We start from the raw sequence: 57156 nt of genomic DNA, 5'->3' as shown, positions 1-57156 counted from the left end.
CCCGACACGGCATACGTCCCCGGCGGCCACCCGCTAGCTCAGTATTTCCGCGAGGAAGGAGGCCGTGTGGCTCTTGGTGGATTTCGCTACCTGCTCGGGAGTGCCTGTGGCCACGATCAGGCCGCCGCCCGAACCGCCGTCCGGGCCAAGATCCACGATCCAGTCGGCGCTCTTGATGACGTCCAGGTTGTGTTCGATGGTGATCACTGTGTTGCCCTTGTCCACCAGCCCCTGGAGGACCATCAGGAGCTTGCGGATGTCCTCGAAGTGCAGGCCCGTGGTGGGCTCGTCGAGGACATACACACTGCGTCCGTTGGAGCGCTTCTGCAGTTCCGCGGCAAGCTTGACGCGCTGGGCCTCGCCGCCGGAGAGGGTGGTTGCCGGCTGTCCCAGCCGGACGTAGCCGAGGCCCACGTCCACGAGGGTGTTCAGGTGCCGGGCGATCGGCGAGAAGGCAGCGAAGAACTCCGCGCCTTCTTCGATGGGCATGTTGAGCACATCCGCGATGGTCTTACCCTTGTAGTGCACTTCAAGGGTCTCGCGGTTGTACCGTGCGCCGTGGCACACCTCGCAGGGAACGTAAACGTCCGGCAGGAAGTTCATTTCGATCTTCAGCGTGCCGTCACCTGCGCAGGCTTCGCAGCGCCCGCCCTTGACGTTGAAGGAGAACCGCCCTGGCAGGTAGCCGCGGACCTTCGCTTCGGTGGTTTCGGCGAAGAGCTTGCGGATGTTGTCAAAGACGCCGGTGTACGTGGCCGGGTTGGACCGTGGGGTGCGCCCGATAGGGCTTTGGTCCACATGAACCACCTTGTCCAGGTGCTCCAGGCCCACGATGCTCTTGTGGCGTCCGGCCACCTGCTTGGCGCCGTTGAGTTTGTTGGCCAGCACCTTGTAGAGGATCTCGTTGACCAGGGTGGACTTGCCGGAGCCGCTGACGCCGGTCACGGCGGTGAACAGGCCCAGGGGGAACGCCGCATCAACGTTGACCAGGTTGTTTTCACGGGCCCCGACGACCTTCAGCTCACGCTTCTTGTCATATTTGCGCCGCTTCTTGGGGATTTCGATCTTCCTGCGGCCGGACAGGTAATCGCCCGTCAGTGAGTTGGTGTTGGCCAGGAGCTCCTGGTACGAACCCGAATGCACGACCTGGCCACCGTGCTCGCCTGCGCCCGGCCCGATGTCAACGATCCAGTCCGCCACCTGGATGGTGTCCTCGTCGTGTTCCACAACGATGAGCGTGTTTCCCATGTCCCGGAGCCGTGTCAGGGTTTCAATGAGCCGGCGGTTATCCCGCTGGTGGAGGCCGATGGAGGGCTCGTCCAGGACGTAGAGGACGCCGACTAGGCCGGAGCCGATCTGGGTGGCGAGCCGGATTCGCTGCGCTTCGCCGCCGGACAAGGTGGCGGAGGGGCGCTCGAGATTCAGGTATTCCAGCCCGACGTCGAGCAGGAAGGTCAGCCGGGCCTGGATTTCCTTGAGCACCTGGTGGGCGATCTGGGCCTCGCGGCCGGTGAGGACCAAGTTGTTCAGGAAGTCGGCGCACACCCGCATGGGCATGGCCGCGACATCGGCGATGGACTTGCCGTTGATCAGGACGGACAGCGAGGCGGGGTTGAGCCGGGCGCCATTGCACGCGGGGCAAGCGATCTGCCGCATGTACTCTTCATAGCGGTCGCGGGCCCACTCGGAGTCCGTCTCACCGTGCTTGCGGTGGACGTACTGGATGGCACCTTCGAAGCCGGTGCTGTATTTGCGTTCCCGTCCGAAGCGGTTCTTGTACTGGACAACCACCTTGTGGTCCTTGCCGTGCAGGACGGTCTGGCGGACGTCGTTGCCCAGCTTCTCCCAGGGCGTGTCCATGGAGAAGCCAAGCTCCTTGGCCAGCCCTTCGAGGAGGCGGTTCCAATACTCGGTGGTGGCGGTGCCCAGTGACCATGGCGCGATGGCGCCCTCGGACAACGACAACTCGGGATTCGGAATAATCAGTTCTTCGTCAACCTCGAGCCGTGTACCGATGCCGCTGCACGCGGAACAGGCGCCGAAGGGATTGTTGAAGGAGAAGGAGCGCGGCTCGATTTCATCGATGGCCAGGGGATGTTCGTTGGGGCAGGCGAGGTTCTCGGAAAATGCCCGCAACCGTCCCGGAGCGTCTGGGTCCATATCGACGAACTCGGCCAGTACCCGGCCTTCGGCCAGGCCAAGCGCCGTTTCAACGGAATCCGTGAGTCGCTGGCTGATGCCTTCCTTGACCACCAGGCGGTCCACCACCACCTCAATGGTGTGCTTGATCTGCTTGCCGAGTTTGGGGGGCTCGCTCAGCTGGATCAGCTCGCCGTCCACCCGGGCACGCGAATAGCCCTTTGCGGTCAACTCCTTGAAGAGGTCCACGAACTCGCCCTTGCGCCCCCGCACCACCGGCGCCAGGACCTGGAAGCGCGTGCCTTCCTCAAGCTCAAGCAACTGGTCCACGATCTGCTGCGGAGTCTGCCGGGCCACAACTTCGCCGCAGACCGGACAATGTGGCCGACCCACGCGTGCCCACAGCAAACGCATGTAGTCATAAATTTCGGTGATGGTGCCAACCGTCGAGCGGGGGTTCTTGCTGGTGGACTTCTGGTCAATCGATACCGCCGGCGAGAGGCCCTCGATGAAATCGACATCCGGCTTGTCCACCTGGCCGAGGAACTGACGGGCATAGGCCGACAGGGATTCAACGTAGCGCCGCTGGCCCTCGGCGAAGATGGTGTCGAATGCCAGCGATGACTTCCCGGAGCCGGACAGCCCAGTGAATACAATCATGGCATCACGGGGCAGATCCAGGTCCACATTGCGCAGGTTATGCTCGCGCGCGCCCTTGACCACAAGGCGGGAGAGGTCAGGACGGACCGGCGTGGCTGGGGCCTGGGCAACGGCGACGGGGACGGATTCGACTGCTGTTTCTTCAGCTACGGCTTTAGGCACCCACTAATGCTAATCGAAAACTTCTTCGAATATCCATGTGGGGTCCGGCTACTCGGCGTCGTAGGCTGCTGCCAGCAGCTTGACTGCTTCCGCAAAGGTGGCCCCTTGGGCCTTGGCCGCTGACGCATAGGAGTTGGCGGCAAGTGAGAGCGCATCCTCCCGCTCATCACGCGCGCACACCACAGTGCCGTTCCTGCCCTTCGTGGCCACCACACCGGCTGCCTCCAGCTCCTTGTATGCCCTTGCCACGGTGTGGGGCGCGACGTCCAGCAGCCCCGCCAAGGTACGCACCGCCGGCAGCTTGGTTCCTGGCGGAAGTACACCGCTGTCCGCGAGGCGGATCACGTGCAGGCGCAGCTGTTCAAACAGTGCCACCGTGCTGGACTGGTTGGGCTTCCAGGTTCCGGGGAACGGACCGCCTGAGGTCATCGTCCGGCCTCCAGGGTGCCGGCGCGGCCAGCACGTCCGGCGAACTGCGCGTTGTAGAGCCGGGCATAGCGGCCGTTGGCTGCCAGGAGGCTTCGATGGGTTCCCTGCTCTGCAATGCGTCCGTGGTCCATGACCAGAATTAGATCAGCGTCCCGGACCGTGGACAAACGGTGGGCGATCACAAAGCTTGTTTTTCCACGGCGCAACCTCTGCATTGCCTGGCGGATCAGGACTTCGGTCCGCGAATCCACTGAACTGGTGGCCTCGTCCAAGACCAGCACGGTGCGGTCCGCCAACTGCGCCCGGGCGATGGAGATCAGCTGGCGCTGGCCCTGGCTGAGCGGCTCTCCCCCGTTGCCCAGCACGGTGTCGTAGCCGGCGGGCAGCGACCTGATGAGGTGGTCCACATGGCTCGCCTCTGCTGCCGCAGTGATCTCCGCATCTGTGGCTCCCGGCCGGCCGTAGTCGATGTTCTCCCTGATGGTGCCGGAAAACAGCCAGGCATCCTGGAGCACCACCCCGAATCCCTCACGCAGGACGTCCCGCGGAATGTCAGCGATGTCGGTACCGCCGATGGTGATCCTGCCGGCGTCGACTTCATAGAACCGCATCAGGAGATTAACAATGGTGGTCTTGCCGGCGCCCGTATGGCCGACTATCGCCACAGTCCGGCCCGGTTCCACTGTGAACGACAGTCCACGGACCACAGGGTCAGCCCGGGCATAGCCGAAGGTGACATCGCTGAACACAATCCGCCCGCCCGGACCGGCTTTGTGGCCGTCACTTTCACGCTCAGCAGGTATTTCCGCGGCATCGAGCAGGTCGAACACGCGGCCCGCCGAAGCCACGCAGGACTGGATGACGTTGAGCATGCCGCCGATCTGGCCCACAGGTAGGGTGAAAAGCCGGCTGAACTGGATGAACGCCTGGATCCCGCCGATGGTCATGGCCCCCGTGGTGACCTGGAGCGCCCCTACCACAGCCACTGCGATGTAATTAACATTGGCGATAAGGACCATCAACGGCTGGACAATGCCGGATGAATACTGGGCCCGTGCGGATGCCCGGGCAAGGTGGTCGTTGCTTGCCTTGAAGACTGCCGCTGCCTGGTCCTGGTATCCGAAGGCCTTAATGACCTCGTGCCCGCTGACAAACTCCTCCACGCGGGCGTTCAATTCACCCGTTTCGGTCCACTGGCGGGCGAAATGTGCTTGGGATTTCCGGGCCACCATAACGGTGATGAGGGTGGAAAACGGCACTGAAACAAGAGCGATCAGTGCCAGGAGCGGCGAGATCCACAGCATCATGGCCAGGGCACCGCACAGCATCAGGACGGACATGATCAGCTGGGTGAGGACCTGGCTGAGCGCTTGCGAAATATTGTCGATGTCGTTGGTGACACGGCTCAGGACATCACCCCTGGACTGTGTCTGGAAGTACGTGGAAGGAAGCCGGTGCAGCTTGTCTTGAACCGATGCCCGGAGGCTATACATCAGTCCGTGTACCGCGCTGGCTGTCAGCGCTCCCTGGATCCAGTTGAACAGGGAAGCGCCGACGTACATCGCGGCAACGGCGGCCAGCAGGCTTCCCAGCCGTTGCCCGTCGAGCGCTCCGCTGTAAACCCCATCAACCACTACATCGGTGGCATTACCGAGGTAGTTGGGCGCCGCGACGTTGAGGACAACAAAAGCGCAGGTGGCCGCAACTGCACCCAGCATCCGACCCCGGGACGGGCGCAGCAATGCAAGGACACGGCGCGCTGTGGGCCAGAACCCTTCGGACGCCCCGGTGCCGGGCGAAGCTGTCATGGCGCGTCGTCCAGCGCCAGTTGGGACTCGGCGATTTCCCGGTAGGTGGCAGATGTCTCCAGCAGCTGCAGGTGCGTCCCCTGTGCAACCAGCCGGCCGTCGTCGAGCACCAGGATCTGTCCGGCGCCGGCAACGGTGGAGATCCGTTCCGCCACGACAATGACCACTGCACCGTCAAGGGCAACCTCCAGTGCATCCCGGACGCGCGCCTCGGTGGCGAAGTCCAGCGCGGAAAAGCTGTCGTCAAAGAGATAGACAGGGACTCGCCGCAGGAGGGCCCGCGCTATGCACAGGCGCTGCCGCTGGCCGCCGGAGAGAGTCGTTCCGCCCTGCCCAACCTCTGTATCCATCCCCAGCGGCAGCGCACGGACGAAGCCGGCGGCCTGGGCTGTCTCCATGGCTTCCCACAGCTGGCCGTGGGTTGCCTCCGGAGCTGCGACGCGCAGGTTGTCGGCGATGGTTCCTGAGAAGAGGTGCGCCTTTTGCGGCACCACCGCCATGGTCCGGCGGAGGACGTCCAAGGGCATCGAGCAGATGTTCCGGCCGCCGATGCTGATGGTTCCGGCCGTGGAGTCCACGAACCGGGGCACCAGGCTCAGGAGTGTTGATTTGCCGCTCCCTGTTGAGCCGACGATGGCAACAGTGGTTCCTGGCACGGCCGTGAAGCTGATGTCTTCAAGTACTGGATTTTCGGCGCCGGGGTAGGAGAAACTGACGTTCCTGAATGTGACACCGCTGCCCTCTACGGGGCTCCCATGACTGGTCCCCTGGGGCACTTTGTAGTCCTGGACTGACGGTTTTGCGTCGAGCACGGCACTCAGCCGTTCTGCGCATGCGGCGGCCCGCGGAGCCGTCATGAACACGTACATGGCCATCATGATTGCCAGGAGAATCTGCAGGATGTAAGCGATAAAGGCCGTGAGGGCGCCGATCTTCATCCCGCCGTCGTAAACCCGGTGGCCCCCGAGCCACACCACGGCCACCGACGACAGGTTGACCACAATCATGATCAGCGGCAGCATGCCGGCAACGAGCAGTGACGACTGAAGGTTGTTGCCGGTGAGGCTGCTGTTGGTCTTCGCAAACCGGAGTGTTTCGTGTCCCTGCCTGACGAAGGCACGGATCACACTCGCGCCGATGATCTGCTCGCGCAGGAGCTCCCCCGTTCGGTCCAGGAGCTCCTGCCCCTGCCGGTAAAGGGGCACCAGGCGCCGGACGATGAGATACATGATCAGCAGCAGTATGGGCATGATGACGGTTACGACGCTTGAAAGCACTATGTCCTGCTGCCACGCCAGTAAGACGCCCCCGGCCGCCATGACGGGTGCCGCCACAAGCATGGTGAAGACCATGACGGCGAACGACTGGATCTGCTGGGTGTCGTTGGTGGCCCTGGTGACCAGGCTTTGTGTGCCGAAGGCTGCCATTTCCTGAGAGGAAAGCGACTGGATCCTGGCGAAGACCTCGCCGCGCAGCTGGTGCCCGATCTTCATGGCCACGACTGCCCCGAAGTAGCCTGCGGCGATGGCCGCCGCCGCCTGGACCGCAGCTATCAGGGCCATAACAGTGCCCAAGCGGAAGATTTCCGGCGTGTTCCCGGCCACGATGCCGTCGTCGATGATGGCAGCGTTAATGGTGGGCAGCAGCAGGTTGCCTGCGGTCTGGACAAGCTGGAGAGCAACGATCGCGGCCACGGCACCGTTGTGACCCGCCAGGAGCCGGGCCATTAAGCCGAAAAGCATCTCACCTCCAGGGCCGGGATTTGGGAGGCTGATGAGGGTCCGGCCATTTGCCATCCCCAGAAGCCGCTTTGGTCATTGTAACCAGCATCACATTCTCTTTTTAGTCATAGGGCATTACCGACCATGTAGAGAACTTCAAACGAATGGAGTTTATGCGCTCGGCTGCTTTTGCGCTACGGCAAAGATCCGCCGGAAGGGAAACACCGTGCCATGGACCGTGTCCGGGTATGCCGCCCGCAGGGCTGCAGCATACTCAGCTTCAAAGGCGTGCCCGTCCTCGGCTGAAAGGGCCGCCACGACCGGGCGCAACGCCGTGCCGCGCACCCAGTTCAGCACCGGATCCGTCCCAGTGAGGACCTGCTGGTATGTGGTCTCCCAGGCATCGACCGCGCAGCCCGCGTCCAGCATAATGCTGAGGTAGTCTGTGGGCTCCCCCACGGATTCTCCACCGCGAAGGACGCCGTCGAGCTGGGGAGACCAGTGTGCCGAGCCTGCAAGTTCCCGCATCAGGACATGGGACGGGGCGTTGAAGTTCCCCGGCACCTGCATGGCGAACCAGGCACCAGGCTTGAGCGCTGCCAGCCAGCCCGCCAGCATCTCCTGATGCCCCGGCACCCACTGAAGCGCGGCGTTGGTAACCACCACGTCGGTTTCAGCCGGGGGTGTCCAGTCTCCGATATTCGCCAGCCCGAAGCTGAGGCCCGCATGCCTGCCGGCCTGCGCGGCGGCCTTGTCCAGCATCTCCCCGGACGAATCGAGCCCGACCACTTGCGCTTCCGGCCATCTTCGGGCGAGGGTGGCCGTGAGGTTCCCCGGACCACAGCCCAGGTCCACAACGTGCTGTGGCCGGTCGGCCTGGATTCGCCCCGTCAGGTCGAAAAAGGGCCGGTCGCGGTAATCGCCGAACTGGACGTACTTTACGGGGTCCCACTTCACAGTTACCTCCATCGCCGGGCGCTGTCTGGCAGTACCGCGAGCCTAACCCGGGTCCGCCCGGATATCCGGCACCGGCTGGGCACTAAGCTGGAAATCAATGAAACTCGTTGACCAACTGCCTGTCCTGCCCGCCTCAAACCCATCCGGCGCAGGCATCGACCCGGACGCCCTGTACACCCAATTCCTTGAGTGGACCGAAAGCCGTGGCCTGGAACTGTACGCCGCCCAGGACGAGGCCATCATGGAGCTCGCCACCGGAGCCAACGTCATCCTCGCCACCCCTACGGGATCCGGCAAATCGCTGGTGGCCATCGCGGCGCACTTCCAGGCCATGGCACGGGGCCAGCGCAGTTACTACACCGCCCCCATCAAGGCGCTGGTCTCGGAAAAGTTCTTTGCCCTGTGCGACATCTTCGGTGCAGAGAACGTTGGTATGATCACCGGTGACTCCGGCGTCAACCAGAACGCCCCGATCATCTGCTGCACGGCAGAAATCCTCGCGAACATCGCTCTCCGCGAAGGGGCCGCCGCCGAACTTGGTGCGGTCATCATGGACGAATTCCATTTCTACTCCGACCCCCAGCGCGGTTGGGCCTGGCAGGTCCCGCTGCTGGAGCTGCCCCAGGCCCAGTTCCTCCTGATGTCCGCCACCCTGGGCGATGTCAGCCGGTTTGAGGCCGGCATCACCGAGCTCACGGGCCGGCCCACCACCACCGTGAGTTCAGCCGAGCGTCCCATTCCGCTGCATTACTACTATCACCAGACGCCGGTCCACGAAACGCTCGAGGAACTCCTCTCCACGCGCCAGGTGCCCGTCTATGTGGTCCACTTCAGCCAGATCGAGGCCATTGACCGGGCCCAGACGCTGATGAGCATCAACGTGTGCACCCGCGACGAGAAGGACAAGATCGCGGAGCTGATCGCGAGTTTCCGTTTCGCCGCAGGCTTCGGCAAGACGCTTAACAGGCTGGTCCGGCACGGTATCGGCGTCCATCACGCCGGCATGCTGCCGAAGTACCGGAGGCTGGTGGAACAGCTGGCCCAGGCAGGCCTGCTCAAGGTGATCTGCGGTACCGACACGCTGGGCGTGGGGATCAATGTGCCCATCCGCACCGTCTTGCTCACCGCGCTGAGCAAGTACGACGGCGTCCGCACCCGCCCGCTTAACTCCCGGGAGTTCCACCAGATTGCCGGGCGGGCCGGCCGCGCCGGGTATGACACCGCGGGGACAGTGGTGGTCCAGGCGCCGGAGCACGTGATCGAAAACGTGAAGGCCATGGCCAAGGCCACCGCCAAATTTGGCGATGACCAGAAGAAGCTCCGCCAGGTGGTAAAGAAGAAGCCGCCGGAGGGCTTCGTCTCCTGGGGTGAACCCACCTTCAAGCGCCTCGTGGAATCCGTGCCCGATCCTTTGACCTCAAGCTTCAGCGTGACGCATTCGATGCTGATGAACCTGATGGAACGGCCCGGCGACCCGTTCACCGCGGCACGCCGGCTGCTGACCGAAAACCACGAGACCCGGTCCTCACAGCTGCGGCTGATGAAAAAAGCCCTGGGAATCTACCGCGAACTCCTCGCCGCCGAAGTGGTGGAGCGCATCCCGGCAGAAGAGCAGGGCCACGACGGCAGGACTGTCCGGCTCACCGTCCATCTCCAGGCCAATTTTGCCCTGAACCAGCCGCTCTCGCCGTTTGCACTGGCGGCGCTGGAGCTGCTTGACCCGGATTCGCCGTCGTACGCCCTGGACGTGGTGTCCGTGATCGAGGCGACCCTCGAAAAGCCCCGCCAGATCCTCTCCGCCCAACAGAAGAAGGCCCGCGGGGAAGCGATTGCCGCGATGAAGGCTGACGGCATCGAGTACGACCAGCGCATGGCCATGCTGGAGGAAGTCACCTATCCGCAGCCGCTCGCCGAACTGCTGGGCGAAGCCTTCGAGGTCTACCGCAAGGCCGCGCCGTGGGTGGGCGACTTTGAACTGGCGCCCAAGTCCGTGGTCCGCGACATGTACGAGCGAGCCATGAACTTCGGCGAGTTCGTCCAGTTCTATGGGTTGGCCCGCTCCGAGGGGATTGTGCTGCGCTACCTCGCCGACTGCTTCAAGGCGTTGCGCCAGACTGTGCCGCAGGACATGCTCCGGGAGGACCTTGAGGACCTCATCGCCTGGCTTGGCGAACTGGTGCGGCAGGTGGACTCCAGCCTCCTGGACGAATGGGAGGAGCTGACGTCCGGCGCGATGCCCACCCCGCACGACGCTCCCCCTCCCCCGCCGCCGTCGCTGACGTCCAACATCCGTGCCTTCCGCGTGATGGTCCGCAACGAAATGTTCCGCCGTGTGGAACTGTTCGCGGACGAAAACGCAGCGGCCCTTGGCGAGCTCGACGGCGGCGCGGGCTGGGATGCCGGCCGCTGGGAAGACGTCCTGGACGACTACTTCGACGAACACAACGACATCGGCACCGGCCCAGATGCCCGCGGCCCCGGACTGCTCATGATCACCGAAGAGCCAGGGCTTTGGAAGGTCCGGCAGATTTTCGACGATCCGGCGGGCAACCATGACTGGGGCATCTCCGCCGACGTGGACCTGGCGGCCTCCGACGAATCCGGAACGGCAGTGGTCCGGGTCACCGACGTCAACCGGCTCTAGGCTCTGACCCAGTGGACTCCGTCCCCGACCTGACCGGCAGCCTTCGGGTTTTGGAAGCCCTGAAGGTCCAGCCCGTGGCACCCTCCGAAGGTCCACGGCAGTGGTGGAACGGCCCGCTGGACGTCGAAGGGCTGGCCCTGGGGGCGGTTCAGGCAGCAGCCACGTCGCTGAACGCACTTGTTGGTGTTCCGGGGAGGTACTCCCTGGCATCCGGATCCACCGCGGCGTCCTTCGATTCGCTTGGACACCTGCGGATCGCGGGCGGGAATCCCGAAGGGTTCGCTCCGATGTCCGGCTTTCGGCGCACGTCGGACGGCTGGATTCGTGTGCACGCCAACTATCCCCACCACGCCGCCCGGCTGATGGCGGCACTCTGCGTCAGCACACCACAGGACGTGGAACACGCCCTGCTCAGACGTCCCTGGCAGCCGAGGAAGCCATCACGGCCAACCAGGGCGTCGCTGCTGCCGTGCGCACACGGGACGAGTGGGTCGCGACCCCAATGTATGGGACGGCCAGTGCCGGGCCATGGATCAGAATCTCCCGTCCACCGACGGCCGCCAGTGAAAGTTCGCAGCTCTCCCGGTGGGTTCCATCGGCAGTTCCCCGCCGCCCCTTGACCGGGCTCAAGGTGCTGGACCTGACACGCGTCATTGCCGGTCCCACGGCCACACGCCTCCTGGGCGCCCTGGGCGCGGACGTTCTGCGCATCGACCCGCCCCAGCTTCCGGAGCTGAGCGATGTGTTTGTTGACTCTGGCTTTGACAAGCGCAGCGCAGAGACGGACCTCCGGGATCCTGGCGCTATGGAAGCAGTGAGGCTTCTCATAGAGACTGCCGACATGGTGGTCGCGGGTTACCGCGATGGCGGACTGGTCCGCTTCGGACTGGCGCCCGAAGCGCTGTTGCTTGCCCGGCCCGACCTCGTGGTAGTCACCCTCAGTGCCTGGGGCAGCGGCGGCCCTTGGAACGGACGGCGCGGTTTCGACAGCCTGGTGCAGGCCGCTTGCGGCATTGCCGAACGGTATGGCCGGACGACTGATGACGGGTGGCGGCCTGGGGCGCTGCCTGTGCAGGCACTGGATCATGCCACCGGATATGGTCTGGCGGCGGCAGCAATTGCCTTGCTGGCCGAACGGCTCCGAACCGGACGTGGCGGCACGGCACGGCTTTCCTTGGCCCGCACCGCTGAAGAATTGTTCCGGCTCCCCGCGGCGGTCAGCCACGGTGGTTCCCTGCCTGAACCGGACTTCCGCGTGATGAGCAGCCCCTACGGCCGCCTGCGATATGTTGGGCCGCCCATCATGGCGGACGGTGTGCCGCTTGAGTACAGCAAGGGACCCATCCGCTACGGGACATCGAAGCTTCGCTGGCAGTAGGGATCACGGCCCCGCTAGTAAACTCGGACCATGAGTGTAATCCGCCCCGCCACCCGGCAAGACGTCCCCGCCATCCTGCAGATGATCCACGAACTGGCCATCTACGAGAAGGAACCGGACGCGGTCCGCAACACCCCGGAAATGCTGGCTGAGGTCCTGTTCGGCGAGAACCCGCGCGTGTTTGCCACGATGGCTGAGAACAGCGCGGGCGAGGTCCAGGGATTCGCACTCTGGTTCCTGAACTACTCCACGTGGGAAGGCGTCCACGGCATCTACCTGGAAGACCTCTACGTCAGCCCGCACGCCCGCGGAGAGGGCCACGGCAAGGCGCTCCTGAAGCACCTGGCCGCCACCGCCGTCGACAACGGCTACGCCCGGGTTGAGTGGAGCGTCCTGGACTGGAACGAGCCGTCCATCAACTTCTACCGCAGCCTCGGCGCCCGCCCCCTGGATGGCTGGTCCACGTTCCGCCTGACCGGCGATGCGCTGGAGAGCTTTGGCACCAGAACGGCAGCGTCCATCCGTGGCTGAGGGGGACGCTTCCTCCCAAACCACGCAAACGCGGACCCGTGTCCCGCATTTTGTGAAGGCCCGGCACGAATTCCGGGGCATGCGCACCGCCGAGCACTACTTCACCGTTCCCTTGGCCCACTTCGCGCCAAGGAGCGGCGAGGGCGCCGCCGAGACCATCACCGTCTTCGCCCGTGAGTACGTCTCGTCGGCCCACACCCTGGCTGAAGCCGAAGAGCTTCCGTGGCTGCTGTTCCTCCAGGGCGGGCCGGGCGGCCGCGGCAACCGGCTGGCTTCGCTGAGCGGCTGGAGCAAGGCGGCGGCCCGGGACTTCCGGATCCTGATGCTGGACCAGCGCGGCACCGGGCTTTCGACCCCTATCGACCGGAATACGCTGCCGGCGCGAGGAACGGCCGAGGCACAAGCTGCGTACCTTGAGCATTTCCGTGCGGATTCCATCGTGGCCGACGCGGAGCTCATCCGGACGGCGCTTGGCGCCGGCCCCTGGAGCATCTACGGCCAAAGCTACGGGGGATTCTGCGCGCTGACGTACCTGTCCTTTGCCCCGGACGGGCTGAAGGAAGCCCTCATCACAGGCGGACTGGCGCCGCTCGCCAGCCACGCCGACGACGTCTACCGCGCCACGTTCGCGCGCGTTGCGGCCCGCAACACTGAATACTTCAGTTGGTATCCGGAGGACCGCCGGACAGTGAACGCGATCGCATCGCACCTTCGGCAGACCGAGGAGTTCCTTCCCGACGGCGGCCGGCTCACGGCGGAACGGTTCCAGATGGTGGGCTCCTTCCTGGGCGGAAACACGCGGGTGGACGGCCTGCACTACCTGCTGGAGGACGCCTTCACCGAGACACCACACGGGAACAGGCTCTCCGATGCCTTCCTCGAGCAGGTCCAGGGCATCGTGTCCCGCCTGGCGAACCCCCTCTATGCCCTGCTGCATGAGTCCATCTACGGGCAGGGACAGGCGACCGACTGGGCTGCCTGGCGGGTGCTGCAGGAAAATCCGGCATTCCGCCCGGATGCGGAGCCGCTGCTGCTGACCGGCGAGATGGTGTACCCGTGGTACTTCGAGCAGGATGCCGCGTTGGTGCCGCTGCGGCAGGTGGCCCGTCTGCTGGCCGCCAAGGCGGACTGGAGGCCGCTCTATGACCTCACGCAGCTGGCCGCGAACAGCGTGCCGGCAGCTGCCGCGGTTTACCAGGACGACATTTACGTGGACCGCAGTCTGTCCCTGGAAACGGCGGCCGCAGTGCACGGACTCCAAGTATGGGAGACGGCCGACTTCCACCATGACGGCATAGCCGACGACGGCGAGGCCATTTTCGGGCGCCTGCTGGGTATGGTGCGCTCGGTGGCCGGCTCAGCGGGCAGCTGAGCCGCCAACTGAACCGGTGGCTGTGCCGGCGGCGGGGCTGCGGCGACGCGCCACAAGGGCCACGACGGCGGCGGTCAGCACAGCAGCTCCCACCAGGCCGCCTGCCATGTTCAGTCCCAGGTAGCCGGCCCAACTGAGGATCAGGCCGGAGGTTGCCCCACCCACTGCGCCGGCGGCGCCCATCAGCATGTCCGAGACACCTTGGACCATCACTCGGGACTCCTGCGGGATGCTCTCCGCCAGCAGCGTGGAGCCGGAAATGGTGGCCGCAGACCAGCCGATGCCCAGCAGGACGAGTCCCACGGCCACCGCCACGGTGGATGTCTGGCCGAATCCTGAGACGGCGACGGCAGCCATCAGTGTGCCGAAGCCGATCATGATGGTCTCTGTCCTGCCCGCCTTGTCAGTCAGCCAGCCCATGACCGGCGACAACGCGAACATGCCGGCGATATGCAGGGAGATGGTGAAGCCGATGATCACCAGGACATCGCCGGAGGCGGCGTGGCCGGCATGGGTGGAACCGGGCCCGGCCACAAGTTCCTGCAAATGCAGCGGAGTCATGGACATCACGCCCACCATCACGGCGTGCGCCCCGACGACGGCGGCAAGCGCCAGCCAGGACGCCCTGGACTGGCGGATTGCCCGCAGCCCGCGGACGAGTGATCCCCCGCCTGTGTTGCGCGCGATGGCGCCTTGCTGATTGGCCGTACGTGGCGGTGTGCTCTGCATATCCCCGTCAGCCGTGTGGGCGGCGGGTTCCTGGGCAGCGGGCTCCCGGGCGGCGATTTCCCGTGCGAGCAGGAGCGGGTCGGGCCTGAGGCCGGCGAAGATCAGCACGATCGCCAGCATGAGTCCGGCTGCGGAGATTACGAACGGTCCGGCGACGGGCGGCAGGCCGAGGGCCTGACCCACAACGGTGCCAGGTTGGATCAGGTTGGGTCCGGCCACGGCGCCGACCGTCACAGCCCAAACGACGGCGGACAGCGCCCTGCCCCGGTGTTCAGCATCCGCAAGGTCGACGGCGGCGAAGCGTGCCTGCAGGCTGGCCGCGGTGCCCACCCCGATGCCCACCGCCCCCAGCACCAGCAGGACGAACAAGCCGGACACCACCGACAGAACTATGAGCACGGTGCCGGCCAGGGCGGCGGCAAGCCCCGTAACCTGGCCGGCCCGGCGGCCCCGACGGTCCGCCAGCGAAGCCAGGGGCAGGGCTGTCAGCGCGGCCCCTAAAGTCATAACCGTGGCCACGGCTCCCGCCCACACGCTGGAACCTGAAAGTTCCACGGCCAGGATGGAACCAATGGAAACCGTGGCTCCGGTGCCGATCCCACCGAAAACCTGGGCCGCGCTCAGCAGCACCACGGTGCGCCGTTGCACCTGGAGCACTCCTCTTTCCGTCATAAGGATGCGGGCCATGCTCCGAGCATAGTCCTCGGCTGGCCGCTACCGCAGTGGGAAATTTAAGCCAACAATCCCGGCCGCACGGCGGCCGGGATTGTTGGAACGTGCAGTGAGGAGAGCGCTACTCGGCTCCGCTGAGGCTCTTCTTGGCGTCTTCCTCGAGGCGGGGGTCCAGGTGGGCCGTCTTTGCCTTGGAGCTCATGAGGCTGGCAATCACGGCAACGATGATGGTGCCCACGATGACGGCCAGGGAGACGAACGTCGGAATCTCCGGGGCCCATTCGATGTGGTTACCGCCGTTGATGAACGGCAGTTCGTTCACGTGCATGGCGTGGAGCACCAGCTTCACGCCGATGAACGCCAGGATGAAGGACAGTGCGTGCTTCAGGTAGATCAGGCGGTTCATCAGGCCACCCAGCAGGAAGTACAGCTGGCGCAGGCCCATCAGGGCGAACAGGTTGGCGGTGAAGACGATGAATGGGCTCTGCGTCAGGCCGAAGATCGCGGGAATCGAGTCAACGGCGAAGAGGAGGTCGGTCAGGCCGATGGTGATGAACACAATCAGCATGGGGGTGAAGACCTTCTTGCCGTCCACCGTGGTGCGCAGCTTGCCGCCATCGAACTTCTCCGACATGGGGATGACCTTGCGGATCCGGGCGATGAGCGGGTTTTCCTTGTCCTCTTCGTCCTCACCTTCATCCTGGGCCTGCTTCCAGGCGGTCCAGAGCAGGAACGCGCCGAAGATATAGAACACCCAGCTGAACTGCTCGATCACGATGGCGCCGAGGAGGATGAAGATGCCGCGCAGGATCAGGGCGATGATGATGCCCACCATCAGGACTTCCTGCTGGTACTTACGGGGCACGGAGAAGCGGGCCATGATGATGATGAAGACAAACAGGTTGTCGATGCTGAGGCTGTATTCAGTGACCCAGCCGGCCACGAACTGGCCGCCGAACTCGGCACCCGTAAAGAAGAACATGGCCCCGGCGAACAGCAGGGCAAGGGAGACGTAGAACGCAACCCACAGTCCGGCTTCCTTCATGGAAGGTTCATGGGGACGCCGGACGACCAGCAGAAGGTCAATGAGGAGGATCAGGCCAAGGACGACAAGTGAGCCGACCTCGAACCACACGGGTAATTCGGGCACAGGTTAACCTTTCGCAGGGTACAGAGAAATGGTGTAAGTCTCTCCGGCCAGCCTGTGCACTTGGTGCTGAAATGGCGGCCCGCTACGCCCGGCCAGGCAACTGTGCTTGGCGTGTTGACGATCGTAGCGCTCGGGATACTCCCCTACGTGACCTTAACTGTACAGCAGGCGTCCCCACGTGCGGGAACATGTATCGCCGCTGCCGCCCGTGCGCTAGGCGTGGCCGGCAGCCTGCATCTGGCGGAGCTCCTTCTTCAGGTCACTGACCTCATCCCGGATCCGCGCGGCCACCTCGAACTGGAGTTCGGCCGCCGCGCCGTGCATCTGTTCGGTCAGCTGTTCGATGAGGCCCACGAGGTCTTCGGCCGGTGCCGCGGCGAGGCCGTCCTTGCGGACCTGCGCCGCGCCCTTTGCCGCAGACTTGCCACGTTTGGCGCCCTTTGCCAGCCGGTTGTTGTTGAGCAGCTCCTGGGTGTCGGCGTCTTCCTTGGCTAGCTGGTCGGTAATGTCGGCAATCTTCTTCCGCAGCGGCTGCGGATCGATGCCCCGTTCCGTGTTGTAGGCCACCTGAATGGCGCGGCGCCGGTTGGTCTCATCGATAGCCTTGGCCATGGAGTCGGTGATGCGGTCCGCGTACATGTGGACCTCGCCGGAGACGTTGCGGGCGGCGCGGCCGATGGTCTGGATCAGCGAAGTCGCCGAGCGCAGGAAGCCTTCCTTGTCCGCGTCCAGGATGCTCACCAGAGAGACCTCGGGCAGGTCCAGGCCTTCGCGGAGCAGGTTAATGCCCACCAGGACGTCGAAGACACCCATCCGGAGTTCCCGGAGCAGTTCAACCCGTCGCAGGGTGTCCACGTCCGAGTGCAGGTATTCGACCTTGATGCCGTGACCCAGCAAGTAGTCGGTGAGGTCCTCCGCCATCCGCTTGGTCAGTGTGGTGACCAGGATGCGTTCGTTCTTTGCTGTGCGGGTCTTGATCTCGCCGAGAAGGTCATCGATCTGGCCCTTGGTGGGTTTGACCACCACCTCCGGGTCGATCAGTCCGGTGGGCCGGATGATCTGCTGCACAAAGCCGTCAGCCTTGCCAAGTTCATACTTGCCGGGAGTGGCCGACAGGTAGATGGTCTGGCCCACGCGTTGGAGGAACTCGTCCCATTTGAGGGGGCGGTTGTCCATGGCCGACGGCAGGCGGAAACCGAAGTCCACGAGGTTCCGCTTGCGGGACATGTCGCCTTCGTACATGGCGCCGATCTGCGGCACGGTGACGTGGGATTCGTCGATCACCAGCAGGAAGTCGTCCGGGAAGTAATCGATGAGGCAGTGCGGGGCGGTCCCGCGGGCGCGGCCGTCAATGTGCGACGAGTAGTTTTCGATGCCGTTGCAGAAGCCCATCTGCTGCATCATTTCAAGGTCGTAAGTGGTGCGCATCCGGAGCCGCTGGGCTTCCACCAGCTTGTTCTGGCCTTCAAGGACGGCCAGGCGTTCGGCGAGTTCGTCCTCGATCCGCTTGATGGCCCGGGCCATCCGCTCGGGCCCGGCCACATAGTGCGAGGCCGGGAAGACGTACATTTCCTCTTCGTCCCGGATCAGTTCGCCAGTCAGCGGATGGAGAGTATGGATGTTCTCAATCTCGTCGCCAAAGAATTCGATCCGGATGGCCAGTTCCTCGTACATCGGGATGATTTCCACGGTGTCGCCGCGGACCCGGAACGTGCCGCGGTGGAAGTCCATGTCGTTGCGCGCGTACTGCATGGAGACGAATTTCCGGAGCAGGTCGTCACGATTCATCTGCGCCCCCTTGCGGAGCGTGACCATACCGGCAATGTACTCCTCCGGCGTGCCCAGGCCGTAGATGCAGGACACTGTGGCGACCACAATGACGTCCCGGCGGGTCAGCAGGGCGTTGGTGGCTGAGTGGCGGAGCCGTTCCACTTCCTCGTTGATGGACGAGTCCTTCTCAATGAAGGTGTCCGTCTGCGCCACGTACGCCTCAGGCTGGTAGTAGTCGTAGTACGAAACGAAGTACTCCACCGCGTTGTTGGGCAGCAGCTCACGGAATTCATTGGCAAGCTGGGCGGCCAGGGTCTTGTTCTGCACCATGACCAAAGTGGGCCGCTGGACCTGTTCGATGAGCCAGGCCGTGGTGGCGCTCTTGCCGGTACCGGTGGCACCCAGCAGGACAACGTCCTTTTCGCCGTTCCTGATCCGCTCCGTCAGTTCGGTGATGGCGGCAGGCTGGTCTCCTGCCGGCTGGAACTCGCTGATGACTTCAAACGGAGCGACAACGCGGTTGATCTCCTGGGCAAGGCTCATGCATCTAATCTACAACCGGGGACCGACAGTGAAAGCCGGATCAGTTACCGGCGAACAACCCTCCTCAGGGGCAGGGAGTTCAGGGGATGTACGACGGCGGCGCCCACCCCGTGCGGGCAGCCCAGCCCTCCATGCGCGGCCAGGCTACGTCCGTGAACCACGGCTCTTTCGCTTCCGCGTAAGCCCGCGTGCCGCTGGTGCGCGCAAACAGTTCGGCCAAAGCCCGTTTGTGGTCCCCATATAGGGTGGTGGCTTCCGGATCGCTCCTGAGCCAGTCGCGGAAGAGCAGCGCGTACCGCCACCCGGGCGATCCGGCTGCCCGGACGTGCAGGTTCACGGCACGGCCGGGGTCCGCGTTGGCATGGAAACGTTTCTGCCATTGCTCCGGATCCGGATCCGTCGGTTTTGGTGTGTCGAATCCGGCCCCCGGCACGGCAGGGAACCCCGCGGCCGCCAACAGCGGTCCGACCCGATCGGCGGCGTTGAGATCCGACACCGTGACCTGGAGGTCGATGACGTCCTTGGCAGCCAGGCCCGGCACGGCGGTGGAGCCAACATGGTCAACCGCCAAGATGGCATCCGGTGCTGCGGCCGTGATCCGGGATCCCAGCCGTGCAGCCTGGGCCGCCCAATTCTCCTGCGGCGCAGACAATACTGCGGTGCCGGCCCTGGCCGCCCTGACACCGCGGCGGATATTCTCCGCGTACGGGACCAACCGCTCCGCCCACAGCCGGTCCACCTGCGCCGTCACGTCGGCGGGCGATCCGGAGTTGTCCAGCACTACGTCGGCAGCAGCCAGCCGCGCCTCACGCGAGGCCTGGGCCGCCATACGAGACCGGGCGTCCTCGGCCGTCATACCGCGATGTTCGAGCATCCGTCCGATCCTGACCTCATCGGGTGCGTCCACAACAAGGACCAGATGGAAGCAGCTGCCTTGACCGGTCTCCACCAGCAGTGGAATGTCCTGGACCACAACGGCGCCGGCCGGGGCTGTGGCGACGATGCCCACCGCCGCGTCCCGGACCAGGGGATGGACAATGCCGTTCAGCACGGCCAGCTGCGAGGGTTTGCCGAACACCACAGAACCCAGCTTGGCCCGATCCAGCCGACCCCCGCCGTCGAGCATGTCCGCCCCAAAGGCTTCCACCACACGGGCCAGCCCCGGCGTTCCCGGCTCAACCACGTCCCGGGCCAGCGCATCCGCGTCCACCAGCACGGCACCGAGCTCGGCGAGGCGCGACGCGACCACTGACTTCCCTGAGGCGATGCCGCCCGTCAAACCGATGTTCAGCATCCCACCACCCTAATCCCCACCGCCCCCCTGACCTCGCTGCGCTCGTCCAGGGAACCCTGGCGGCGTGGGCCCATCCACCGCCCCCCTGACCTCGCTGCGCTCGTCCAGGGAACCCTGGCGGCGTGGGCCCATGCCGGCACTAGACTTGGGCGGTGCAAGAGGAAGACAGCCGGGCCACCACTTACACCACACTGGCGTTGGGGCCGGAGTTCCGGCACGAGATCGAGATCAAACGCTCCAGGTTCATTACGGTGCTGCGCCGCACCGACAAGGAGGACACCGCGCGGGACCTGGTGGCCGGCCTGCGCCGCGAGTTCCACGATGCCCGCCACCACTGCTCGGCGTTCGTCCTGGGGCCGGACCGGGACATCCAGCGCTCCAATGACGACGGCGAGCCTTCCGGCACCGCCGGCATCCCCATGCTGGAGGCCATCATCAAAAGGGAAACAGCACGGGGGGTGACGGACCTCAGCGACGTCAGTGCCGTCGTCGTCCGCTATTTCGGCGGCATCCTGCTGGGCGCTGGTGGACTGGTGCGCGCCTATTCGGAATCGGTGTCCGGCGCCTTGGAACGGGCCCCGCTGGTCCGCCGGAGCCGGCTGCGGATCTGCTCAGCGTCGGTGCCGCACGCCGCTGCGGGACGGCTGGAGAACGATCTTCGGGCTGCCGGGTTTGTGATGGCGGAAACCAGCTACGGAGCGCAGGACACGATCCTGCGCCTGGCCGTGCCCGACCATGCTGCGGGAATCTCTGCCGCCACCGAACGCGTGCTGTCGCTCACCGCCGGGAGGACCGGGCTCACGGCGGCCGGAACGGAGTGGATCGATGTCCCGTTCACCTGAGGTCCGCCTGGCGGACGTCGACGACCCCATGCTGGAGCGGCTGCTGGAGCTGGCACGGCGGGACGCGTCCGCGGATGACGTCACGCCGCCGCTGGGCACCGGTACCGGCTGGAACGCGGAACGCATCGACTGGTTCCGCGCCTACCACCGCTCTGCAGCCGCGGGCCTCGACGGACCGGCCTCGGAAATGAGCTGGGCGGTGCTCTGCGACGGCAGCCCGGCCGGTTCGATCAGGCTCAAGCGGATAGACCCCGAAACGGCCACCCTGGGTTCCGACAGTGCAGAGACTGGCATCTGGCTGGGCCGAAGCTACCGCGGCCACGGCATCGGTGGCGACGCGTTAAGGCTGGTACTGGCGGAAGCCCGACGCCTCGGATTGCACCAGGTCGTGGCCCACACCACGGCAGGCAACATTGGCGCCCAGCGGCTCCTCACCGCCGCCGGCGCGGTCCTGACGCACAACGGCGCCGCGGTGAGTGCCGTCGTCGTACTCTCACCTGACTCGCAGTAGACGCACCGAAACGCACGTTTGGGAGCGTTAAGTGTTGGTCAGACGGCCTGTTAAACACAGCGGGCCCCTGCATTCGCAGGGGCCCGCTGTGTTGGCCCGGGAAGCCCGGGCCGGTGGCAATTAGTTGCCGGTCAGCTTCTCGCGCAGAGCTGCAAGAGCCTCGTCCGAAGCAAGGGTACCGGCCCCGGCGTTGGACTCGGCAGCAGGCTCGGAGGAGTAGCTGGTGGTGCCGGAATCGCTGTCACCGGACGTTGCAGCTGCAGCGTCGTCGGCAGCGTGCTGGGCAACCTGCTTCTTGTGTGCTTCCCAGCGGGTCTGGGCGTCAGCGTACTGCTGCTCCCAGGCGGCGCGCTGGTTCTCGTAGCCTTCAAGCCACTCGTTGGACTCCGGGTCGAAGCCCTCCGGGTACTTGTAGTTGCCCTCTTCGTCGTACTCAGCGGCCATGCCGTAGAGAGCCGGATCGAATTCGGTGGACTCGGCGTCAACGCCCTCGTTAGCCTGCTTGAGGGAGAGGGAGATACGGCGGCGCTCGAGGTCGATGTCGATGACCTTGACGAACAGCTCGTCACCAACGGAGACAACCTGCTCAGCCAGCTCCACGTGGCGGACTGCCAGTTCGGAGATGTGCACGAGGCCTTCGATGCCGTCTTCGACGCGTACGAACGCACCGAACGGAACGAGCTTGGTGACCTTACCCGGGACAACCTGGCCGAGGGCGTGGGTGCGGGCGAAGGTCTGCCACGGATCTTCCTGCGTAGCCTTGAGCGACAGGGAAACGCGTTCGCGGTCCAGGTCGACCTCGAGAACCTCAACGGTGACTTCCTGGCCAACTTCGACAACCTCGGACGGGTGGTCGATGTGCTTCCAGGACAGCTCGGAAACGTGAACGAGGCCGTCTACGCCGCCCAGGTCCACGAAGGCACCGAAGTTGACGATGGAGGAAACGACGCCGGGACGGACCTGGCCCTTTTCCAGCTTGTTGAGGAACGTTGAGCGGACCTCGGACTGGGTCTGCTCGAGCCATGCACGACGGGACAGCACAACGTTGTTGCGGTTCTTGTCCAGCTCGATGATTTTGGCTTCGATCTTCTGACCGATGTACGGAGCGAGGTCGCGCACACGGCGCATCTCGACGAGGGATGCGGGCAGGAAGCCGCGCAGACCGATGTCGAGGATAAGACCACCCTTGACAACCTCGATGACGGTACCGGTGACAACACCGTCTTCTTCCTTGACCTTCTCGATGTCGCCCCAGGCGCGCTCGTACTGAGCACGCTTCTTGGAGAGGATCAGGCGGCCTTCTTTGTCTTCCTTGGTGAGCACCAGGGCTTCGACGAGATCGCCAACGGAGACAACGTCTCCGGGATCAACGTCGTGCTTGATGGACAGCTCGCGGGAAGGGATGACACCTTCGGTCTTGTAACCGATGTCGAGCAGAACTTCATCGCGGTCGACCTTGACGACTGTGCCTTCGACGAGGTCTCCGTCATTGAAGTACTTGATGGTGGCGTCGACTGCTGCGAGGAAGTCCTCAGCGGTACCGATGTCGTTAATGGCGACTACGGGGGTACCGGGCTTCTCGGTGGAGGTGATGGTCATGTAGTAGGGGCTCCGTTGTGGATAGTTAGTCGGTCAGGCAAACCGCCGCGCCCGCGTTATGGAACACGGGCGCAGGTCTTCGGGCGATCGCATAGATCTTCCGGGTCATCCTGATTTGTGGGTTTTAGAAACGTGCACGTAGTACGCGCCCACTTATTCTAGTCGCAGCGGCCAACAGGGGTCAAAGCGCTCGGCACGGCCGCAGGGGCCTGTTCACGGGTTCAGCTCCCGCGATTGAAGTCGGAGCTCGCCGCTGCCCTCCCGTTTAAGAGGCCAGGACACCCTGACACCAAACACCAACGACCAGAAGTACGGGCCCAGGCCGAGCATCGGAAGGATCCCGGCGGCGCTGACTGCGAATGCCGCCAAGGGGGTCATGGCCAGAAAGATGGCATTGGCCGCAACCACCGCCCTGTGCCGATACCGGAGCGGACCGGCGTCGGGCCCGGCCGCTAGCGCCGTCGCCGGCAGCGAGAGGGACACGCCGACAGGTCCCAGGAAGGACGCCGCCATCGTGCCCAGGCCGCTCAGGTAGTCCGGCAGACGGGCCGGCGGACGCTACTGCTCACCACGCAGGAAGATCAGCGAGGGATATTGGACTGGCGAACAATCAGAACAACCATCACCGGGGTGGCCGTAAGTATTGCGTTCCAAGTGAAGCTGGGAGACGTGACGGTGGGCAGCGACGGCCCGTCGTCACCCGCAGCGGCGCCGAACCTGCCCAGGACTGCCGCAGCCGCGATGCCCACCACCATGGCAACGAAGACCGCCGGGACCCGGTTGTCGAGGTACTTCCTGCCGAGGGCAAAGGCCAGGAAAGCAGCGCCGATCACAGCCGGATCGGAACCCATCACGGTGAAAATTCCAGCGACAAACGGCAGTGTCGAGCCCGCCAGGAGGCCAAGCACCACGGGCTCCGGGATCAGCTGTGCCAGGTTTTCTGTCAGCCCCAGCACGGTGATCGCCACAACAGCGGCGCCGGCCACCATGGAGGCACCTGCGAGTTCAGCGAACGGCACCCGCCCTTGGGGTGAAACGATAAAGATCAGGACGAAGATGTTACCGGTCAGGAGCAGCGGCTGACCGGAATGGAGCGACAGGACCATTGCGAGGACGGACGGAAAGGTGTAGCTGCCCGCCCGCCAGGTTGAGGTGTTGGGCAGCAGACAGTGGTACGGCGCTCACGGACGAGGCGAGGGTGACCATGGACAGGCTGATGCCCAGAGATCCGACTGCCATGGCGTCCGTCCGGAATCCGCCTCGATTGACTGGTCATAAGTGCTGCCGGGAAGCACCGGACCCGGCCGATGATGCCTGCAGTTCTCTTCGCATAAGTACTGCGGAATCAACCGACCGTGCCGTGCGAAAGCGCGGACAACACTTCGCCCAGGCGAGCGAACGTGGTTCCGCCGCCCTGAAGTCGTGGCAGTGCCTGCCGGAACCCGGCGGCGGTGCCGCTGCCGGGCTTATTGAAGTGCGCTATGACGATGTCTCCAGGACGTGCGGTGGCCAAGGCAGAAGCGACGGCTGCAGGCGCTAGCGTGGCGCCGGCGTCGGCGTTGATGCTGAAGTTGACTGGCAGCATGCCCAGACGCCGGCACATCGCGGCGGCCACGTCGTCGAAATAGGCCGTGCCGGCGCGGAAAAACTGTGGCTGCCGCCCTGCCACTTCCTGCAACAGGTCCTGGCAGCCTGTCAGTTCGTCATACGCGTCCTCCACGCTTGTGGTGCCGGGGATGCCGTAAGCGGATCGGCCGGTGACGGACAACGGCCGGTGCTGCCAACCATGGTTGGCCAGTTCAAAGAGCGGGTCCTGCCCTAGTTCGGCTGCGATCTGCCGGTTTGCCTGGATCCACCGGGCATTCACAAAGAGGGTGGCCGGGATGTTCAGCCGCCGGAGCGTGGCGAGCATCTCCATATCGACGCCGGATCCGCCGGGGCCGCCGCAGGCATCCAGCGTGAGCACCGTCTGGCTGGCCTGCGACCTCGTGACCACGCCGGTCACCTCCAGGCCCCACTCGGCCGGCCGGCGGCCGCCGAATTCCGTCACCAGCTGGGCCTTTGACGGCGGCAGGACTGCGGATGGAGCCTGCGACGGTGCTGCTGGCGCTTCTGGCCCGTTCGGCGCGGGCGGAGCTAATACCGCAGGGTCCCGGCGTTCATCCGGAAGAGCCTCGGACTCGAGCCCGATCGTGTCCGACGAGCACGACGCCACAGCCGCAAATATGCCGGACGCCAGGCTTAGAAGAAGTGCCCGGCGGCCTGTCAGCCCTGGCACACCAAAATCCCCCATGGATTGTCCTTGAAAGCGGCAAGAGGCACCTAGAAGTGGGTCAGGCAGTGGGTTGCCCGCTCAACCGCGAACATCCCTCGTGCCTGGAGCGACGCGCCCTGCTTGTGTTCGCGGATCCGCCCAGCCGCCGTCAGCGTAACCGGACATACCGCTCCCAGATAAATTGATGACAGCGCGGAGACATCCAACGTCAGGTCAGGCTCGCCAGCTTCTTCAGCACGTACGACGGCGGCCTCACCGCCGCTGACTTCGAGGGTAAAGGTTCCAGGCGTTAGGCCAAGAGGATCAATGACCTCCAGTACCAGCCGGCCATCCACCGGGTAATGCCGCGCCTCCAATGCCTGGGCCACGTCCAGGATGCGGAGCCAGAGCATGTCCCGGCTGTCTGAGGAGTCGATGCAGCGGGGATCGGCAAGTGCCCAGGTCAGGGGATCATCCAGCGGTGCTTCCTCCCACGTGACACGTTCCACCAGGTCGATGGCGGCGAGGAACTGCCAGAGCTCCAGGTACGCCTCATTCGTGGCCGCCACAAAATCCACCAGCTGCACGGTGTGGGGCTCAGTGTCCCAGCCGAGGAATTTGTAGGAGACATGGCCGTCCACGGCGCCGTCGGGGCTGTAGTGCAGGGCAACTTTGATGGCGGGATCTTCCTTGCCGTCGCGCCCCAGCGACCCGGAAGCCAGTTGCCGGTACCACTCCTGGCGGCCGATCGATCCGGGGGTAAGGCGGTGCACGCGGTCGAAGACTTCCGGGGCCAGGTCCAGCAGCACACGCGGGTCCGCGATATCCACGGTGCCGACGGCCTGGTGGTTGAGGCGGAACCGGGCGGTGGTGTCAACTTTCACGGTCCGTTCGAAGCTGGCCACCCCGTAGCCGAAGCGTCCGTAGATGGATCCCTCCGACGCCGTGAGGGCGGCCATCGCTAGGCCATCATCCTTGGCCATGGCCAGGTCCTCGGACATCATCCGGCGCAGCAGGCCGCGCCGCCGATGCGAGGTCCGGACCGTCACCGCGGTGACAAGCTGGGTTTCCAGCAGCCTGCCGAAGCCGATGTTGAGCGTTTTGCGCAGGGTGCCAAAGGTTGCCACCGGCACCTCCGCGGGGAGCGACCCCGGCGCGACTTCCCGCGTCTGGTAGGCGCCAGTGAAGATCCGCCGGTCAGCTGCGTAGGTCTCCAAGGACTTCGCAACATGCTCCGGCGTCCGCGTGGATTCGTGGAAGCCAAAAGCCACCGCCTTCACCCATGATTCGGCATCGGGATACCCCGCCTCGCCCTTGGATGCCGCTGTGAAGCGCCGGATTTCATAGTCATCACTCAGTTCAGCCACCCGCCGAGCCTAACCAACGAATCCGGCGCCTGGCCAGCAGCAACACGCGCGCGCCGGCAGGAAATGGCTCAGAGCCGCCGCACGGGTTGGCGAAGGATGGTCTTGAGCTTTTCGGGTGCCACCCGGCGGGCGTCGCTGAGGTAGATCTCGTGGTGCGGGCCGGCAAATCCAAAGCCATTGGCCGGCATGTATTCATGGTGCAGGCGGCGCAGCGTGGGAGCCTCGTCGTCGTAGCTGCCGATGTGCACGATCTGCACCGAGAGGCCTTCGTCGAGGGTCTCAAGACGGAGCAGGTCCAGCCCCGGAACGTTCTTCACCGCCGCCTTCGCGATACCGTCCTCCACCTCGGCGGCCCCGATCCAGCCCGGCTGCGGGATCATCATGGTCCATTTCCAGCTGTCCTTCTCGCCCCGGGTGAAGGCGTCAGGCTCGTCCGCTGTCCACAGGCCCTCCAGCGGCCCGACGACGTAGTCCCGGCCCGCGTGCTTGCTGGCAAACTTGACGGCGTAGGACACCGAGAACAGTGCCTCCAGGGCGGCGGCATATGCGGGGGCCGTCCCCGGGTTGCCCTGCCCGTCCACCATCAGGTAGTTCAGCGGCAGAGCGGTGACCACCTCGAAATCCCGGGCCCGGGGCGCGTACAGATCCTTGAACTGTTTCTTGACGTCGTACTTGTCCATCGCGTCCCGCCCCTCCGTTCCCAGCAGCCCTTCCTAGTGGCCGGCATCGTACCAGCTGGGGCCCACGCCGATCTGGACATCCAGCGGGACGCTGAGGTCCGCGGCAGAGCCCATCTGCTCGGTGACGAGCTGCTCCACCGCTTCCCGCTCGCCGTTTGCGACTTCAAGCACCAGTTCGTCGTGGACCTGTAGGAGCATGCGCGACTTCAGGCCCTGGGCCGCCAGTTCAGCATGCACGCCCAGCATGGCGCGTTTGATGATGTCCGCGGCCGATCCTTGGATGGGTGAGTTCAGTGCGATGCGCTCCGCGTTTTCGCGCAGCTGCCGGTCCGTGCTGGTGAGGTCCGGAAGGTAGCGGCGACGCCCCTCGATGGTGGCCGTATAGCCGTCCACCCGGGCCTGATCCACCACGCCGCGAAGGTAGTCGCGGACAGCGCCAAACCGGTCGAAGTAGTCCTTCATCAGGGTGCGGGCCTCGTCCACGGAGATTTCCAGCTGCTTGGACAGGCCGAACGAGGTCAGGCCATAGGCGAGGCCGTAGGACATGGCCTTGACCTTGGAGCGCATGGCACTGGTGACTTCTTCGGTGGGCACGTGGAAGATGTTCGAGCCCACAAACCGGTGGAGGTCTTCGCCGTCCTTGTAAGCCTGGATCAGGCCCGCGTCCCCCGAAAGGTGCGCCATGATCCGCATTTCGATCTGCGAATAGTCCGCGGACAGCAGGCACTCGTAGCCGTCACTGACCACAAAGATGCCGCGGACGCGCCGGCCTTCCTCGCTGCGGATGGGGATGTTCTGCAGGTTCGGGTTGTTCGAGGAGATGCGTCCCGTCGCTGCCACATTCTGCGCATAGGTGGTGTGGATCCGGCCGTCTTCCGTCACGGACTTCTTCAGCGATTCCAGCATCTGCCGCAGCTTCGAGGACTCCCGGTGCGCCATCAACTGGACCAGGAATTCATGCCCGGTCTTTTCCAACAGGTTCTTCAGCGACGCGGCATCGGTGGTGTAGCCGGACTTGATCTTCTTCGTTTTCGGCAGCTCGAGTTCGTCAAAGAGCACGGTCTGCAGCTGTTTGGGCGATCCGAGGTTGACCTCGTGGCCGATCGCGGCGAAGGCCAGTTCCTGGGCGTTGTCGATCACCTTGGACAGGTCAGCGAGCTGGTCGTCCATGCGCGGCAGGTCGATGGCGATGCCGGCGGTTTCCATATCGGCCAGCACCCGGCTGACGGGCAGCTCAAGGGTGGTCAGCAGGTCTCCCGCCTTGCGTTCGGTGAGTTCTGATTCGAATTGCCGGCTCAGGGCCTGGACCACAGCCGCCACCTGAACTAGGGCACCGGCAGCGGCGGCGTCGTCGCCGTCGAACGCCAGCTCCAGCTGGCCCGCCTTGGAGGTCTCCGACGAGAAACTGACGTTGAGGTGGTGCTGGGCCAGCTCCGCGAGTTCATAGGTACGGCGGTCCGGCTGGATGAGGTAGCCGGAAATTGAGGTGTCATCCACCACGCCTTCCAGTCCCAGGCCACGGATAGACAGGGCCTTCAACGCAGCCTTGTAGCCGTGCATGACCTTCGGCGAGTTTTCATCGCGCAGCCAGTCCGCGAGGGCGTTTTCGGCGGCGGCGTCCTGTGCACTGAGATCGATATAGACGGCGGCGTCGTCACGGACAATGGCCAGTGCGGCGGCGTCTTCGCCGATCCGCCCGGGCACCAGGTCGACGGCGACTGCCGACGGCTTGCCAGCGCCCGCCGTCAGGAAGGCGACCAGATCGGCTGCCCCGGCGGGAGTCACGAAGTCCGGCGTGGCGATGCTTTCGCGCTCCGCAGATTCCAGTTCCTCGCTGCCGTACAGGGCAAAGAGGCGGGTACGGATGGTCTTGAATTCGAGTTCGTCGAACAGCGCCTCCAGGGCAGCCTCGTCCGGCCGCGGTTCCGCGAGATCGTCCAGCGTGAGCGGGAGTTCGAGGTCCGTATGGAGCCTGTTCAGCCGTCGGTTGCGTTTGACGTCCTCGACGTTGGCGCGCAGGGAGTCCCCTACTTTTCCACCGATTGCATCAAGGTGTTCGAGGACCCCCTCGAGACCGTCGTAAAGGTTGATCCATTTTGCCGCAGTCTTCGGGCCGACGCCCGGAACGCCCGGGAGGTTGTCCGCGGTCTCCCCCACCAATGCGGCAAGATCCGAATACTGGGCGGGCGAAACAAAATACTTTTCCTGGATGGCGGCCGCGTCCATCCGGGGGATGTCACTGACGCCCTTCCTGGGGTACAGCACAAAAACGTTGTCCGTAATCAGCTGGAAGGCGTCACGGTCGCCCGAGACGAGCAATACCTCGAAGCCTGCCTTTTCCCCCATGGCGGCGAGGGTTGCCAGGATGTCATCGGCCTCATAGCCGGGCAGCTTGATGGTCTTGATACCCCAGGCGCCCATGACCTTGTCGATGAGGTCGATCTGGCCGCTCATCTCACGGGGAGTTTCGTTGCGTCCACCCTTGTACTCGCTGTACTCCGCTTTGCGGTGCGTGGTCTCATCCGAGACGTCGAAGGCGACGCAAATGTGGGTGGGCTTCTGTTCCTTGATCAGGTTGATGAGCATGGAGGTGAAGCCGTGGATGGCATTGGTGTGCTGTCCGTTGGCGGTGGAGAATTTGTCCGCCGGCAGGGCGAAGAAGGCGCGGAACGCCATCGAGTGGCCGTCAAGCACCAGAAGCCGCGGCTGGCCGGTGGTGGGAACCACGGGGGCTACCGTAGCGGAAACCTGGCCTCCGACCGGCAGGACGCTGATGTCCTGTAAGGCATCAGCAGCGTCAAGCGCAGTAGTTTCGGTCGGGAAGGGGGCCGGTTTGGTAGTTTCACTCACAGGTGCCAGCCTAGTTCCCATGATGGACAATTTCACGCCCGGGCCCTTCACTGAGGAATTGGTCACAGCAGGCGTCCCGGCGCACCTCCACGACTGGCTCGGCCGCCTGGGCATCGGCACCCTGGTGGTGAAGATGGGGATCCACTTCCTGGAGATGAGCCCGGAACGAACGGTGGCTACCATGCCGGTGGAAGGAAACACCCAGGTGGCGGGCATCCTGCACGGCGGCGCCCATGTGGTCCTGGCCGAAACGCTGGGATCCTTCGCCGCCGGGATGCACGCCGGCGCCGGCAGGCACGCCCTGGGCATCGAAGTGAGCGCGACACACCACCGTGCGATCGCCGCCGGCACCGTGACAGGTACCTGCACCGCGATCCATCTGGGCCGGACCCTAACAACGCATGAAATCGTGATGACCGACGAAAAAGGCCGGCGCCTCTCCACCGCACGCATCACCAACATGCTGCGGGACAACGAGCCGGCGGAGGGCTGAACGCCGCAGGCAGTTCCGATCCCTAGCGGGCCGGATCCGGGGATGTGAGGGTGTAGCGCAACTCCACGATCCCCCGCCCCAAGGTGCGGGACGCCGTCAACTCAAGTGGCGTCGTCGGGCCTTCCAACGGGAGCAGCCGCTTACCCTCGCCCAGGACCACGGGGATGACCGACAGGATGAGTTCGTCCAGCAGTCCGGCGTCGGCGAATTGCGCAGCGAGGTTGCCGCCACCCACCACCCAGACGTTCATCCCGCCGGCGTGGTCCTTGAAGTCCTGGATGAACTCCTGCACGGGACCCCGGACGAACGTGATGTCCGTGCCGGACGGCGCAACGTGCTCGTGCCGGGTGAACACATAACAGGGCGTGGAAGGGTACGGCCAGTTGCCGGGTTCGTGCTGCATCAGCCAGGCGTACGTCTCGCCGCCCATCACGATGCAGCCGACGCCGGCCATGAAGGTTTCGTAGCTTTCCTTGCCGCCCTCGAATCCGTCGAACTCGAGAAGCCAGGCGAGGTCATCCTTCGTGGTGGCAATGAACCCGTCGATGGAGGCCGCGACAAAATACTGGATCCTGGACATGGAACCAGAGTAGCCCTGCCTCGTGGACGGGCTGAAGGCTACTTGCTGAAGTAAGGAATGATCAGGTACAGCCCGAACAGCACAGCCACACCGCAGAGGGCAAAGCAGGTGTAGGCGAAGTAGCGCTTGGCGCGGGGTGAGGCCTGCTCGGCGTCGCCGGCGATGGCCGTCAGCCGCACGCCCAGCGAATACAGGACCACAACCGTTACCGCGGACACCAGGGTGGTGCCGGCCACAGTCAAGAGTTCCAACCACTTCATCGCTGAGCATCCTTCTGCTGGTTCGCCTTGGCGCGGGCCCGGACGAGGGCTTTCTTCTTGGCGAAGCGGACGGTCTGGCCCGCTTCTTCGACTTCCACGGCATTGTGGTGGCCCACCGACGACTTGCGGGAGTAGAAGAACATAAAGAGCACCGCGGCGGTGCCGGCGACGGCGGCAATCACCACACCCACCACGCCAGTCTTCACGAGCAGCGCGGTCAGCGCGCCCACAATGCCGGCGGCGGGAAGCGTAAACAGCCAGCCCAGGGCGATCTTGCCCACCATGTTCCAGCGCACCGTGGTGCCTTTACGGCCCATGCCGGACCCGATGACGGAACCGGATGCCACTTGCGTGGTGGAGAGCGCGAACCCGAGGTGGGAGGACGCAAGGATGGCTGAGGCGGTGCTGGTCTCGGCTGCGAATCCCTGGGCGGGCTTGACCTCGGTGAGCCCGGAGCCCATGGTCCGGATGATGCGCCAGCCACCTGCGTAGGTGCCGACGGCGATGGCCACGGCGCACGCCGTGATGACCCAGAACTGCGGGCCCGAGCCCGGGGCCTGGGTGCCGGCGGAAATCAACACCAGGGTGATGATGCCCATGGTCTTCTGGGCGTCGTTGGTTCCGTGGGCAAGCGCCACGAGGCTGGATGTGAAGATCTGGCCGGTGCGGAACCCGCCGCGCTTCTGCGTCAGCTTGCTGCCTGTGTCAGGATCGTGCCGAGATGTCAGTGCATACGCGAGCCGGGTGCAGAGGTAAGCCACAAGGCCGGCGATGAGCGGGGCGAAGATCGCGGGCAGGATGACCTTCTGGAGCAGGGTTTCCAAATTCACGGAGTTAAAACCGATGCCTGCGATGGCTGCGCCGATCAGCCCGCCGAAGAGGGCGTGGGATGAGCTGGACGGCAGGCCTTTGAGCCAGGTGATCATGTTCCAGAGGATGGCACCCATGAGGCCCGCGAAAATAATGTCCGGGGTGATCTGGACACCGGCGGAGCCTTCCCTGATGATGCCGCCGGAGACTGTTTTGGCTACCTCCGTTGAGAGGAAGGCGCCGACCAGGTTCAGGATTGCGGCGAGCGTCACAGCGGTCTTCGGTTTGATGGCACCGGTGGCGATGGGCGTAGCCATCGCATTGGCGGTGTCATGGAAGCCGTTAGTGAAGTCGAAAAATAGTGCCAGTCCGATGACCAGCGCCACCATAAAGGTGATATCCACCTGTTGCCCAATCTGCAGAGACGACGTTCAGCAGTTCCCTTACCCCGCCTGCCCTGCAAAGCATAATTCACCTGCAGTTCACGTGAAATGACCTGTGGCGTTAACAGAACCGGCTTGAAACCTTATCGATCGTACGCGTCCAAGGCATGAGGTCAAAACAGCTGCTTCGCGACAAACGTGTTGACGGCGGCCAGTTCGGCGGGAGAGATTCCCCGGCGGGGATCGGGCGACACTGTGAGGATGCGGGGGCCCAGGAATGGGGCCCAGGCCAGTGCTTCCTGTTCATACCGAAGTTGGTCGTCGATCCACACGACGCCGTCCGGGGTGCTGGCCGCCAGGTCCTCCTGGAGGGCGGCGAGCTTCCACCAGGTCTCCCCTGTTCGGCCACCCTCCGCTGTCAGGCAGGGCCAGAGGCCCCCCGCCAGGCCGATGGCGGGGCACAGGTATTGGGGAGCCATGTCCTCCCAGCTGGTGAGCCACACACACCTGACCCCCGGCACGCGTGAAAGTTGGTTCAGCCCGTCAACGAGCTCACGCGCGTAGTCCACTTCGAGCATGCCGGCGTTTGCGAGGCTCCAGCCGGAACCCCACGGCGTCTTGCCCGTCGCTCCGAACGGGCACACCACGCCGTCTACGTCCAGGTACAGGGTGACGTTCCGCAAGGCCGCTCTCCGTTACGCCGGCAGACCCGGACCGGTCCTTAAAAATGAATGAGGGGTTGCACACATCAATCGTTGCATTGCATGCAGCCCCTCCTCAAGAACGCCCGGACAAGAGACTCGCCTTGGCAGAGAGCGTCTTCGCCAGGGCGGATTCAGGGCGGGCGGGGCTTCCGGGCTGGTCCTGGCCGTAGAGCCAGTCGTTGCTGGAAGCCTCCGTCCTTGCGGCTCTTGAACAGCAGGTTCCGGAGCGTCCGTGCCAGTCCTGAGACGTGCCAGGATTCGCCCCAGACCCGGGCGGTGCGCTGGACGCGGGCGGTACGGCCGGCGCGAACGGTGTTGCAGTCCGTCCTGAAACACCGCAGCGTCTTCGAGTTCCTAGGAACTGGGACAGGCTCAGGCCCGAGGGCCATGTCTTTTGGTGCGGGCAAGATGGGACGTCGAGAGTAGGCGGTATGTGAGTATTGAAAAATGAAAAAACTCACGTCCGACCGGTTGACCCTTCGTCGCTGGGAGGTATCGGATGCTGACTTTGTTTTCGACCTGTACTCTCGCTGGGAGGTGCAGCGCTTTATCGGCGGGGCAACGGCTCCTCGTGTTATGGAGGGTCGATCTGAAGCTGAAGACCGCATAAACATCTGGCGGGCCATGGATCATCCTGTTAACGGCGTCTGGGCAATTGAAACGCGGGAGACGAGGAGACTCGTGGGCACTCTTCTCTTGAAATTCATCCCCGCATCCGGCCCGGCTATCCCGCTTCAGCCCTCCTCGGACACTGAAATAGGCTGGCACCTTCATCCTGATGCTTGGGGTAACGGCTACGCTTCCGAAGCGGCGTCCGCCGTCTTGGAGTATGCCTTCGACGCGGGCCTGGAGAGAGTTATTGCGGTCACCGCACCAGCCAACGCCGCGTCGCAGAAAGTCTGTGCCCGCATCGGCATGACGCACGAAGACCTGACCTCCGCCTACTACAACGAAGCGTGTGAGCTTTTCGTCCTGGCAAACCCGCACCGATAGCGCCAGTCGAAGTTGTGCGGACGACTTCAAAAAACGACACTGTCCGCCCGGCCATCAACTTCCCCTAAGCACTGGCGAGAATGATCCACCCTTAGCATCGTGAGGTCTTCAACGGCGTGGATGACGATCCGACACCCGGGTGCGGTGACGGCGAAGACGGTCCCAGGCTCGAGGGCGTACCGGGCGTTACCTCCAGGGAAAGAGGCCCGGCCGCGACCCCCAACGCAGTAGATGGAAGTCCCCTCCTCTGCCTCCAGCAGTCGGTCACCTTCGGCTATGGATACGCAAAGCTCATGTATCGCGTAGCCGAAATGATGATCCTCGGAATGACCTCGCCGGCCGGAAGCATCACGGTCAGCCGTTGTTGCGGGAATCACTGAAATTCTCCTCTTGATAGGGGTGAGGCAGCGGCGCGGGATGCCCCGGCCCCTAATCCGTTGTCTTGTCTTCTTTCCTGATGGTGACGCTGTGTTGCCCCGGGCGTCATGACCCGCCGAAACTGCTCAGGGTCGTTTGAAACCTGGGCGGGTGCTGCGCGTCCGAATCTCTTCCAGTTCCTGGAACAGCGTGATCTGCATCCCATGGGGTCCGGTCAGCCTGGAGTTCAATGACTTCCATGGCGTTTCGCGTGGCTCGGCGATGAGGGTGGCGTGGCGGCGATCAGGTCCGTGGTCGCCGAGGCTGAGTCATCTACTTCGAAGGCGACCCGGATCTTTGCACTCCGCTTGCCGTCGGCTTCGACGTCGTCGATCATTCGGATCTGCGCCGGGTTGGAGAGCTCCAGCGTGGCGCGGCCTGCTTCGAGGATGGTGACTCTGGCATCACCGTCACCTTCCAACGCCGCTTGTTCGGTGAGCCCGAGTACATCGCGGTAGAACGTCACGGCAGCCTCGTAGTCTTCGGCTTCGACGATGAGGCGCAGCTGGCGCACGGGGGCTTTGGTTCTCTTCTCTGTGGTCATGCTCGTACCCTAGGACCTGACACCAATGTGAGAGGCAAGGCATAGATGCGCATCGGAGAACTTTCGGCCGCGACAGGGGTGAGCGTCCGCTCACTGCGGTACTACGAAGAACAGGGTCTTCTGAGCGCGGACCGCACGGGGTCAGGGCAACGGGTCTACGGCTTGGACGCGCCTGCCCGCGTTGGGCTCATTCAGGAGCTCTTCGCCGCCGGATTGTGCAGCGCGACAATGGTTGATCTACTGCCGTGCATGAGTGATCCCGGTGTGAGGACGCCAAAGCTGCGGAGCCGCTTGCTCGAGGAACGACACCGGATCTCCGACACAATCGCAAACCTCACGAGCACCCAAGGGGCCCTGGACCGGATGATCAGCGAGATCAGAATCGACTGACTCATAGTGCATTCCCCTTAGGCCGTGTCAGCCAACCCGAGGAAGCCGGACAATAGGCCGTCGGCTCTCGCGCTTAGCCTAGATCCCTAAGATCTGTTCAGCTAGCTGCCCAGGCCGGCTGATGAAGGGTGAATGACTCGAATCAAGACTGACCACATTGGAGCACCGGCAGGCCATGCGTTCCTGGAGGGCGGGGCTGAGTGCCTTGTCCTGCCCGCAGCTGACGTAGGTGCTCTCGATGCTCTGCCAGGCGACACGGCCCGGTACCCCACGGCCATGCCCGGGCTGTTGCGGCACGAGCAGCGCCGTTGCCCAGTTACTGTCGGCCTCGATGCAATCGGCATACAAGAACTCATGAGCCCGTTCCGGCTTAATGCTGGTCGTCCCGTCCGCGTTGTGCCGCACGATTTCGTTGACCAGTGCGGCGGCGCCTCCCAGCCGTGCACCACTTTCACCGGCTGCCGGCACGAATGCTGCAACGTATATGAGGTGCCTGACCCCTTCAAGGCCGGTGATGACAGATCCGCCGTAGGAATGGCCCAGAGCAACCGGCGGCACATGGCATCCATCCACCGCCTCCTGCACGGCTGCAGTATCTGCAGCGAGGGAACCGCGGTGCAAGCGAGGAACATGGACAGCGACTCCGTGCCCGCGCAGGGCGTCTGCCAGCCGGTCAAAATGCGCCGGCTGATGCCACAATCCGTGAACGAGTACGACCTCGGTCTGCTGTTTCATCCACACAGCCTACGTCTGGCAGCCGTTCTTGATGCTTACCGGGAAATGAGCTTTTCGCCGTCGGGCGAGGTCGGGTTGAGGAGTGGCGGCTATGACGCGGGAGCCGCCTGGGGGTTGTTGACGTTGACGAGCCAGGCAGTCCCGAACCGGTCCGTGCACATACCGAAGATGTCGCCCCACGGCGCCGGTTCCAGCGGAACGGTGACAGTGCCGCCGTCGGCGGACAGCTTGTCCCAATAGCCGCGCAGTTCAGCTTCGTCGTCGCCGCTGAGCGAAACCGAAATTGAGCTGCCGGTCGCAAGGTCCATGCCGTTCGGCGTGTCCGCCCCCATTAGGACCAAGCCGTTGCTGGCCGTGAGCATGCCGTGCATAATCTTGTCGGCTTCCGCCGGGTCGTCGCTGGCGTGGAACTCCCCGAAAGTGCTGAGGGCCAGGTCGCCGCCGAACACGGAGTGGTAGAAGGTCATGGCCTCCCGGGCGTTTTCGCGGAAGCCAAGGTATGGGTTGAGCGTTGTTGGCATGGCCGGTTCTCCTTGTGGTGCGGAACTGAAACGGATTCGGAACAGTCAACATCCTGCCGCACTTCCAGCCGGGTTCATAGGGTTCACGGCACCCTGAATTCCCGTCAGGTTTCAGGGCATAAATCGGTACCCCACGCCAGGTTCGGTCAGCAGGTGGCGGGGCTTCCCGGGGTCGGTCTCCAGCTTCCGCCGCAACTGGGCTATGTACACGCGCAGGTAGTTGGCTTCCGTCTGGTAGGCCGGTCCCCAGACGTCCAGCAGCAGTTGCTGCTGGGTCACTACCCGGGCAGGGTTCCGGACCAGCAGTTCCAGGATGTTCCATTCGGTCGGCGTCAGCCGGACAACGTCCCCGTCCCTGGTGACCTGCCGTTGGGCCAAGTCCACGGTGAAGGAGGATGCGGCCACAGTGGGTACCGATGCGGGTTCCGGAACGCGGCGGAGCAGCGCACGCAGGCGGGCCAATAGCTCGTCCAGTCCGAACGGTTTGGTGATGTAATCGTCCGCGCCTGCGTCCAGGGCGTCCACTTTGTCCGATGAACCGTGGCGTGCGGATAGCACAAGCACCGGCAGGTCGCTCCACCGACGGAGTTCCCGCAGGACTTCCGCTCCGTCCAGGTCCGGCAGTCCGAGGTCCAGGATCATCACGTCCGGCGGACGGTGGGATGCGGCACGTAAGGCGGTGCCGCCGTCGGACGCCGTGTCCACGGCGTATCCGTGGGCCTGGAGCGTGATCCGAAGTGCCTTCAGCAGGTGGGGATCGTCATCGACCACGAGGACACTCGTGCGGTGGACGCCCTGCGTGACGGATGAAGCCGTCTGGTCCGTGTTCATGTGGCCTCCTGCCGCGGCTGGCCGGCCGCGTGGCGCGCGCCCGGCGAGCCCGTGGAAAGGGCCAGCCTGATCACCATGGTCAGTCCGCCGCTGGGAGTTTCCTGTGCAGTCAGCGTGCCGCCCATGGCCTTGACGAACCCGTCAGCGACGGCCAGGCCCAGTCCCACGCCGGTGGCCTGGGGCCGGTCGTGGAGCCGCTGGAACGGCTGGAACATCTCAAGCACCTTCCCCGCGGGCACACCGGCGCCGTGATCGATGATCCGTAGTTCGCCGGACGGATAGCCATCCAGCGTGGCGGCGCCCATGCCGTCGGAAGCGCCGGTGATGGTGATCCCCGAACCTGGCGCGTATTTAACGGCGTTTTCCACAATGTTGGCGATAATGCGCTCCAGCAGCACCGGATCGGCTTCGACTGTGGGCATGTTGGCGGGCAGCTCAACCCGGACCGTACCGTCCGGGAGCCCGCGCAGGGCAGGGGCAACAACCTCGCTCCACCGCACAGGTCCGAGCAGCGGCCGGACGGAATCGGCGGTGATCCTGGACATGTCCAGGAGGTTTCCCACCAGCTGGTCCAACCGGTCCGTGCACTCATCAATGGTTTCCAGGAGCTCTCGTTCCTCGGCCGGGGTATAGGTGACGGTCCGCTGCAGCAGGCCACCGGCGGCGAGCTTGATCCCGGCCAAGGGCGTCCGCAGGTCATGGGACACGGCCCGCAGGATCGCCGTGCGCATGGTGTTCCCTTCGGCCAGCCGCAGCACCTCCCGCCGGCTGACGGCCAGCTGGCGGCGTTCCAGCTGGGCTTTCACATGGACCGCAAACGCACCCAGCAACCGGCTTTCCGCTGCCGGCACCTCCCGGCGGCCGAACAGCACCAGCCGGGTGTCGTCGTCGACCGGCTCTGCAGTGCTGCCCGGCAGGCCGGTGACGCCATGCTCCCACCCGGTGGCCTCCCCCGCCCCAGCTACCAGCCACCAGACCCGGCCGTCCGGGGTGGCTCCTGACAGGCCCGACGTCGGGTCCTCGCCCGCCGTCGAGCCCTCCCGGCTGCTGAACACCCCGGCACCCTCGGCGCCAAAAACGTCCAGCGCCTCCGCCAGGATCCCCTCCAGGGTGTCCTCCGAACGGGAGGCGCCCAGCGCGAGGTCGCCCAGCGTAGCCGCCTCCGCCTGCGCGCGGGCAGCTTCCTTGGACCTGCGCGCGGATGTGTCCACCACTCCGGCGACCGCCACAGACACGCCCACAAAAACGCTCAGGGACAGGAAGTCCTGTGGATCGCTGATGGCCAGGTCCCCCAGCGGCGGCGTGGAGAAGAAGTTCACCAGCACGCTGCTCCATAGCGCGCCGACGACGGCAGGCCACAGCCCGCCCACCAGCGCCACCGCGACCGCGCCGGCCAGCTGGATGAGGACGGCGGTGGCAACACTGTGGTCGAAGGCTGCCAGCAGCAGCTGCAGCAGGACCGGAAGCGCAGCTGCGAGCGCGAAGCCAACACCCACCCTGGCCCGGCCAAGGTCGGGCCGCCTGCGCGGCGGGGCTTTCGGGGCGTCGGGGCGGGGAACCACCTGGACATCAATGTCCCCTGCACCGCGGACCACGCGGGTCTCCACGGTGCCGCCGGCGAGCAACCCTGACAGCAGTCCCTTGATGGGCCTGCGGCGCGACTGGCCAACCACGATGTGCGTGGCGCCGGACTTGCGGGCGTAGTCCAGCAGCGCCCGGGAGGGATCGGCCGCGGAGACGGTGTGGTAGCTGCCGCCGAGGTCAACGACCAGCCGGCGCTGGGCCTCCATTGCCTGCGGCGACTCACCCGGGGCGTCCTCGGCGGTGCGGACGTGGACGGCGACCAGCACGCCGCCGTCGCTCCTTTCCAGGATTCTGGCGGCGCGTCGGATGAGCAGCTCTGCGTCGTCGCTGCCGTTGAGGCCAATGACTATCCGTTCCCTTGCCATGCGGCCATTCTCCCACCCGGATCCCGTCCTCCCGTGCGTCCTTTCCCCGGGGGCCGTGGCTTGGGTCATACGGGCGTAAGGATGCATCAAGACCGCCGGAATCCCGTTTCTAGGCGTTCTGCCAGTACTAGATTCGGCTGTGCCCGCGGCGCCGTGCCGCGGACTGAAAGGCCCGCATGACCACCTGAGCAGACCGCCAGCCGATCCCTCGGCCCTCCGTGCGACACGGAAGGCGGCCCTGGGCAGTTGGCTGATGTTCGGGCTGGAGGACGCGAAGGGCACCCATCAGGGGCCGGGCGGGCTCGCCGACCAGGGGAAGAAGCACCGCTGGTGGCAGGTGATGTGCCTGACCGGCGTGGACTACTTCTCCACGCTCGGCTATCAGCCGGCCATCGCCGCGCTCGCGGCCGGCGCCATCTCACCCCTGCCACGTTGGTCTTGGTGGCCGTCACGCTGCTGGACGCACTCCCGGTGTACCGCCGGGTTGCCGGCGAGAGCCACCGCGGCGAGGGTTCCATTGCCATGTTGAAGCGGCTGCTCCCCAAGTGGCGGGGCAAACTCCTGGTGCTGGTGCTGCTGGGGTTTGCGGCGACGGACTTCATGATCACCATGACGCTGTCCGCCGCCGATGCCACGGCACACCTGATCGAGAACCCGTTTGCCCCGGACGTCCTGCATGGCCAGGAGGTGACGGTGACGCTGTTCCTGCTAGCCTTGCTCGCTGCGGTCTTCCTGCGTGGGTTCAAGGAGGCCATCGGCGCCGCCGTTGTGCTGGCGGTCCTGTACCTGGGGCTCAACGTGGTGGTCATCTCCAGGTCGCTGGTGGAAGCAGCCGCCCATCCGGTCGCCGTCGGTGAGTGGTGGCAGACCCTGAACACCTCGCACGGGAATCCGCTGATGGCGGTGGCCATCGCCCTGCTGGTCTTCCCCAAGCTGGCGCTGGGGCTGTCCGGCTTTGAAACCGGCGTGGCCGTGATGCCGCAGGTCCGCGGCGGCGCGGGCGATACAGAGGAGAACCCGGCCGGGCGGATCCAGGGGACCCGGCGGATGCTGACCACCGCAGCCGTGATTATGAGTTCCTTCCTGGTCACCAGCAGCTTCACCACGGTGGTCCTGATCCCGCGCACGAGTTCCTGCCGGGCGGGCAAGCGAACGGGCGGGCGCTGGCGTTCCTGGCGCACGAATACCTCGGGGCGGGCTTCGGGACGGTGTACGACCTGAGCACCATCGCCATCCTGTGGTTCGCCGGCGCGTCCGCGATGGCCGGCCTGCTGAACTTTGTCCCCCGGCACCTTCCGCGGTACGGCATGGCGCCTTCATGGGCGAAGGCAGTCCGGCGCTCGTGCTCGTCTTCACGCTGATCGGGTTCCTGATCACCTGGCTGTTTGAGGCCGACGTCGATGCCCGGGGCGGAGCGTACGCCACCGGCGTCCTGGTGCTGATGACCTCGGCGGCCGTGGCTGTGACGCTCTCGACCCGCCGGCTTCAGCAGCGTAAGCGGACCCTCGGCTTAAGCATCTCGCTGCTATCGAGGGTGCTTCGATCGTTCGAACTGCACGCCACGCACGTCCGGCTGGACACCCAGGCCCTGGAGTTTATGGCGGAGAACCTGACCGGGCCCATCGGGATCATCGTGACGCGCGAGATCCTGCGCGAAGCCGAACCGGATGTCACGAAGCGGCCGTGGGTACACGTGGGCTGACCGTTGACGGCGGCGGGAGGTCAACCCCCGAGCTGGTGGACTGTGAAGGCCGTCAGGAACCCGACGGAAGCGGTCAGTCCCGTCAGGTTGTGATGCTCCTCGAACGCCTCGGGGATCATGGTGTCGGCGAGCATCGCCAGGATCCCGCCGGCCGCGATCGCAGTGATGAAGGCGATGACGGCGTCCGGCGCGTTCTCCAGCGCCACGAACCCGATCAGTGAGGCGAGCCCGCACATCACGGCAATGCCTCCCCACACCCCAAAAATGTAGCCGGTACTGCGGCCTGCCTTTTTCATCCCCGCAGTTCCGGAAAGGCCCTCGGGAACGTTGGAGATGAACACAGCCGCAAGCAGGGCCGGGCTGACCGATCCCGCGGTGATGAGACCGACGCCGAGCACTATCGACTCTGGGATCCCGTCGAGGAGGGCGCCGAAAGCGATGGCCGTGCCGCTGCCTGGGCTGTCCTGCTCCGACGGTTGCTGGCCGCCTGAGCGTTTGCGGTGTTTTGCGCCGGCCCGGGTCAGGAGCATGTTCGCTCCGACGTAGACCACGGAGCCGGCCAGGAATCCGGTCACGGTGGGCCACAGGCCCCCTCCCTCAACAGCCTCACCGACGAGCTCGAACGCCAGGGCCGAAATCAACACGCCCGCCCCAAAGGACATGATCGAGGAGACAAGTTTGGACGGAATCGCCCATTTCCATGACGCGGCCGCCCCAAGCACCAGGGCGGCGCCGGCCACGGTTCCCCACATCAACGCCTGAAGCCACACCGGCATGCTGCCACCTTTCGATCCCGACCAGGACTCACCCGGCTGACTGAACCTATACGCCCTGAACCTATACGGCATCGGCGTTGTGCGCACGGAGCGGTGCCTGTCTGCTGACCAGGGCGGCAATTGTCGTAGGCTCAGGAGCATGGCCAGATACTTTGATGTTCACCCCCAGGATCCCCAGCCTCGCGCCATCACGCAGGCCGTGAAGATCGTGCTCGACGGCGGGCTGATCGCCTACCCGACGGACTCCTGCTACGCCCTCGGAGCCCTGCTGGGCAACAAGGATGCGCTGGACCGGATCCGGAATATCCGCAGGCTCGACAACAAGCACCACTTCACGCTGGTGTGCAAGGACTTCGCCCAGCTGGGCCAGTTCGTGAACATCGGCAACGATGTCTTCCGCGCCATTAAGGCCGTCACCCCCGGAAGCTACACGTTTATCCTGCCTGCCACCAAGGAAGTCCCGCGCCGGCTGCTGCACCCGAAGAAAAAGACGGTGGGCGTTCGGATCCCGGACAACCGGGTGGTCCAAGCACTGCTGGCCGGGCTTGGCGAACCGCTGCTCTCCAGCACTTTGCTTCTGCCCGATGAGGAAGACCCGCTGACCCAGGGCTGGGAAATCAAGGAACGCCTCGAACACGAGGTGGACGCCGTCATCGATTCCGGCGACTGCGGGGCAGAGCCCACCACGGTGATCGACTATTCCAGCGGAGTGGCCGAGGTGGTCCGGCGCGGCACCGGGGACCCGTCCCGGTTCGAGTAGCCCGGGCTCGAACGGACTCAGTCCTGCTTGCGGGCCCGGCTCGGCTGCACCCGCGGGGGCTCACCGGGCATCTTCGGGTAGTCCGGCGGGAAGGGCAGCTCGCCGAGGCCGGCCTTGAGGTCCCGCTCCCACCAACCCAACAGCACATCGATGGTGCCCGGATGCGCCTTCATGTCTGACCAGGGATCGCCCAGGGTCCTGAGCCGTTCCGGGACCGTCAGGATGGTGAAGTTCTTGGGATCCGCGCTGCCCAGTTCGTCCCAGGTAATGGGGCAGGAGACCGGCGCATGGGCCAGCGCGCGGGGGCTGTACGCGCCGGCGATGGTGCGGTCCCGGTTCGCCTGGTTGAAGTCCAGGAACACCTTAACGCCCCGTTCCTCCTTCCACCAGGCCGTGGTCACTTTGTCCGGCATCCGCCGCTCCAGCTCGCGGGCCGCGGCGATCACGGCATGGCGGACGTCCAGGAATTCGTGAGTGGGCTCGATGGGCGCGTAGACGTGCAGGCCGCGGTTCCCCGACGTCTTGATGAACGAGTCCAGCCCGGCCTCCGCCAGCACGTCTTTCAGCCCCAGGGCAGCCGGGACGGCGTCGTCGAAGTCTGTTCCCGGCTGCGGGTCAAGGTCAATGCGCAGCTGGTCAGGGCTATCGGTGTTTTCCACATGTGACGGCCACGGATGGAACACCACCGTATTCATCTGCACCGCCCATACTGCCGCGGCCGGTTCGTCAAGGACCAGCATGGGGTGCGAGCGTGCGCTCGGAAAGATCACTTTCACCGAACGGATGAAGTCCGGGGTTCCCTTGGGCGGGTTCTTGGAGAAGAACTGGTCCCCCGCGACGTTTTCCGAGAACCTCTGCAGCGCCACCGGCCGGTCACCGTTCGCGGCAATGAACGCCTCCCCCACATCCACCATGTAGCGTGCGAGGTCCAGCTTGGTCAGACCCAGCTCCGGCCAGAGCACCCTGCTGGGGCTGGAAATGCGCATCTCGCGTTCGCCGTGCGGTCCCGGGACAGTGAGGGTGGTCTGTTCGCTCGCCATGGGGACAACCTACCCTGTGCCGCCCGCGGGGTCAGCACCCGCCCACCCCTCGGCAAACACAAGAGATTGGACCCGGACGCTCGCCCGCCGTACTGTTGCGGCCACCAGCAACTGGAGCTCCCCGGCGTACTTCTCCACGAGCTGCCAGTTCGTACCGAGAAAATATCCGGCCAGGATCAGGACCGTGTTCCAGATGAGGCCGACGGCGAGCGTCAGGCCCAGGAAGCGCCACAGCGGCATCCTGTCAATGCCGACGGCCACGAGGGGAATCCTGCCGATCAGCGCCCGGGTCCTGTCCCGTCCGAGCCATCCGCCAAGGACGTTGAGCACGTACGCCCCCAGGAGTGACCCTGCCGTGGTCCACAGGAGGGCGTCCAGCAGACTGAAGCCACCGCGGCTGGCGATGAAGCCGGCGAGCAGAAGGACGGCCTGCCCACTCTCCGGCCACTGGCTGTCCCTGCGCTGTCGCCCTGCTTTGCCCCACCTGGGCAGGCAACCAGTGCCGCGCCTGCGCAGCCAACCGCCGCCCCCCGAAGTACGGAAGGAATCCGGCATGATAGATCCATGACTGTCTCAGAGTCCGCCCTAACTATCGCCGTGGGCGGCGTCGGCGTTTCCGCTGCCTATGCCCGTCCCGAGCATGCGTTCGCCACCCTAGTGGTGGCGCACGGGGCCGGGGCGGGCATGGAGCACCCCTTCCTGAGCGGGTTCACCCGGGCATTGAACGACGACGGCGTTGCCACCTTGCGCTTCAACTTCCCCTACCGCGAGGCCGGCCGGAAATTCCCGGACCGGCCGCCGGCAGCCATCGCCGCCTGGCGCGCCGCCATGCATGAAGCCACGCGGCGAGGGGCGGAGCACAGTGATACCGGACCGGTGTGGGCGGCCGGCAAATCGTTCGGCGGCCGGATGGCGTCCATGGCCGTTGCCGAGGGAATGGATAGTGCCGGACTCGTCTACCTCGGCTATCCCCTCCACCCGCCCGGCAAACCGGAAAAGCTCCGGGACGAGCACCTCTACGGGCTCACGCTCCCCATGTTGTTCCTGCAAGGCACCCGCGACACCTTCGCGACGCCGGATCTGCTGGAGGGTGTGGTCTCCCGGATCGGCCCGTCCGCTGTCCTTGACTGGATCGACGGCGGTGACCACTCCTTCGCCGTCGCAGGAAAGAAGCGCGACGCTACAGAGATCGGAGCGTCGCTGGCGCCTGCGGTGGCGGAGTTCATGCGGCGCCGCGGCTGACCGGTTCGGCTACGCGGCGTCCTCGTGCCACCAGCCTTCCCAGGCGGTGGAGGTCAGCCGACCGGTGGGGAAATCGGTCTTCCCGATCCCGACATTGTGCGGGCGGCTGTCCTCTCCGCGGCCGGCGTCAAACAGGAGGTTCAGGCTACTCAAAAGCAACATTATTGTGTCCTTCCGTGTGGTGGTCTGGACCACGTTGTCCAAGTAGGAACGAGCCTAACCGCGCCATGTTTCAGCGCGTCGACGCAACGTTTCGGCCGCGTGTCGGGCATCTCACCTGCGCAACCAACCAATCACCTGAACGTCCGGAGAAAGAACCCCCGGACGGGCCGTCGCTACATGCGGGCCTTGGTCCGTGCAGTCGGCTGCGCCGTCCAGGGATCCTCCGGCCAGGGATGCCTGGGATAGCGGCCCCGCATCTCGGACCGCACCTGCGCGTACGGCCCGGACCAGAACGACGCCAGGTCGCCCGTCACAGCGAGCGGCCGCCTCGCGGGTGACAGCAGGTGGAAGAGGACAGGAACCCTGCCGTCCACCAGCCGCGGCGTCTCAGCCCAGCCAAAGCACTCCTGCAGCTTGACCGCGACAACCGGCCGGCCGGCGTCGTCCGCGCCTGCCTGCCCGGGTCCTGCCGGGTCCGGCGCGACGGAGCCTGACCCGGCTTTGTCGGAAACGTCGGGGTAGTCGATCCGCACCATGGATCCGCTCGGCACTTTCAGCGCCTCCGGTGCCAGCTCCGCCAGGCGGACCGCCTCGGGCCAGGGCAGCAGCCGCCGCAAGGGGTCGGTGAGGTCGATGCTGTTGGTGGTGGCGCCGCCGGCCAGTGCCTCAAGCTCCGGTCCCAGCCAGGAGTCCAGCCTCGCCAGCAGGGACGGTTCGGAAACATCGGGCCACGGCTCACCCAGTTCGCGGCGCAGCAAGGCGAGGCGGCGGCGCAAGGCGTCAGCCGCCGTCGACCATCCGATGGTGGCCAGTCCCTCCTTGGCGAGGGCGCGAGCCACGGCGGCACGGCCGGCCTCGGCGGAGGGGCGGACGGGGGTGGAGGACAGGCTGATGGCACCCAGCCGGCGTTCCCGCCTGGCCTTCACCCGGCCCTGGCTGAACTGCGCTTCTACCGTGTCGGTCAGGAGGTGCCCGGCGGCCGCCTCGGCGGCGTCGGCGCTCAGCGGCGCGGCGGACCGGATCACTGCGCCGGTGCCGGCGGCGTCCCGGCCGGCGGCGCGCGAAACTTCCGCCACGGCCAGCCACTCATGTCCGGTAAGCGGACTGCCCGCCGGTAACCCCGCGCGTGTGCCGGACGACAGCAGGTACCGCGCCGGGCCATCGCCCGGGACGCGACGGGCCACGCGGTCCGGGAACGCCAAAGCGACGACGACGCCCACCGCCTCCGCCGCGGTCACCGGTGCGTCGGTTGCCAGGGCGGCGACGACTGGCAGGCCGACGGCGGCGGCCTCTTTCCGCGCGATTGTCTCCAGCCGGCGGACGTCCTCCGCCCAGCGCCTGGCGGCGGGGTCCTTTCCGGTGCGCAGGGCGGTCAGCAGCCGCGTGAGGTCGGCCCCTGGGGCCCGCTGGTCCCCCGCCACGAGTGCCACGGCTTCCGCTGCGGCGCGGTGACCTACGGCCGCGGCGCCGTCGAGCAGTGCGCGGGCCAGCCGGGGATCGGACGGGACCCTTGCCAGCGTCCGGCCCAGCTTGGTGGCGTGCCCGTCGTGGGCCACGGCTCCGAGTTCGCGCAGCACCTCAACAGCCTCGCCCATGGCTGCCGCGGGAGGTGCATCCGGAAGCGCCAGCCCGGCGCCGCCCGGTGCTCCCCAGCAGGCCAGGACCAGCGCAGCACCGGTCAGGTCCGCGACGGCGATCTCGGGCGTCACATGCGCCGGCGCGGCACCATAAGTCCGCTGGTCGTAGCAGCGCACCACCCGGCCCGGACCCTGCCGCGCGGCCCGTCCAGCCCGCTGTTCTGCTGAGGCCCGGGAGCAGGAAACAGTCACCAGCCCGGACATGCCGCGGCTTGCGTCGCGGCGGGGTTCGCGGGTCAGCCCGGAATCGATCACCAGCCGCACACCGGGGACGGTCAGGGATGATTCAGCCAAGTCCGTGGACACGATGATCCGTGCAGGGCCGCCCGGCCGGCGCCCTGACACGGCCTGGTCCTGTTCGGCAGGGCTCACCTGGCCGTGGAGTTCGAGCACCTCGGTTCCGGGGGCCGCCCGGCCGCGGAGTCGGGCCGCCACATAGGAGACCTCCCAGGCACCAGGGACAAACACCAGAGCGTCGGTGCCCGCGTCCTGCGCCACCGCAGCGGTGTGGACCTGCGCGGCCGTATCTGCCACGTGGTCCAGGAACCCGCGCGCGACCCCACGGTCGTCCAGCCGCGGCAAGGCGGCGGGCACCCACTCCACCTCCAGGGGGTACAGCGCTGAGGGGCAGTCGACGACGGGAGCCGGCCCGCCGCCGTCGGCCGCTGTCCCTGCATTCCCGGCTGCGCCCCCGATCAGGGCGGCGAAGCGGGGCGCGTCCAGTGTGGCGGACATGGCCACCAAGGTGAGGTCGCCGCGCAGCTGGCGCACTTCGGTGAGCAAGCCCAGCAGCAGGTCGGTTTCGAGGCCGCGTTCGTGGACCTCGTCCAGGATGACCGCGCCGGTGCTCTCCAGGCCGGGATCGTCGAGCAGACGCCGCAGCAGGATCCCGGGCGTAACAAACTCCACCAGGGTGGCAGGCCCGGCCTGGCGTTCACCGCGGACGGTGTACCCCACGCGGTCTCCGATCCGGCTGCCGTCCAGTGCGGCCAACCGGCGGGCGGCTGCGCGGGCGGCCACCCGCCGGGGCTGGGTGACCACCACGCGCCGGGCCTCCCTGGCGTGTCCCGTCAGGTTGGCGAGCAGCGGCGGGACAAGCGTTGTTTTGCCGGTGCCGGGCGGCGCCTGCACTACTGCCGTACCCGCCGCACCGCGGGCGCGCAGCACAGAGGACAACTCCCCGAGCGATTCTGCAAAGGCCAGACCGGTGCCGATGGCCGCCAGGTCAAAGGTGCCGGCGGCAGAGGTGCCCGGGGGGACGGCGGCGGAGTTGGCTGGCGATGTCACCCGTCCATTGTCGCCGCAATCCCCTACCGGCGTCAGCGTAGGTGCGGCGGGATAGGTCAGACTGGAGGTCGTCGACCATGAAAGCAGGACTTCCCTTGATCAACCTCCAGCAGGACTCCGCAGGCTTCATCCGCATGAAGAGGCACTTCCCGGCCAGTGCCGCCGTGACCGTCACGTTCAGCGACAGCTCCCAGGAGGTCTTCTCCGGCCGCCGCCTCAACGAGATCTACGATGACGCACTGGCCGTGTTCCGTGCCCAGAACCAGCTTGATGCCAAGGGTTTTTCCCGTGGTCCGCAGAAAAAGGTGCAAACCAGCATCGAGTTTGTGGCCGTCAGTCCCGGAATGAGCCAGTAACCCGGCCCACGGCAAACCCGGCCCGAACCCCAAGCGGCTCACGGCCCACTGGCGCAACCTGGCTCACCGCGACGGTATGACCACCATCGCCGAACCGCCGCCGCGCCTGGTGGGCTCGGCAACCGCGGTCATGCTCTTGCCGGGCCCAAACTCGATGGCTGTCGCGGCACCGATTTCGGCTGCCGACGTGAAGGCGTCCCCGGCGGCCGCCAACTTATGACCGTATGGTATCAAGGCGTCTCGATATTCCGTGATGAAGCCCGGCTCGGCCGTGACATTGGCGGTGTTGCGCTGGGATGCACGGGGTGCCTTGAGTGCCTCCAAAATGTTCATATCCAGATCCACCCTGTTGAGGATGGTCTGCAGCACCGTGGTGATAATGGTCGATCCGCCGGGGGAACCGAGCGCCAGGAACGGCTTTTCGTCCTTAAGGATGATGGTGGGCGACATCGAGGACCGTGGGCGCTTGCCGGGCTCGATCCGGTTCGGGTCGGTGGGGACATAGACGGTGGAGAAGTCGGTGAGTTCGTTGTTGAGCAGGAACCCGCGGCCGGGAACCACCATGCCGGAACCGCCGGTCTGCTCGATCGTGAGGGTGTACTCGACGACGTTCCCCCACTTGTCCGCGACGGTCAGGTTGGTCGTCGAGATGTTTTCGGTGTCCTTCTCGTCTGCGGCTGCCGCAGGCGTAACCTGGCACACGCCGTCGTACTCTGACACGTCCCCGGCCGGTACCGGCTTGGTTGCCGCCGTCCCGGAGTCAATGGCGCACGCCCGCTCCTTCCCAAACTGCGGATCGGTGAGGGCCTCGGTGGGGACGTCGACAAATGCGGGGTCGCCTACGTACTTGGCACGATCCGCGAAAGCGAGTGCGCTGGCCTCAAGGTAGTGGTGCAGGGCGTCCGGCGTGGTCATCTCACGGAGGTTGAATGGCGCCAGGATGTTCAGCGCTTCGCCGACTGTTGTGCCGCCGCTGCTGGACGGCGCCATGCCGTAGATGTCGTAGCCGCGGTACTCCACATGCGTGGGCTCCTGATCCAGCGTTCGGTATGCGGCGAGATCCGCCGTCGTCAGGTAGCCGGCCGGAACAGGCAGCGTGGTTGTGTCGCTCTTGGGCGGTGACTGGACCGTGGCGGCGATCTCCGCTGCGAGCGGGCCGCCGTAGAAGGCATCCGTTCCCTCCTTCGCGAGGAGCCGGTATGTCTTGGCGAGGTCCTGGTTATGGAAAATACTGCCGACGGCGGGCAGTTCGCCGCCGGGGAGGAACAGGCCGCTCGTGGCAGGGAATGCTTCGAAGCGCGCCCGGTTGTCATCCGTCTGCTGGCGGAAGGTTTCGTCTACCACAAAGCCACGGTGAGCCACCTTGATAGCAGGTGCGAGGGCCTCATCCAGGTCCAGCGTTCCCCACCGTTCCAAGGCCCGTTCCCACGTGGCCGGTGTTCCGGGGACTCCTACGGAGACACCACTGGTGACCAGTTCGGGGGTAAACCGGTATGGACTGCCTGCCGGGTTCGCAGGCGTGATGGTGGCGGGGTCGATGAACGCGTCGGTCGGCATCGTTGCCGGAGCCGTTTCGCGGCCATCGATGGTTCCCACGTCACCGGTCTTAGCGTCGTAGAACACAAAGTATCCGCCCCCGCCGATGCCGGCGCTGTAGGGCTCGGTCACACCCAGGGTCGCGGCCGCGGCGACGGCGGCATCCGCCGCATTGCCTCCGTCGCGCAGGACCTCGATCGCGGCAGCGGACGCCTCCGGGTCAACGGTGCTGACCGCCCCGCCGTACCCGGTGGCTGTCGGGGTTTTGTCGGTCGCCCGGGGGTCTGCGAACGCGGGACTGGTCACCGCCCCACCCGTTGCGCTCAAGGCCAGGATAGCCGTCACAGCAGCCAATTGGCGTCGCACACTAGGCATGATCTCTCCCAAGTCAGGGTGTTGCGCAGGGTGGGTTTGCGCCACGATACTCCGCGTGGTTGGGACTCTCAAGGCTCAACTTATTTGTGCCGAGGCGGGGTCTGAGGAGGATCGGTACGGAGATTCACGTTTAGGGGTCACGTAGCTGTTGAATTGGTCGCATGGCGGTCGATTTTCTGAGTGATGAGCAGGCCGCCGGGTTCGGCCGATCCCTGATCAGGTATCGCAGGAAGACCTGGAACGCTTGTGTTGGTTGGACGATAGCGATCTGTCGGTAGTCGGCCGCCGACGGGGGATGCACAACCGTCTGGGATTCGCTGTGCGACTGGCTACGGTGCGGATTGTGGGCCGGTTTCTGACTGATCCGTTGGCCGTTCCATGGCCCGTAGTGGAGTCCTTGGCCGGGCAGCTGGGTATTGCGGATGCTTCTGTTCCCAAGCTTTATGCGCGGCGGGGACAGGCCGGCTATGAGCATGCCGAGGAGATCTCTGCTGTTTATGGATACGTGGACTTCACAGATCCGGAGAAGAACGAGCAGCTGAAGCCGTTCCTGTCGGCTCGGGCCTGGACATCCACGGGGGCCGGTGCGCTTGTTCGAACGGGCGGTGGTCTGGTTGCGTGAGCGGAAAGTCCTTCTTCCTGGTAGCTCCACGTTGACGCGCCTGGTTGCAGAGGTCCGCGCCGAGGCGCTGGCCGGCTCTGGTTCATCGGGAGCACTGGATCAGTATCCTTCCGGTAGTTTGCCGGACGACGTGGGCATCGAACAGTCAACAGGTAGATCCGGGCCGGGAAATTTCCCATCCTACGGATATGATTGAGGGGCTAGCCCCCGGCATGTCCGTGGGGGTGCCAACCGTAGGGAGAAATGCCATGGGTTTGGGAGACAAAGCTCGCAACGCCGCCGAGAAGCTGCGTGGCAAGGGCAAAGAAACTGCCGGCGAAGCGACCGGGGATGACCGCCTCAAGGCCGAAGGCAAAGGCGATCAGGCCAAGTCCGACCTGAAGCAGGCCGGCGAGAAAATTAAGGACGCTTTCAAAAAGAAAGACTAGGGGGAGACCCACTGGTTCAGTGCCGGAAGAGCTTCGGAGGTCGGCGCTTGCGCCGGCCTCCCTAGTTTTTGGCGCGTCGCTGTTCCTGCCGCGAAGAGCCCGGGAAGTGTCCCACGGACACTAGTTTGCTGCTGTGGACGGCCGGTTGTGGTCGGGCTCGCGGCAGCGAAGTTTTCGGGTGATCGCTGGAAGCGGCAGAGGTTCGCCCCCGCCGGCTCAGCGGACTCCAGGCCACCATCAACATCACCTTCTCCGACGTGCGGAAAGCACCCGGCCAGCCGGAAAGGACCAGAACATGAACACAGCCGAACGTCTGAGCCGGCTGATCCAGGACATTCCGGAGTCACCGCCCTCTACCCTGCGGACCCCGCCTGGCAGCGGACCGCCGCCGGCATCGCAGACGCGATCACCGGCGCAGGCAGCCCCCCGGACGTTGCCGTCACCCTCAGCACGGACGGCACCGCCACGAACGTGCAGGTCAGGATCGGCGTGGACGCCGCCAGCCCGGCCCCGGCAGTTGCCCGCAGGGTCGCCGCCGCCATCCGGAAGGAACTGGCCACTCCCCCACCATCCACAGCCCCTCCACCCACAGCTACCGTGGAAGTGACGGTCCGAATCAGCCGGATAGCCCCGCAGGAACTCACACGCTCCGGCAGTCATCCGCTCGCCGGACACACCCTGTGACACCATGGAGGTCTTGTCAGCTGCGCCCGCGCCAGTCCACTGCAGCCCGTTACCGGGGGACGTAATCTGAAGTCTCCACCCGGCGGAGCGCCAACTGGCGGGTCCTCCCCGACCGAAAAGCTACCTGGCAGTCTGACCTAGGCTCTCCCAACCCGGGCTATATCTCCTACACCTCCGGTCACCGTCAGAATGGGCCTAGGCAGCGGTTCAAGAGATCCCGCCCAGACCGTGAAGAACCCCTGAAGGGACCTGATCAGGGATAAAGGGCCGGTGCCAACGGCGACGTGGACCCATCAGATCCCGCGGGCTGCTCCGAAGAGCCTCTACCGGCCCCACGGTCGGTGCCCTGACACCTCGGATCCTGCGGACATGAAAGGTTCAGACATGACACATCTTGCCGACCGGGCATTCTTCGCGGACTCCCACGGCAATGCCTGCCCCGGCGACGCCGGCAGGACTGATTTTCGGGAAGATGGCCACAAGGTCCTTCCTGATCTCAGCAGCAACACAGACACAGACCTAGAACTGGGGGTCCCTGCAGCGACTCGCACAGATGAGCAACGGCTCACGCTGCGCCCTGACACTCTTCGCACTCAAAAGAACCAATTCGGCCCCAAAACCATTGCCCGGGCCACGGCCTTCGCCGATGTCGCTTCCGAGAGCTTGCAGCTGGCCTTTGATGTCCGGGCTGCCCTCACATCAGCGGCCGATCTTCGTGCAGCTTTGGAAGGTCGGACCAGCATTGACATCGCCTGCGGTGTGATCATGGTCAGAACCGGTGTTCCTACGCTGAGGCGTTCGAGATTCTCGCCAGGGCATCCAGCCACCGGAACATCAAAGTCCGCGAAGTAGCCGAAAGCATCCTCCAGGCCCTGCCGGACGGCTCCCCCAGAACACATTTCGAACGATAACCAGCCTCTGTTATCAGTCCGCCTCCCCTAACCGCCCCGATCGTCAGAGCACAATATCCGGGACGGTCACACGACTCACGTCGCGGGTTTCTGCCGGAAATGTGCTCCGCCAGTCAGACGTCGTGTTAATGTTCCTTGTGGCGGGCCTCCTCCAGATGATGTTCCAATTTGTCCTCTGCGTCCCGTCGGCGCTGTCCGACGGTGCGCATTGACTGTTTGCCCGCTGAACCACCGGAACCGTCATGGTGGCGAGGCTCCTGAGGATTCCCATCCTGCTTCTCTGTCATACCGGCATCCTTCCACCGGGAATCCCAGTATGGAAGCCGCCACCCTCAGCCACATGCAACCGTCACCGGGGCCAAGGTCGGCCCTCCAGACCGGCTGCCCCCAGCGCTTTAACGCTCAGGCAAACTTCGGGGGCGAAATGCCGCCCTCAGGACCTGCGGGTAGGGTCCTCGTTTGGCGATGCCGGATCAGGAACGGGCAGGGGATTCGCGTCCGGACCCGGATGTGGCGGAACGGGAGACGTTGGATCAGGGGATCCTGGCCCCGGATCCGGATCCGGGAAGGGGCTGGGGGGAACGGGGGATGTCGGGTCTGGGGTTCCGGGCGGCGGAACGGGGCTGGATGGGATGGTCATAACATCTCCTTTCATCTGGCCGGTCTGGAGACTCCAGACTACTTCCGTGCTCCGCTAAAGAACAGGACGGCGCTGGGGTTCGCCACAACCGCCTCATGCTGTAGTTGCTCTCCCTGCATGAACAAGATCCCGAGTATCCAGCCACCAGCACAGAACTCAATTAAGTGGAAGCTGTTAGAGGCAGTCCCGGCTACGGACTACTCAACGCTCGTAGTCAAAGCCACTCACGAGACACAGATCGACATTTGCCGCGGCTTACTCGTTCGCCGCCGAACGGCTAGCCGCGCTGGTCGGTGGTCATCCGGGAAACGACCATGTGGTGGATGGCTGCGTTGGCGGCTCTGTCGCCGCCGTGGCTGAGCCTGTGCCGGGTGGTCTTCCCCGAGGAGGCGGGGATGGGGGCGGTGCCTGTCAGGGCAGCGAACTGGGCTTCGTTGGCGATGCGTTCGGGATTGTCTTTCATGGTGACCTTCGGCGCCAATGCCTTGCAGGCAGCATAAACAGACGGGTTTTCGGACAACCGAACCACCGTCATGCGCACTGCACGATCACGGACTTGGTCAGACCCTCTTTCGAAGTCGTAAGGTCAACAGTCACATCGACGCCGAAGCCGCCCGGTACTGGCCAGCCACCTTACTGTTCGAGTAGCTTGGGTTCAGACCGCCCTGTGGCATACCTCACAGAGCTCAGAGAACAGAACCACGCAGTACAGAATCCTTTCGACGGACCGAAGGCCGGGAAGCAACGCCGCATCCCGGACCCGACGAGAAAGCCGACGCGGCAACTTCCCGCGTCCAGGAGGACACCCATGACAGGCACATTCGAACTCTTCACCGACGAAAACACACACTTCAGGTTCAGGCTCACGGCCCCGGACGGGACCGTGATGGCCCTCTCCAGGCCATTCCCCGACAAGGCAGCCGCTGTCGCCGGCATCACCGCCGTCCGCGAATACGCCGGCATGGGCCTGATCACCGACCTCTGCCCCGACATCCCGCTCCACCAACCATCGGCCAACGCCCGGCACGCGACCCGGACCACTTCCCCGCGTTCCACCGCTCCACCCCCCTCTGCCCGTTTAGCCGGCGCGCTGCCACCCTGGACAGCCACCGGCACGCCCGCAAGGCCCGGACATGGTACACGCGGCCGCGACCCCCGCCGGCACAAGGCTGCCTGAACCGCGCCAGTGCAACTCCCCGGGCCAAGATGGATGGGTCCGGCTTGACCGCCTGGCGAACACAGCCAACACAGGAGAGACCATGGCCCTCAGTGAAACGCAGATCGAGAACGGCACCTTCCGGGTAACACGCTGGGAACTGGAACCAGGCGATGCGATCCCTGAGCACATGCACGAGCACGAGTACGTGGTCGTCCCCCTCACCGAGGGGACCCTGTGGGCGACGGCCCCGGACGGTGCCCAGACCGCCGTGGAGCTCAGCATCGGTCAAAGCTACGCCCGCCCCGCAGGAGCCACCCACACCGTGGAAAACCGCGGCACTGCCTGGATCATGTTCGTCGAAATCGAAAGGCTTTTCTAGCACTCCCTGGCCTGACCCGTGCCCCCGCTGACCCACCGTCCGTCGCGGGGCGGACTCTCAAACCGGGTCCCAAGTCCCGGCGGCCTATCGGCATGGGATCACAGCGGAAAGCATCAACGGAGAGGGTTGAGCCTGCCTTTCCCGGGAGCCCGCCGCTGCCTTCGACAGTGTGAGCGTGGGGGAACCACCGGGATCATCCTGTCGCTGTCCCCCACCCCCGGAACAGGGACGACTGCGTCGGTGCCGGACTGATGGGACACTCCGGCCGTCATCTTGGAGGCATGCTCCTGGTTTGGAGTCGGCTCTTTGTGCCGAAAGGCCGTCGGGTTCACATCGAGGCACGGACGGCCACAGCCTTAGCCGGACGGTCAGCCCACCGGTTGACCGGGTCACGGCCCGGAGGCTGCGGAGGTCTCCTCAGCGGGTATCTTCGATGTCTTCGGCTGCTTCGGCGGTCGCGTCCGGATCCTCTTCCGGCTCGAAGGTGTTCGGCTCCGTGCCCGCACCGAGCCCCACACCATCCGGTGAGCCGGGAATGGTGCCATCCCGGCCGAGGCCAGCAGGGCCCGTCAGCTTCCGGTCACTGGTGGAATCGTCGTCGCGGGGGTCTTTCCCTGCTTCATTCACGCTCATCGTCGTCTCCAGGATCCGCCTGCGGGTGGATCTTCACGGTAGCATTCCCGCGATGGAATAGTAAGCGTACTTCCGGTCCGCGTTCACCGCAGGATCGAGAGCAGCCCGGGTAGCCGGTGGCGCGTGTCGCATGACAAGTTCATAGCGTAAGGACGCAGCATGGCCAAGTCCTATGTGGGGGCAGTCTAGTGGGTGCGGGCGGATTCCTCCGGGAAATAGACAGCGGTATGGAGCCAAGAGCAAGTACAAACTTCTCGTGCCTTGACCGCCAATGGGCTGCCTGATCGACGTTCTTACTCCCACTCTGACAGCGTTATCCTGTGTTCCGGAGGCATCGCAGTCGGTGGCCAACCGACTCGCGCTACTCGTGGAACAGGGCATGCTTAAGTCCGAAACGGGCGCACCACCACGGCCTGACCTCAGGACCATTGTGGGCCGGTCAGGGTTCCTCTAAGAGCGCTTGAGCTGACAGCTCCAGGAGTCCTCGGAGGCGAGATTGATGCGGAATGTCGCGTTAGGCTCACACTATGAAGCCCCGGGCCGTAGTCGTGCTTGCCGTTGGTGCCCTAGCCACCGTGCTAGCTCTGGCCGTCCTGATCGGATTCATGCCTGGAATAAATCGCGCGTGTCCCGCAATTGGGTACGCGTATGTCGGCGATGTGGAGCTGGCCTTTTCCGGGCAGCCGGAGTCAGTATCGGCTTGTTTTGGGGAGGTATGCGCTCCTGAGGCCGTGACGCCATGTGATGGAAAATGGCTGGTGCCCCAGTCGCCGCCGTATCTGATCCCACCCGTTAGCGTCACGTCCATTTACGTCGAAGCCGTAGCCGCTTCGGGTGCCCGCATAGCCCGTACCCTGCCAATAGAAACGGAAGCAACCGGGGAGCGCCCCTACGGACCCCATTGCGGTGGACCTTTCACGTTCAAGCCTGTGCCCGTGCTCCTTAACTGAAGGCATCACTCTGGCTCGAATCTTTGAGCTGCCAGGGCTCGGGGTCTGCAGGACTATTTGCCACTGCAAAATCAACGGGAGTGTCCCGTTGAGGGTTCGGCGGATTCAGGCGGTCATTGCAACAGGAGTCCTTCGATCAGTTCGATCGGTTTTTTGAACTCTAGTCTTTTGCGTGGCCGGTCGTTGAGTTCCTGGGCAACCCAGT

52 protein-coding genes and 2 pseudogenes are annotated in these 57156 nt (G+C 65.1%); 21 read left to right on the top strand and 33 right to left on the bottom strand.

Annotated elements, in window-relative coordinates; translation table 11 throughout:
* Positions 1-33: 33 nt before the first annotated feature.
* The 5 genes from uvrA to ACZYZ4_RS02770 form a co-directional block, all read right to left on the bottom strand.
* Positions 34-2961, bottom strand: a complete 2928-nt coding sequence (gene uvrA / locus ACZYZ4_RS02790) for an excinuclease ABC subunit UvrA (RefSeq protein WP_463857997.1) — start codon at positions 2959-2961, stop codon at positions 34-36.
* A 48-nt stretch (positions 2962-3009) separates the two neighbouring features.
* The gene (locus tag ACZYZ4_RS02785) at positions 3010-3390 is read right to left on the bottom strand and encodes a GntR family transcriptional regulator (RefSeq protein ID WP_463857995.1); all 381 of its coding nucleotides are present in this window, start codon (positions 3388-3390) and stop codon (positions 3010-3012) included.
* Positions 3387-5198, bottom strand: a complete 1812-nt coding sequence (locus ACZYZ4_RS02780) for an ABC transporter ATP-binding protein (protein WP_463857993.1) — start codon at positions 5196-5198, stop codon at positions 3387-3389. Before ACZYZ4_RS02780 ends, ACZYZ4_RS02785 begins: the two co-directional genes overlap by 4 nt.
* On the bottom strand, positions 5195-6940 hold the full coding sequence (locus ACZYZ4_RS02775) for an ABC transporter ATP-binding protein (protein ID WP_463857991.1): 1746 nt from the start codon (positions 6938-6940) through the stop codon (positions 5195-5197). The genes ACZYZ4_RS02780 and ACZYZ4_RS02775 overlap by 4 nt, the downstream gene beginning before the upstream one ends.
* Positions 6941-7090: 150 nt before the next feature.
* Complete coding sequence (locus ACZYZ4_RS02770) at positions 7091-7876, bottom strand: trans-aconitate 2-methyltransferase (protein WP_463857989.1); 786 nt, start codon at positions 7874-7876, stop codon at positions 7091-7093.
* Positions 7877-7973: 97 nt separating this feature from the next.
* Here ACZYZ4_RS02770 and ACZYZ4_RS02765 point away from each other — a divergent pair, with 97 nt between their 5' ends.
* The 4 genes from ACZYZ4_RS02765 (at position 7974) to ACZYZ4_RS02750 (ending at position 13801) form a co-directional block, all read left to right on the top strand.
* Positions 7974-10520: a DEAD/DEAH box helicase gene (locus tag ACZYZ4_RS02765; protein WP_463857987.1), complete on the top strand. Its 2547-nt coding sequence runs from the start codon at positions 7974-7976 to the stop codon at positions 10518-10520.
* Positions 10521-11136: 616 nt separating this feature from the next.
* Positions 11137-11898 (top strand): CoA transferase, encoded by a 762-nt coding sequence (locus ACZYZ4_RS02760; RefSeq protein WP_463857985.1) that lies wholly within the window; start codon positions 11137-11139, stop codon positions 11896-11898.
* A 30-nt stretch (positions 11899-11928) separates the two neighbouring features.
* Positions 11929-12429 carry a GNAT family N-acetyltransferase gene (locus tag ACZYZ4_RS02755; protein ID WP_463857983.1) on the top strand — a complete coding sequence of 167 codons (501 nt, stop codon included), beginning with the start codon at positions 11929-11931 and terminating at the stop codon, positions 12427-12429.
* A 79-nt stretch (positions 12430-12508) separates the two neighbouring features.
* Positions 12509-13801 (top strand): alpha/beta fold hydrolase, encoded by a 1293-nt coding sequence (locus ACZYZ4_RS02750; protein ID WP_463858615.1) that lies wholly within the window; start codon positions 12509-12511, stop codon positions 13799-13801.
* On the opposite strand, the gene ACZYZ4_RS02745 is transcribed toward ACZYZ4_RS02750, so the two are convergent.
* The 4 genes from ACZYZ4_RS02745 to coaE form a co-directional block, all read right to left on the bottom strand.
* Positions 13787-15217, bottom strand: coding sequence for an MFS transporter (locus ACZYZ4_RS02745; RefSeq protein WP_463857981.1), 1431 nt, complete (start codon positions 15215-15217; stop codon positions 13787-13789). The two genes, ACZYZ4_RS02750 and ACZYZ4_RS02745, sit on opposite strands and share 15 nt — an antisense overlap.
* 106 nt (positions 15218-15323) lie before the next feature.
* On the bottom strand, positions 15324-16352 hold the full coding sequence (locus ACZYZ4_RS02740) for a TerC family protein (RefSeq protein ID WP_463857979.1): 1029 nt from the start codon (positions 16350-16352) through the stop codon (positions 15324-15326).
* Positions 16353-16565: 213 nt separating this feature from the next.
* Positions 16566-18665, bottom strand: coding sequence for an excinuclease ABC subunit UvrB (uvrB, locus tag ACZYZ4_RS02735; RefSeq protein WP_463857977.1), 2100 nt, complete (start codon positions 18663-18665; stop codon positions 16566-16568).
* Between the two features lie 79 nt (positions 18666-18744).
* Positions 18745-19959 (bottom strand): dephospho-CoA kinase, encoded by a 1215-nt coding sequence (gene coaE, locus ACZYZ4_RS02730; RefSeq protein ID WP_463857975.1) that lies wholly within the window; start codon positions 19957-19959, stop codon positions 18745-18747.
* 152 nt (positions 19960-20111) lie between these two features.
* Here coaE and ACZYZ4_RS02725 point away from each other — a divergent pair, with 152 nt between their 5' ends.
* Positions 20112-20801, top strand: coding sequence for an IMPACT family protein (locus ACZYZ4_RS02725; protein ID WP_463857973.1), 690 nt, complete (start codon positions 20112-20114; stop codon positions 20799-20801).
* A complete protein-coding gene (locus ACZYZ4_RS02720; protein ID WP_463857971.1) occupies positions 20785-21312 on the top strand; it encodes a GNAT family N-acetyltransferase in 528 nt (175 codons plus the stop codon). Before ACZYZ4_RS02725 ends, ACZYZ4_RS02720 begins: the two co-directional genes overlap by 17 nt.
* Positions 21313-21432: 120 nt before the next feature.
* On the opposite strand, the gene rpsA is transcribed toward ACZYZ4_RS02720, so the two are convergent.
* The 7 genes from rpsA to polA form a co-directional block, all read right to left on the bottom strand.
* Positions 21433-22911 carry a 30S ribosomal protein S1 gene (rpsA, locus tag ACZYZ4_RS02715; protein WP_463857969.1) on the bottom strand — a complete coding sequence of 493 codons (1479 nt, stop codon included), beginning with the start codon at positions 22909-22911 and terminating at the stop codon, positions 21433-21435.
* A gap of 213 nt (positions 22912-23124) precedes the next feature.
* Positions 23125-23424 (bottom strand): hypothetical protein, encoded by a 300-nt coding sequence (locus ACZYZ4_RS02710; protein ID WP_463857967.1) that lies wholly within the window; start codon positions 23422-23424, stop codon positions 23125-23127.
* Positions 23425-23492: 68 nt separating this feature from the next.
* Positions 23493-24074, bottom strand: a complete 582-nt coding sequence (locus ACZYZ4_RS02705) for a benzoate/H(+) symporter BenE family transporter (protein WP_463858613.1) — start codon at positions 24072-24074, stop codon at positions 23493-23495.
* A gap of 182 nt (positions 24075-24256) precedes the next feature.
* Positions 24257-25204 (bottom strand): polysaccharide deacetylase family protein, encoded by a 948-nt coding sequence (locus ACZYZ4_RS02700; RefSeq protein WP_463857965.1) that lies wholly within the window; start codon positions 25202-25204, stop codon positions 24257-24259.
* Positions 25205-25233: 29 nt separating this feature from the next.
* Positions 25234-26523 carry a GNAT family N-acetyltransferase gene (locus ACZYZ4_RS02695; RefSeq protein ID WP_463858611.1) on the bottom strand — a complete coding sequence of 430 codons (1290 nt, stop codon included), beginning with the start codon at positions 26521-26523 and terminating at the stop codon, positions 25234-25236.
* A 77-nt stretch (positions 26524-26600) separates the two neighbouring features.
* Positions 26601-27212 (bottom strand): GyrI-like domain-containing protein, encoded by a 612-nt coding sequence (locus ACZYZ4_RS02690; protein ID WP_463857963.1) that lies wholly within the window; start codon positions 27210-27212, stop codon positions 26601-26603.
* Between the two features lie 33 nt (positions 27213-27245).
* Positions 27246-29888 (bottom strand): DNA polymerase I, encoded by a 2643-nt coding sequence (gene polA, locus ACZYZ4_RS02685; protein ID WP_463858609.1) that lies wholly within the window; start codon positions 29886-29888, stop codon positions 27246-27248.
* Between the two features lie 193 nt (positions 29889-30081).
* Here polA and ACZYZ4_RS02680 point away from each other — a divergent pair, with 193 nt between their 5' ends.
* A complete protein-coding gene (locus ACZYZ4_RS02680; RefSeq protein WP_463857961.1) occupies positions 30082-30555 on the top strand; it encodes a hotdog fold thioesterase in 474 nt (157 codons plus the stop codon).
* A 22-nt stretch (positions 30556-30577) separates the two neighbouring features.
* On the opposite strand, the gene ACZYZ4_RS02675 is transcribed toward ACZYZ4_RS02680, so the two are convergent.
* From ACZYZ4_RS02675 to ACZYZ4_RS02660, 4 genes are all read right to left on the bottom strand, one after another.
* Entirely contained in the window at positions 30578-31135 is a 558-nt protein-coding gene (locus ACZYZ4_RS02675) for a dihydrofolate reductase family protein (RefSeq protein WP_463857959.1), read from the bottom strand.
* Positions 31136-31173: 38 nt separating this feature from the next.
* Positions 31174-31395, bottom strand: coding sequence for a hypothetical protein (locus tag ACZYZ4_RS02670; RefSeq protein WP_463857957.1), 222 nt, complete (start codon positions 31393-31395; stop codon positions 31174-31176).
* Entirely contained in the window at positions 31392-32609 is a 1218-nt protein-coding gene (locus tag ACZYZ4_RS02665; protein WP_463857955.1) for an inorganic phosphate transporter, read from the bottom strand. The genes ACZYZ4_RS02670 and ACZYZ4_RS02665 overlap by 4 nt, the downstream gene beginning before the upstream one ends.
* A 152-nt stretch (positions 32610-32761) precedes the next feature.
* The gene (locus ACZYZ4_RS02660; RefSeq protein ID WP_463857953.1) at positions 32762-33271 is read right to left on the bottom strand and encodes an HAD domain-containing protein; all 510 of its coding nucleotides are present in this window, start codon (positions 33269-33271) and stop codon (positions 32762-32764) included.
* 468 nt (positions 33272-33739) lie between these two features.
* Between ACZYZ4_RS02660 and ACZYZ4_RS02655 the strand changes: the two genes are divergently transcribed.
* Positions 33740-34285 (top strand): GNAT family N-acetyltransferase, encoded by a 546-nt coding sequence (locus ACZYZ4_RS02655; RefSeq protein WP_463857951.1) that lies wholly within the window; start codon positions 33740-33742, stop codon positions 34283-34285.
* Between the two features lie 604 nt (positions 34286-34889).
* Here the strand turns inward: ACZYZ4_RS02655 and ACZYZ4_RS02650 are convergent.
* Positions 34890-35246: a VOC family protein gene (locus ACZYZ4_RS02650; protein ID WP_463857949.1), complete on the bottom strand. Its 357-nt coding sequence runs from the start codon at positions 35244-35246 to the stop codon at positions 34890-34892.
* 45 nt (positions 35247-35291) lie between these two features.
* Between ACZYZ4_RS02650 and ACZYZ4_RS02645 the strand changes: the two genes are divergently transcribed.
* Complete coding sequence (locus ACZYZ4_RS02645) at positions 35292-35636, top strand: MerR family transcriptional regulator (protein WP_463857947.1); 345 nt, start codon at positions 35292-35294, stop codon at positions 35634-35636.
* A gap of 78 nt (positions 35637-35714) precedes the next feature.
* Here the strand turns inward: ACZYZ4_RS02645 and ACZYZ4_RS02640 are convergent, their stop codons facing one another.
* From ACZYZ4_RS02640 to ACZYZ4_RS02625, 4 genes are all read right to left on the bottom strand, one after another.
* Complete coding sequence (locus ACZYZ4_RS02640; protein WP_463857945.1) at positions 35715-36371, bottom strand: alpha/beta hydrolase; 657 nt, start codon at positions 36369-36371, stop codon at positions 35715-35717.
* An 89-nt stretch (positions 36372-36460) separates the two neighbouring features.
* Entirely contained in the window at positions 36461-36892 is a 432-nt protein-coding gene (locus ACZYZ4_RS02635) for a VOC family protein (RefSeq protein WP_463857943.1), read from the bottom strand.
* Between the two features lie 111 nt (positions 36893-37003).
* Positions 37004-37723: a response regulator gene (locus ACZYZ4_RS02630; protein WP_463857941.1), complete on the bottom strand. Its 720-nt coding sequence runs from the start codon at positions 37721-37723 to the stop codon at positions 37004-37006.
* Positions 37720-39672, bottom strand: a complete 1953-nt coding sequence (locus tag ACZYZ4_RS02625) for a DUF4118 domain-containing protein (RefSeq protein ID WP_463857939.1) — start codon at positions 39670-39672, stop codon at positions 37720-37722. The genes ACZYZ4_RS02630 and ACZYZ4_RS02625 overlap by 4 nt, the downstream gene beginning before the upstream one ends.
* Positions 39673-40012: 340 nt before the next feature.
* On the opposite strand from ACZYZ4_RS02625, the pseudogene ACZYZ4_RS02620 reads away from it, so the two are divergent.
* Positions 40013-41305, top strand: a pseudogene (locus ACZYZ4_RS02620) (amino acid transporter); the annotation flags it as partial.
* A gap of 89 nt (positions 41306-41394) precedes the next feature.
* On the opposite strand, the gene ACZYZ4_RS02615 reads toward ACZYZ4_RS02620, so the two are convergent.
* A complete protein-coding gene (locus tag ACZYZ4_RS02615) occupies positions 41395-42150 on the bottom strand; it encodes a ZIP family metal transporter (protein ID WP_463857938.1) in 756 nt (251 codons plus the stop codon).
* A gap of 139 nt (positions 42151-42289) precedes the next feature.
* Between ACZYZ4_RS02615 and ACZYZ4_RS02610 the strand changes: the two genes are divergently transcribed.
* Positions 42290-42910, top strand: coding sequence for an L-threonylcarbamoyladenylate synthase (locus tag ACZYZ4_RS02610; RefSeq protein WP_463857936.1), 621 nt, complete (start codon positions 42290-42292; stop codon positions 42908-42910).
* 17 nt (positions 42911-42927) lie between these two features.
* Here ACZYZ4_RS02610 and ligD read toward each other — a convergent pair whose 3' ends face one another.
* Together ligD and ACZYZ4_RS02600 are read right to left on the bottom strand one after the other, a co-directional pair.
* Positions 42928-43950, bottom strand: coding sequence for a non-homologous end-joining DNA ligase (gene ligD / locus ACZYZ4_RS02605; RefSeq protein WP_463857934.1), 1023 nt, complete (start codon positions 43948-43950; stop codon positions 42928-42930).
* Between the two features lie 9 nt (positions 43951-43959).
* Positions 43960-44505, bottom strand: coding sequence for a DedA family protein (locus ACZYZ4_RS02600; RefSeq protein WP_463857933.1), 546 nt, complete (start codon positions 44503-44505; stop codon positions 43960-43962).
* Positions 44506-44514: 9 nt separating this feature from the next.
* Between ACZYZ4_RS02600 and ACZYZ4_RS02595 the strand changes: the two genes are divergently transcribed.
* Positions 44515-45192 carry an alpha/beta hydrolase family protein gene (locus ACZYZ4_RS02595; protein WP_463857932.1) on the top strand — a complete coding sequence of 226 codons (678 nt, stop codon included), beginning with the start codon at positions 44515-44517 and terminating at the stop codon, positions 45190-45192.
* 9 nt (positions 45193-45201) lie between these two features.
* On the opposite strand, the gene ACZYZ4_RS02590 is transcribed toward ACZYZ4_RS02595, so the two are convergent.
* Together ACZYZ4_RS02590 and hrpB are read right to left on the bottom strand one after the other, a co-directional pair.
* Positions 45202-45354 carry a hypothetical protein gene (locus ACZYZ4_RS02590; protein WP_463857930.1) on the bottom strand — a complete coding sequence of 51 codons (153 nt, stop codon included), beginning with the start codon at positions 45352-45354 and terminating at the stop codon, positions 45202-45204.
* Between the two features lie 173 nt (positions 45355-45527).
* A complete protein-coding gene (gene hrpB / locus ACZYZ4_RS02585) occupies positions 45528-48278 on the bottom strand; it encodes an ATP-dependent helicase HrpB (protein WP_463857928.1) in 2751 nt (916 codons plus the stop codon).
* 95 nt (positions 48279-48373) lie between these two features.
* Between hrpB and ACZYZ4_RS02580 the strand changes: the two genes are divergently transcribed.
* Positions 48374-48634 (top strand): hypothetical protein, encoded by a 261-nt coding sequence (locus ACZYZ4_RS02580; RefSeq protein WP_463858607.1) that lies wholly within the window; start codon positions 48374-48376, stop codon positions 48632-48634.
* A gap of 63 nt (positions 48635-48697) precedes the next feature.
* On the opposite strand, the gene ggt is transcribed toward ACZYZ4_RS02580, so the two are convergent.
* Positions 48698-50545 (bottom strand): gamma-glutamyltransferase, encoded by a 1848-nt coding sequence (ggt, locus tag ACZYZ4_RS02575; protein ID WP_463857926.1) that lies wholly within the window; start codon positions 50543-50545, stop codon positions 48698-48700.
* 244 nt (positions 50546-50789) lie between these two features.
* On the opposite strand from ggt, the gene ACZYZ4_RS02570 reads away from it, so the two are divergent.
* The 6 genes from ACZYZ4_RS02570 to ACZYZ4_RS02545 all read left to right on the top strand — a co-directional run bounded on the left by ACZYZ4_RS02570 (position 50790) and on the right by ACZYZ4_RS02545 (position 53190).
* Positions 50790-51167, top strand: a complete 378-nt coding sequence (locus ACZYZ4_RS02570) for a DUF4158 domain-containing protein (protein ID WP_463857924.1) — start codon at positions 50790-50792, stop codon at positions 51165-51167.
* Positions 51130-51363, top strand: a complete 234-nt coding sequence (locus ACZYZ4_RS02565; RefSeq protein ID WP_463857922.1) for a DUF4158 domain-containing protein — start codon at positions 51130-51132, stop codon at positions 51361-51363. Before ACZYZ4_RS02570 ends, ACZYZ4_RS02565 begins: the two co-directional genes overlap by 38 nt.
* Before the next feature lie 52 nt (positions 51364-51415).
* Positions 51416-51595, top strand: a complete 180-nt coding sequence (locus tag ACZYZ4_RS02560; protein ID WP_463857920.1) for a CsbD family protein — start codon at positions 51416-51418, stop codon at positions 51593-51595.
* 147 nt (positions 51596-51742) lie between these two features.
* A complete protein-coding gene (locus tag ACZYZ4_RS02555) occupies positions 51743-52279 on the top strand; it encodes a hypothetical protein (RefSeq protein WP_463857918.1) in 537 nt (178 codons plus the stop codon).
* A gap of 384 nt (positions 52280-52663) precedes the next feature.
* On the top strand, positions 52664-53131 hold the full coding sequence (locus ACZYZ4_RS02550; RefSeq protein WP_463857916.1) for an ANTAR domain-containing protein: 468 nt from the start codon (positions 52664-52666) through the stop codon (positions 53129-53131).
* On the top strand, positions 53083-53190 hold the full coding sequence (locus tag ACZYZ4_RS02545; RefSeq protein WP_463858605.1) for a hypothetical protein: 108 nt from the start codon (positions 53083-53085) through the stop codon (positions 53188-53190). Before ACZYZ4_RS02550 ends, ACZYZ4_RS02545 begins: the two co-directional genes overlap by 49 nt.
* A 923-nt stretch (positions 53191-54113) precedes the next feature.
* Here ACZYZ4_RS02545 and ACZYZ4_RS02540 read toward each other — a convergent pair.
* A pseudogene (locus ACZYZ4_RS02540) lies at positions 54114-54299 on the bottom strand (transposase); the annotation flags it as partial.
* Positions 54300-54638: 339 nt separating this feature from the next.
* On the opposite strand from ACZYZ4_RS02540, the gene ACZYZ4_RS02535 reads away from it, so the two are divergent.
* Positions 54639-55007, top strand: coding sequence for a YegP family protein (locus ACZYZ4_RS02535; RefSeq protein ID WP_463857915.1), 369 nt, complete (start codon positions 54639-54641; stop codon positions 55005-55007).
* A gap of 82 nt (positions 55008-55089) precedes the next feature.
* Positions 55090-55368, top strand: coding sequence for a cupin domain-containing protein (locus ACZYZ4_RS02530; RefSeq protein ID WP_463857913.1), 279 nt, complete (start codon positions 55090-55092; stop codon positions 55366-55368).
* A gap of 417 nt (positions 55369-55785) precedes the next feature.
* On the opposite strand, the gene ACZYZ4_RS02525 is transcribed toward ACZYZ4_RS02530, so the two are convergent.
* Positions 55786-56001: a hypothetical protein gene (locus ACZYZ4_RS02525; RefSeq protein ID WP_354191472.1), complete on the bottom strand. Its 216-nt coding sequence runs from the start codon at positions 55999-56001 to the stop codon at positions 55786-55788.
* Positions 56002-57156: the final 1155 nt, after the last annotated feature.

Source organism: Pseudarthrobacter adonitolis (assembly GCF_055412845.1).
Note: the sequence above shows the minus strand (reverse complement) of the source record. Positions and strands in the feature narration are given on the sequence as shown.

Excerpts from the sequence above, each read along its gene's own strand:
- ACZYZ4_RS02550 (WP_463857916.1), top strand. The coding sequence starts at position 52,664 with ATGACACATCTTGCCGACCGGGCATTCTTCGCGGACTCCCACGGCAAT.
- ACZYZ4_RS02745 (WP_463857981.1), bottom strand. The coding sequence starts at position 15,217 with ATGGCCCGCATCCTTATGACGGAAAGAGGAGTGCTCCAGGTGCAACGG.
- ACZYZ4_RS02755 (WP_463857983.1), top strand. The coding sequence starts at position 11,929 with ATGAGTGTAATCCGCCCCGCCACCCGGCAAGACGTCCCCGCCATCCTG.
- ACZYZ4_RS02710 (WP_463857967.1), bottom strand. The coding sequence starts at position 23,424 with ATGGCGGCGTCCTTCCTGGGACCTGTCGGCGTGTCCCTCTCGCTGCCG.
- rpsA (WP_463857969.1), bottom strand. The coding sequence starts at position 22,911 with ATGACCATCACCTCCACCGAGAAGCCCGGTACCCCCGTAGTCGCCATT.
- ACZYZ4_RS02700 (WP_463857965.1), bottom strand. The coding sequence starts at position 25,204 with ATGGGGGATTTTGGTGTGCCAGGGCTGACAGGCCGCCGGGCACTTCTT.
- ACZYZ4_RS02630 (WP_463857941.1), bottom strand. The coding sequence starts at position 37,723 with ATGAACACGGACCAGACGGCTTCATCCGTCACGCAGGGCGTCCACCGC.
- ACZYZ4_RS02645 (WP_463857947.1), top strand. The coding sequence starts at position 35,292 with ATGCGCATCGGAGAACTTTCGGCCGCGACAGGGGTGAGCGTCCGCTCA.
- ACZYZ4_RS02750 (WP_463858615.1), top strand. The coding sequence starts at position 12,509 with ATGCGCACCGCCGAGCACTACTTCACCGTTCCCTTGGCCCACTTCGCG.
- ACZYZ4_RS02590 (WP_463857930.1), bottom strand. The coding sequence starts at position 45,354 with ATGTTGCTTTTGAGTAGCCTGAACCTCCTGTTTGACGCCGGCCGCGGA.
- ACZYZ4_RS02530 (WP_463857913.1), top strand. The coding sequence starts at position 55,090 with ATGGCCCTCAGTGAAACGCAGATCGAGAACGGCACCTTCCGGGTAACA.
- ACZYZ4_RS02610 (WP_463857936.1), top strand. The coding sequence starts at position 42,290 with ATGGCCAGATACTTTGATGTTCACCCCCAGGATCCCCAGCCTCGCGCC.
- ACZYZ4_RS02775 (WP_463857991.1), bottom strand. The coding sequence starts at position 6,940 with ATGCTTTTCGGCTTAATGGCCCGGCTCCTGGCGGGTCACAACGGTGCC.
- polA (WP_463858609.1), bottom strand. The coding sequence starts at position 29,888 with ATGGCGTTCCGCGCCTTCTTCGCCCTGCCGGCGGACAAATTCTCCACC.
- ACZYZ4_RS02600 (WP_463857933.1), bottom strand. The coding sequence starts at position 44,505 with ATGCCGGATTCCTTCCGTACTTCGGGGGGCGGCGGTTGGCTGCGCAGG.
- ACZYZ4_RS02780 (WP_463857993.1), bottom strand. The coding sequence starts at position 5,198 with ATGACAGCTTCGCCCGGCACCGGGGCGTCCGAAGGGTTCTGGCCCACA.
- ACZYZ4_RS02535 (WP_463857915.1), top strand. The coding sequence starts at position 54,639 with ATGACAGGCACATTCGAACTCTTCACCGACGAAAACACACACTTCAGG.
- ACZYZ4_RS02650 (WP_463857949.1), bottom strand. The coding sequence starts at position 35,246 with ATGACCACAGAGAAGAGAACCAAAGCCCCCGTGCGCCAGCTGCGCCTC.
- ACZYZ4_RS02675 (WP_463857959.1), bottom strand. The coding sequence starts at position 31,135 with ATGTCCAGGATCCAGTATTTTGTCGCGGCCTCCATCGACGGGTTCATT.
- ACZYZ4_RS02670 (WP_463857957.1), bottom strand. The coding sequence starts at position 31,395 with ATGAAGTGGTTGGAACTCTTGACTGTGGCCGGCACCACCCTGGTGTCC.
- ggt (WP_463857926.1), bottom strand. The coding sequence starts at position 50,545 with ATGCCTAGTGTGCGACGCCAATTGGCTGCTGTGACGGCTATCCTGGCC.
- ACZYZ4_RS02640 (WP_463857945.1), bottom strand. The coding sequence starts at position 36,371 with ATGAAACAGCAGACCGAGGTCGTACTCGTTCACGGATTGTGGCATCAG.
- ACZYZ4_RS02525 (WP_354191472.1), bottom strand. The coding sequence starts at position 56,001 with ATGAGCGTGAATGAAGCAGGGAAAGACCCCCGCGACGACGATTCCACC.
- ACZYZ4_RS02765 (WP_463857987.1), top strand. The coding sequence starts at position 7,974 with ATGAAACTCGTTGACCAACTGCCTGTCCTGCCCGCCTCAAACCCATCC.
- ACZYZ4_RS02635 (WP_463857943.1), bottom strand. The coding sequence starts at position 36,892 with ATGCCAACAACGCTCAACCCATACCTTGGCTTCCGCGAAAACGCCCGG.
- ACZYZ4_RS02655 (WP_463857951.1), top strand. The coding sequence starts at position 33,740 with ATGAAAAAACTCACGTCCGACCGGTTGACCCTTCGTCGCTGGGAGGTA.
- ACZYZ4_RS02785 (WP_463857995.1), bottom strand. The coding sequence starts at position 3,390 with ATGACCTCAGGCGGTCCGTTCCCCGGAACCTGGAAGCCCAACCAGTCC.
- ACZYZ4_RS02690 (WP_463857963.1), bottom strand. The coding sequence starts at position 27,212 with ATGGACAAGTACGACGTCAAGAAACAGTTCAAGGATCTGTACGCGCCC.
- coaE (WP_463857975.1), bottom strand. The coding sequence starts at position 19,959 with ATGCTGAACATCGGTTTGACGGGCGGCATCGCCTCAGGGAAGTCAGTG.
- ACZYZ4_RS02560 (WP_463857920.1), top strand. The coding sequence starts at position 51,416 with ATGGGTTTGGGAGACAAAGCTCGCAACGCCGCCGAGAAGCTGCGTGGC.
- ACZYZ4_RS02625 (WP_463857939.1), bottom strand. The coding sequence starts at position 39,672 with ATGGCAAGGGAACGGATAGTCATTGGCCTCAACGGCAGCGACGACGCA.
- ligD (WP_463857934.1), bottom strand. The coding sequence starts at position 43,950 with ATGGCGAGCGAACAGACCACCCTCACTGTCCCGGGACCGCACGGCGAA.
- uvrB (WP_463857977.1), bottom strand. The coding sequence starts at position 18,665 with ATGAGCCTTGCCCAGGAGATCAACCGCGTTGTCGCTCCGTTTGAAGTC.
- ACZYZ4_RS02595 (WP_463857932.1), top strand. The coding sequence starts at position 44,515 with ATGACTGTCTCAGAGTCCGCCCTAACTATCGCCGTGGGCGGCGTCGGC.
- ACZYZ4_RS02680 (WP_463857961.1), top strand. The coding sequence starts at position 30,082 with ATGATGGACAATTTCACGCCCGGGCCCTTCACTGAGGAATTGGTCACA.
- ACZYZ4_RS02615 (WP_463857938.1), bottom strand. The coding sequence starts at position 42,150 with ATGCCGGTGTGGCTTCAGGCGTTGATGTGGGGAACCGTGGCCGGCGCC.
- ACZYZ4_RS02720 (WP_463857971.1), top strand. The coding sequence starts at position 20,785 with ATGTCCCGTTCACCTGAGGTCCGCCTGGCGGACGTCGACGACCCCATG.